At 74.8% G+C, this 56,084-nt stretch carries 57 protein-coding genes, 3 tRNA genes and 2 riboswitches (2 of these 62 only partly in view); of the genes, 29 read left to right on the top strand and 31 right to left on the bottom strand.

Features of this window, described 5'->3' with window-relative positions:
- The 3 genes from BJ968_RS26720 to BJ968_RS14700 form a co-directional block, all read left to right on the top strand.
- A protein-coding gene (locus BJ968_RS26720; RefSeq protein ID WP_179753063.1) for a diguanylate cyclase crosses the window boundary here: on the top strand, window positions 1-430 show its 3' portion. It extends 1,034 nt beyond the left edge of the window; the window shows 430 of its 1,464 coding nt (coding positions 1,035-1,464); its start codon lies off the left edge, out of view; the stop codon is at window positions 428-430.
- Entirely contained in the window at window positions 420-1,469 is a 1,050-nt protein-coding gene (lplAB, locus tag BJ968_RS24750) for a lipoate-protein ligase LplAB (protein ID WP_179753061.1), read from the top strand. Before BJ968_RS26720 ends, lplAB begins: the two co-directional genes overlap by 11 nt.
- Before the next feature lie 86 nt (window positions 1,470-1,555).
- Window positions 1,556-4,291, top strand: a complete 2,736-nt coding sequence (locus BJ968_RS14700; RefSeq protein ID WP_343078046.1) for an EAL domain-containing protein — start codon at window positions 1,556-1,558, stop codon at window positions 4,289-4,291.
- Window positions 4,292-4,307: 16 nt separating this feature from the next.
- Here the strand turns inward: BJ968_RS14700 and BJ968_RS14695 are convergent, their stop codons facing one another.
- The gene (locus BJ968_RS14695) at window positions 4,308-5,555 is read right to left on the bottom strand and encodes a magnesium and cobalt transport protein CorA (RefSeq protein ID WP_179753059.1); all 1,248 of its coding nucleotides are present in this window, start codon (window positions 5,553-5,555) and stop codon (window positions 4,308-4,310) included.
- A gap of 111 nt (window positions 5,556-5,666) precedes the next feature.
- Complete coding sequence (locus BJ968_RS14690) at window positions 5,667-6,413, bottom strand: TetR family transcriptional regulator (protein WP_179753057.1); 747 nt, start codon at window positions 6,411-6,413, stop codon at window positions 5,667-5,669.
- 82 nt (window positions 6,414-6,495) lie between these two features.
- Between BJ968_RS14690 and BJ968_RS14685 the strand changes: the two genes are divergently transcribed.
- Window positions 6,496-7,344: an NmrA family NAD(P)-binding protein gene (locus BJ968_RS14685; protein ID WP_179753055.1), complete on the top strand. Its 849-nt coding sequence runs from the start codon at window positions 6,496-6,498 to the stop codon at window positions 7,342-7,344.
- Window positions 7,345-7,396: 52 nt separating this feature from the next.
- Window positions 7,397-7,627 (top strand): hypothetical protein, encoded by a 231-nt coding sequence (locus tag BJ968_RS14680; protein WP_179753053.1) that lies wholly within the window; start codon window positions 7,397-7,399, stop codon window positions 7,625-7,627.
- A 16-nt stretch (window positions 7,628-7,643) separates the two neighbouring features.
- On the opposite strand, the gene BJ968_RS23785 is transcribed toward BJ968_RS14680, so the two are convergent.
- On the bottom strand, window positions 7,644-8,183 hold the full coding sequence (locus BJ968_RS23785) for a MerR family transcriptional regulator (RefSeq protein ID WP_218885069.1): 540 nt from the start codon (window positions 8,181-8,183) through the stop codon (window positions 7,644-7,646).
- A 58-nt stretch (window positions 8,184-8,241) separates the two neighbouring features.
- Window positions 8,242-9,276, bottom strand: a complete 1,035-nt coding sequence (locus BJ968_RS14670) for a substrate-binding domain-containing protein (RefSeq protein WP_179753050.1) — start codon at window positions 9,274-9,276, stop codon at window positions 8,242-8,244.
- 107 nt (window positions 9,277-9,383) lie between these two features.
- Here BJ968_RS14670 and BJ968_RS14665 point away from each other — a divergent pair, with 107 nt between their 5' ends.
- Entirely contained in the window at window positions 9,384-10,568 is a 1,185-nt protein-coding gene (locus BJ968_RS14665; RefSeq protein WP_343078044.1) for a phytanoyl-CoA dioxygenase family protein, read from the top strand.
- A 44-nt stretch (window positions 10,569-10,612) separates the two neighbouring features.
- Here BJ968_RS14665 and BJ968_RS14660 read toward each other — a convergent pair whose 3' ends face one another.
- Entirely contained in the window at window positions 10,613-11,623 is a 1,011-nt protein-coding gene (locus tag BJ968_RS14660; protein ID WP_179753046.1) for a substrate-binding domain-containing protein, read from the bottom strand.
- Window positions 11,624-11,774: 151 nt separating this feature from the next.
- On the opposite strand from BJ968_RS14660, the gene BJ968_RS14655 reads away from it, so the two are divergent.
- From BJ968_RS14655 to BJ968_RS14630, 6 genes are all read left to right on the top strand, one after another.
- Window positions 11,775-12,752, top strand: coding sequence for an asparaginase (locus tag BJ968_RS14655; RefSeq protein WP_218885068.1), 978 nt, complete (start codon window positions 11,775-11,777; stop codon window positions 12,750-12,752).
- A gap of 61 nt (window positions 12,753-12,813) precedes the next feature.
- Window positions 12,814-13,704, top strand: a complete 891-nt coding sequence (locus BJ968_RS14650) for a polysaccharide deacetylase family protein (protein WP_179753042.1) — start codon at window positions 12,814-12,816, stop codon at window positions 13,702-13,704.
- A complete protein-coding gene (locus BJ968_RS14645; RefSeq protein ID WP_179753040.1) occupies window positions 13,701-15,035 on the top strand; it encodes an MFS transporter in 1,335 nt (444 codons plus the stop codon). The genes BJ968_RS14650 and BJ968_RS14645 overlap by 4 nt, the downstream gene beginning before the upstream one ends.
- A 17-nt stretch (window positions 15,036-15,052) precedes the next feature.
- The gene (locus BJ968_RS14640) at window positions 15,053-15,814 is read left to right on the top strand and encodes an SDR family NAD(P)-dependent oxidoreductase (protein WP_179756740.1); all 762 of its coding nucleotides are present in this window, start codon (window positions 15,053-15,055) and stop codon (window positions 15,812-15,814) included.
- A 10-nt stretch (window positions 15,815-15,824) separates the two neighbouring features.
- Window positions 15,825-16,559: an SDR family oxidoreductase gene (locus tag BJ968_RS14635; RefSeq protein ID WP_179753038.1), complete on the top strand. Its 735-nt coding sequence runs from the start codon at window positions 15,825-15,827 to the stop codon at window positions 16,557-16,559.
- On the top strand, window positions 16,559-16,891 hold the full coding sequence (locus BJ968_RS14630) for a hypothetical protein (RefSeq protein WP_179753036.1): 333 nt from the start codon (window positions 16,559-16,561) through the stop codon (window positions 16,889-16,891). Before BJ968_RS14635 ends, BJ968_RS14630 begins: the two co-directional genes overlap by 1 nt.
- On the opposite strand, the gene BJ968_RS14625 is transcribed toward BJ968_RS14630, so the two are convergent.
- Window positions 16,855-17,550: an SDR family NAD(P)-dependent oxidoreductase gene (locus BJ968_RS14625; protein WP_179753034.1), complete on the bottom strand. Its 696-nt coding sequence runs from the start codon at window positions 17,548-17,550 to the stop codon at window positions 16,855-16,857. The two genes, BJ968_RS14630 and BJ968_RS14625, sit on opposite strands and share 37 nt — an antisense overlap.
- Window positions 17,551-17,652: 102 nt before the next feature.
- On the opposite strand from BJ968_RS14625, the gene BJ968_RS14620 reads away from it, so the two are divergent.
- Window positions 17,653-18,537, top strand: a complete 885-nt coding sequence (locus tag BJ968_RS14620; protein ID WP_343078042.1) for a helix-turn-helix domain-containing protein — start codon at window positions 17,653-17,655, stop codon at window positions 18,535-18,537.
- Here BJ968_RS14620 and BJ968_RS14615 read toward each other — a convergent pair.
- Window positions 18,473-19,516: a PHP domain-containing protein gene (locus BJ968_RS14615; RefSeq protein WP_179753032.1), complete on the bottom strand. Its 1,044-nt coding sequence runs from the start codon at window positions 19,514-19,516 to the stop codon at window positions 18,473-18,475. The genes BJ968_RS14620 and BJ968_RS14615 overlap by 65 nt on opposite strands.
- Before the next feature lie 57 nt (window positions 19,517-19,573).
- Between BJ968_RS14615 and BJ968_RS14610 the strand changes: the two genes are divergently transcribed.
- The 6 genes from BJ968_RS14610 to BJ968_RS26715 all read left to right on the top strand — a co-directional run bounded on the left by BJ968_RS14610 (window position 19,574) and on the right by BJ968_RS26715 (window position 22,373).
- On the top strand, window positions 19,574-20,680 hold the full coding sequence (locus tag BJ968_RS14610; RefSeq protein ID WP_218885065.1) for a DNA topoisomerase IB: 1,107 nt from the start codon (window positions 19,574-19,576) through the stop codon (window positions 20,678-20,680).
- Between the two features lie 86 nt (window positions 20,681-20,766).
- Window positions 20,767-20,839, top strand: a tRNA-Glu gene (locus BJ968_RS14605).
- 111 nt (window positions 20,840-20,950) lie between these two features.
- Window positions 20,951-21,024 (top strand) — tRNA-Asp (locus tag BJ968_RS14600).
- Window positions 21,025-21,054: 30 nt separating this feature from the next.
- Window positions 21,055-21,127 (top strand) — tRNA-Phe (locus BJ968_RS14595).
- Window positions 21,128-21,210: 83 nt separating this feature from the next.
- Window positions 21,211-21,531, top strand: a complete 321-nt coding sequence (locus tag BJ968_RS14590) for a hypothetical protein (RefSeq protein ID WP_179753030.1) — start codon at window positions 21,211-21,213, stop codon at window positions 21,529-21,531.
- Window positions 21,528-22,373 (top strand): diguanylate cyclase domain-containing protein, encoded by an 846-nt coding sequence (locus tag BJ968_RS26715; protein ID WP_179753028.1) that lies wholly within the window; start codon window positions 21,528-21,530, stop codon window positions 22,371-22,373. Before BJ968_RS14590 ends, BJ968_RS26715 begins: the two co-directional genes overlap by 4 nt.
- Here BJ968_RS26715 and xylB read toward each other — a convergent pair.
- The gene (gene xylB / locus BJ968_RS14580) at window positions 22,354-23,781 is read right to left on the bottom strand and encodes a xylulokinase (protein WP_179753026.1); all 1,428 of its coding nucleotides are present in this window, start codon (window positions 23,779-23,781) and stop codon (window positions 22,354-22,356) included. The two genes, BJ968_RS26715 and xylB, sit on opposite strands and share 20 nt — an antisense overlap.
- 227 nt (window positions 23,782-24,008) lie before the next feature.
- Between xylB and BJ968_RS14575 the strand changes: the two genes are divergently transcribed.
- Window positions 24,009-24,263, top strand: a complete 255-nt coding sequence (locus BJ968_RS14575) for a DUF3073 domain-containing protein (RefSeq protein ID WP_179753024.1) — start codon at window positions 24,009-24,011, stop codon at window positions 24,261-24,263.
- Window positions 24,264-24,330: 67 nt separating this feature from the next.
- Here the strand turns inward: BJ968_RS14575 and purM are convergent, their stop codons facing one another.
- From purM to BJ968_RS14550, 5 genes are read right to left on the bottom strand one after another with little or no spacing between them, the layout of a single operon-like run.
- On the bottom strand, window positions 24,331-25,419 hold the full coding sequence (gene purM / locus BJ968_RS14570) for a phosphoribosylformylglycinamidine cyclo-ligase (RefSeq protein ID WP_179753022.1): 1,089 nt from the start codon (window positions 25,417-25,419) through the stop codon (window positions 24,331-24,333).
- Window positions 25,416-26,960, bottom strand: coding sequence for an amidophosphoribosyltransferase (purF, locus tag BJ968_RS14565; RefSeq protein ID WP_179753020.1), 1,545 nt, complete (start codon window positions 26,958-26,960; stop codon window positions 25,416-25,418). The genes purM and purF overlap by 4 nt, the downstream gene beginning before the upstream one ends.
- Window positions 26,961-26,972: 12 nt before the next feature.
- On the bottom strand, window positions 26,973-27,323 hold the full coding sequence (locus tag BJ968_RS14560; RefSeq protein WP_179753018.1) for a hypothetical protein: 351 nt from the start codon (window positions 27,321-27,323) through the stop codon (window positions 26,973-26,975).
- A 17-nt stretch (window positions 27,324-27,340) separates the two neighbouring features.
- Complete coding sequence (locus BJ968_RS14555; RefSeq protein WP_179753016.1) at window positions 27,341-27,727, bottom strand: sterol carrier family protein; 387 nt, start codon at window positions 27,725-27,727, stop codon at window positions 27,341-27,343.
- Between the two features lie 23 nt (window positions 27,728-27,750).
- A complete protein-coding gene (locus BJ968_RS14550) occupies window positions 27,751-28,944 on the bottom strand; it encodes an MFS transporter (protein ID WP_179753014.1) in 1,194 nt (397 codons plus the stop codon).
- A gap of 86 nt (window positions 28,945-29,030) precedes the next feature.
- Here BJ968_RS14550 and BJ968_RS14545 point away from each other — a divergent pair, with 86 nt between their 5' ends.
- Window positions 29,031-29,942: a LysR substrate-binding domain-containing protein gene (locus BJ968_RS14545; protein ID WP_179753012.1), complete on the top strand. Its 912-nt coding sequence runs from the start codon at window positions 29,031-29,033 to the stop codon at window positions 29,940-29,942.
- Between the two features lie 22 nt (window positions 29,943-29,964).
- Here BJ968_RS14545 and BJ968_RS14540 read toward each other — a convergent pair whose 3' ends face one another.
- From BJ968_RS14540 to BJ968_RS14525, 4 genes are all read right to left on the bottom strand, one after another.
- Window positions 29,965-31,359, bottom strand: coding sequence for an L-serine ammonia-lyase (locus tag BJ968_RS14540; RefSeq protein ID WP_179753010.1), 1,395 nt, complete (start codon window positions 31,357-31,359; stop codon window positions 29,965-29,967).
- A gap of 3 nt (window positions 31,360-31,362) precedes the next feature.
- Window positions 31,363-32,454: a glycine cleavage system aminomethyltransferase GcvT gene (gene gcvT, locus BJ968_RS14535; RefSeq protein WP_179753007.1), complete on the bottom strand. Its 1,092-nt coding sequence runs from the start codon at window positions 32,452-32,454 to the stop codon at window positions 31,363-31,365.
- Window positions 32,455-32,495: 41 nt separating this feature from the next.
- Window positions 32,496-32,584, bottom strand: a riboswitch (glycine riboswitch).
- Window position 32,585: 1 nt separating this feature from the next.
- A riboswitch (glycine riboswitch) is annotated at window positions 32,586-32,677 on the bottom strand.
- 67 nt (window positions 32,678-32,744) lie between these two features.
- The gene (locus BJ968_RS14530; protein ID WP_179753005.1) at window positions 32,745-33,134 is read right to left on the bottom strand and encodes a tautomerase family protein; all 390 of its coding nucleotides are present in this window, start codon (window positions 33,132-33,134) and stop codon (window positions 32,745-32,747) included.
- A 26-nt stretch (window positions 33,135-33,160) separates the two neighbouring features.
- Entirely contained in the window at window positions 33,161-34,201 is a 1,041-nt protein-coding gene (locus tag BJ968_RS14525) for a LacI family DNA-binding transcriptional regulator (RefSeq protein ID WP_343078041.1), read from the bottom strand.
- Between the two features lie 155 nt (window positions 34,202-34,356).
- Here BJ968_RS14525 and BJ968_RS14520 point away from each other — a divergent pair, with 155 nt between their 5' ends.
- Genes BJ968_RS14520 through BJ968_RS14510 form a run of 3 tightly spaced genes read left to right on the top strand, consistent with a single transcriptional unit; the run spans window position 34,357 to window position 37,452 of the window.
- Window positions 34,357-35,574 (top strand): Gfo/Idh/MocA family protein, encoded by a 1,218-nt coding sequence (locus BJ968_RS14520; RefSeq protein WP_179753001.1) that lies wholly within the window; start codon window positions 34,357-34,359, stop codon window positions 35,572-35,574.
- A 12-nt stretch (window positions 35,575-35,586) separates the two neighbouring features.
- On the top strand, window positions 35,587-36,585 hold the full coding sequence (locus BJ968_RS14515) for a TIM barrel protein (protein ID WP_179752999.1): 999 nt from the start codon (window positions 35,587-35,589) through the stop codon (window positions 36,583-36,585).
- A gap of 27 nt (window positions 36,586-36,612) precedes the next feature.
- Complete coding sequence (locus tag BJ968_RS14510; protein WP_179752997.1) at window positions 36,613-37,452, top strand: sugar phosphate isomerase/epimerase family protein; 840 nt, start codon at window positions 36,613-36,615, stop codon at window positions 37,450-37,452.
- A 141-nt stretch (window positions 37,453-37,593) separates the two neighbouring features.
- On the opposite strand, the gene BJ968_RS14505 is transcribed toward BJ968_RS14510, so the two are convergent.
- The 9 genes from BJ968_RS14505 to iolC form a co-directional block, all read right to left on the bottom strand.
- Window positions 37,594-38,595 carry a substrate-binding domain-containing protein gene (locus tag BJ968_RS14505; RefSeq protein WP_179752995.1) on the bottom strand — a complete coding sequence of 334 codons (1,002 nt, stop codon included), beginning with the start codon at window positions 38,593-38,595 and terminating at the stop codon, window positions 37,594-37,596.
- A gap of 168 nt (window positions 38,596-38,763) precedes the next feature.
- Window positions 38,764-39,828 carry a Gfo/Idh/MocA family protein gene (locus BJ968_RS14500; RefSeq protein ID WP_179752993.1) on the bottom strand — a complete coding sequence of 355 codons (1,065 nt, stop codon included), beginning with the start codon at window positions 39,826-39,828 and terminating at the stop codon, window positions 38,764-38,766.
- A gap of 22 nt (window positions 39,829-39,850) precedes the next feature.
- Complete coding sequence (locus tag BJ968_RS14495) at window positions 39,851-40,660, bottom strand: ATP-binding cassette domain-containing protein (RefSeq protein WP_179752991.1); 810 nt, start codon at window positions 40,658-40,660, stop codon at window positions 39,851-39,853.
- Window positions 40,657-41,748, bottom strand: coding sequence for an ABC transporter permease (locus tag BJ968_RS14490; protein WP_179752989.1), 1,092 nt, complete (start codon window positions 41,746-41,748; stop codon window positions 40,657-40,659). Before BJ968_RS14490 ends, BJ968_RS14495 begins: the two co-directional genes overlap by 4 nt.
- 37 nt (window positions 41,749-41,785) lie before the next feature.
- Window positions 41,786-42,673 carry a TIM barrel protein gene (locus BJ968_RS14485; RefSeq protein ID WP_179752988.1) on the bottom strand — a complete coding sequence of 296 codons (888 nt, stop codon included), beginning with the start codon at window positions 42,671-42,673 and terminating at the stop codon, window positions 41,786-41,788.
- A 204-nt stretch (window positions 42,674-42,877) separates the two neighbouring features.
- Window positions 42,878-44,821: a 3D-(3,5/4)-trihydroxycyclohexane-1,2-dione acylhydrolase (decyclizing) gene (gene iolD / locus BJ968_RS14480; protein ID WP_179752986.1), complete on the bottom strand. Its 1,944-nt coding sequence runs from the start codon at window positions 44,819-44,821 to the stop codon at window positions 42,878-42,880.
- A gap of 9 nt (window positions 44,822-44,830) precedes the next feature.
- Window positions 44,831-45,745 carry a 5-deoxy-glucuronate isomerase gene (gene iolB, locus BJ968_RS14475; RefSeq protein ID WP_179752983.1) on the bottom strand — a complete coding sequence of 305 codons (915 nt, stop codon included), beginning with the start codon at window positions 45,743-45,745 and terminating at the stop codon, window positions 44,831-44,833.
- 10 nt (window positions 45,746-45,755) lie between these two features.
- Window positions 45,756-46,649: a Cgl0159 family (beta/alpha)8-fold protein gene (locus tag BJ968_RS14470; protein WP_179752981.1), complete on the bottom strand. Its 894-nt coding sequence runs from the start codon at window positions 46,647-46,649 to the stop codon at window positions 45,756-45,758.
- On the bottom strand, window positions 46,642-47,586 hold the full coding sequence (iolC, locus tag BJ968_RS14465) for a 5-dehydro-2-deoxygluconokinase (protein WP_179756734.1): 945 nt from the start codon (window positions 47,584-47,586) through the stop codon (window positions 46,642-46,644). The genes BJ968_RS14470 and iolC overlap by 8 nt, the downstream gene beginning before the upstream one ends.
- A gap of 248 nt (window positions 47,587-47,834) precedes the next feature.
- Here iolC and BJ968_RS14460 point away from each other — a divergent pair, with 248 nt between their 5' ends.
- Window positions 47,835-48,575: a UTRA domain-containing protein gene (locus BJ968_RS14460; RefSeq protein WP_179752979.1), complete on the top strand. Its 741-nt coding sequence runs from the start codon at window positions 47,835-47,837 to the stop codon at window positions 48,573-48,575.
- Window positions 48,576-48,585: 10 nt separating this feature from the next.
- Here BJ968_RS14460 and BJ968_RS14455 read toward each other — a convergent pair whose 3' ends face one another.
- Window positions 48,586-50,058 (bottom strand): sugar porter family MFS transporter, encoded by a 1,473-nt coding sequence (locus BJ968_RS14455; protein ID WP_179752977.1) that lies wholly within the window; start codon window positions 50,056-50,058, stop codon window positions 48,586-48,588.
- A gap of 245 nt (window positions 50,059-50,303) precedes the next feature.
- Here BJ968_RS14455 and BJ968_RS14450 point away from each other — a divergent pair, with 245 nt between their 5' ends.
- From BJ968_RS14450 to BJ968_RS14440, 3 genes are read left to right on the top strand one after another with little or no spacing between them, the layout of a single operon-like run.
- Window positions 50,304-50,792, top strand: coding sequence for a heme-degrading domain-containing protein (locus tag BJ968_RS14450; protein ID WP_179752976.1), 489 nt, complete (start codon window positions 50,304-50,306; stop codon window positions 50,790-50,792).
- Window positions 50,793-50,825: 33 nt separating this feature from the next.
- Window positions 50,826-51,656, top strand: a complete 831-nt coding sequence (locus BJ968_RS14445; protein ID WP_179752974.1) for a hypothetical protein — start codon at window positions 50,826-50,828, stop codon at window positions 51,654-51,656.
- Window positions 51,632-52,237, top strand: coding sequence for a hypothetical protein (locus BJ968_RS14440; protein WP_179752972.1), 606 nt, complete (start codon window positions 51,632-51,634; stop codon window positions 52,235-52,237). The genes BJ968_RS14445 and BJ968_RS14440 overlap by 25 nt, the downstream gene beginning before the upstream one ends.
- On the opposite strand, the gene BJ968_RS14435 is transcribed toward BJ968_RS14440, so the two are convergent.
- From BJ968_RS14435 to BJ968_RS14425, 3 genes are all read right to left on the bottom strand, one after another.
- The gene (locus BJ968_RS14435) at window positions 52,187-53,068 is read right to left on the bottom strand and encodes an aminoglycoside phosphotransferase family protein (RefSeq protein ID WP_179756733.1); all 882 of its coding nucleotides are present in this window, start codon (window positions 53,066-53,068) and stop codon (window positions 52,187-52,189) included. The genes BJ968_RS14440 and BJ968_RS14435 overlap by 51 nt on opposite strands.
- A gap of 8 nt (window positions 53,069-53,076) precedes the next feature.
- Window positions 53,077-53,778 (bottom strand): copper homeostasis protein CutC, encoded by a 702-nt coding sequence (locus BJ968_RS14430; protein ID WP_218885064.1) that lies wholly within the window; start codon window positions 53,776-53,778, stop codon window positions 53,077-53,079.
- 84 nt (window positions 53,779-53,862) lie between these two features.
- Window positions 53,863-54,750 carry an NAD-dependent epimerase/dehydratase family protein gene (locus BJ968_RS14425; RefSeq protein WP_179752968.1) on the bottom strand — a complete coding sequence of 296 codons (888 nt, stop codon included), beginning with the start codon at window positions 54,748-54,750 and terminating at the stop codon, window positions 53,863-53,865.
- A gap of 85 nt (window positions 54,751-54,835) precedes the next feature.
- On the opposite strand from BJ968_RS14425, the gene BJ968_RS14420 reads away from it, so the two are divergent.
- The gene (locus tag BJ968_RS14420) at window positions 54,836-55,411 is read left to right on the top strand and encodes a TetR/AcrR family transcriptional regulator (RefSeq protein ID WP_179752965.1); all 576 of its coding nucleotides are present in this window, start codon (window positions 54,836-54,838) and stop codon (window positions 55,409-55,411) included.
- A gap of 74 nt (window positions 55,412-55,485) precedes the next feature.
- On the opposite strand, the gene purL is transcribed toward BJ968_RS14420, so the two are convergent.
- A protein-coding gene (gene purL, locus BJ968_RS14415; protein WP_179752963.1) for a phosphoribosylformylglycinamidine synthase subunit PurL crosses the window boundary here: on the bottom strand, window positions 55,486-56,084 show its 3' end. It continues 1,717 nt past the right edge of the window; only the last 599 of its 2,316 coding nucleotides appear in the window; its start codon lies off the right edge, out of view; it ends in the stop codon at window positions 55,486-55,488.

The following is a 56,084-nucleotide window of genomic DNA, read 5'->3' as shown; positions in this document are numbered from 1 at the left end:
GCGCGCCGCGGGGCCCCCGCGCACGTGGGCCCTGCTGGTGCTGGACCTCGACGGGTTCAAGGCCGTCAACGACGTGCACGGCCACGCCGCCGGCGACGTGGTGCTGCGCGTGGTGGTGCAGCGGGTGGCCGACGTCGTCGGGGACCGCGGCGCGGTGGCCCGGCTCGGCGGGGACGAGTTCGTCGTGCTGCTGCACGACGAGCTCGCCGACGTCCCGGCGCGGCTGGTGGAGGCCGTCTCGCAGGACGTGGAACTGCCCGGCGGCACCCGGTGCGCGGTGTCCACGTCCGTGGGGGCGGTGGAGTTCGACGCCGCCGGGTGGGACGGGGACCTGCAGGACCTGCTGGCCGTGGCCGACCGCCGGATGTACCGGGACAAGCGCGGCGACCCCGACGGGACCGGCGAAGTAGCCTGCGCTGGTGCACGGTGAGTACAAGGTCCCCGGCGGCAAGCTCGTGGCCGTCGACCTCGACGTCCTCGACGGCCGGCTGTCCGGCGTCCGCCTGTCCGGCGACTTCTTCCTCGAACCCGACGACGCCCTCGACGCGATCGACGCCGCGCTGACGGGTCTGCCCGCGGACACCGACGCGGCCGACCTCGCCGGCCGGGTGCGCTCGGCCCTGCCCCGCGACGCGGTGCTGCTCGGTTTCACCCCCGAGGCCGTCGCCACGACGGTGCGCCGCGCGGTCGGCGGGGCGACGGGCTGGCTGGACCACGACTGGCAGTTCGTCCACGCCGGCCCCCAGGACCCGATGACGCACATGGCCCTGGACGAGGTCCTGACCCGGGAGGTCTCCCGGGGCCGGCGCGGGCCGACGTTGCGGGTGTGGGAGTGGGCGAGCCCGGCGGTCGTGCTGGGCAGTTTCCAGTCGCTGGCCAACGAGGTCGACGGCGCGGCCGCCGACCGCCTCGGCGTGCAGGTCGTGCGCCGGGTCTCCGGCGGCGGGGCGATGTTCGTCGAACCCGGCAACACCATCACCTACTCGGTGTACGCGCCCGGTTCCCTCGTGGAGGGCCTCAGCTTCACCGAGTCCTACGCCTTCCTCGACGACTGGGTGCTCGTCGCGCTGGGGGACCTGGGGATCAAGGCGTGGTACCAGCCCATCAACGACATCGCCACCGACCAGGGGAAGATCGCGGGCGCGGCGCAGAAGCGGCTGGCCGACGGCACGGTCCTGCACCACGTGACGATGTCGTACGACATCGACGCCGCCAAGATGCTGCAGGTGCTGCGCATCGGCCGCGAGAAGCTGTCCGGCAAGGGGCTGGCGAGCGCCGCCAAGCGGGTCGACCCGTTGCGGCGGCAGACGGGCCTGCCGCGCGAGGAGGTCATCGACTCGATGGTCGCGACGTTCCGGCGGCAGTACGGGCTGACCGCCTCGGAGCTGACGCAGGCGGAACTGTCCGCGGCGGACGAGCTGGTCCGCACGAAGTTCGCCACGCCGGAGTGGGTCGGGCGCATCCCCTGAGCCGCCGCGGCGGCCGTCCCGCGCCGTCCGGGTGAACGACCGCCCCCGTCCCTCCAGCGGCGCGCTCGTCCTGCCGATGCCCGACCGTGCAGCCCACGCGCCCCGCCCACCCCGGCCGGCCTCCCCGACCGACCCCGGGCGACCGGGCGACCGGGCGGGCCCGCCGCACCCGGCGGGCCCCGTCCCTGCAGCGCAGCCTGCTGGCCCTGGTCCTGGTGCCCGTGGTGGGGCTGACCGGCGCCGTCGCGCTGGCGGTGGGCGCCAGCCGGGAGATCTCCCACGCCGCCGACGCCGCCGCGACGCAGGTGCGCGCCGCGGCCCTGCTGGACACCGTGCGCGGCAGCATCGCCCAGGAGGTCGTCCCGGTGCTGAGCCAGGCCGTGCTCGCCGACCCGGCCACCGCCGCCGCGTCCGGTCTGGACGCCGCCGACCTCACCGGCATCGCCGCCCTGGCCGGTCCCGCCGTCGCCCAGCAGCTGCGCACCGTGCAGGCCGCCACCGACGCCGCCGTGGACGCCAGCGCCGGCAGCGCGGCCGAGGCCGAGGCCGCCGCGGCCGCCACCCGGGTCGCGCGGCTGCGCGCCACCGCCGCGGCCGGCGGTGACGACGTCAGCGCGGTCTTCGACCGCTACGGCGACCTCGTCGCCGACCTCGCGGGGCAGGTCGAGGCCCACCTCGACGCCGCGCGCGACGAGTCCCTGGACGGGCCCGGGGCCCGCGCGGTGCACGACCTCGACCGCGCCCAGGCGGCCGCCACCCACGCCAGTCTCGAGGTCCCGCTGTTCCTCGGGTCGTTGTCGGTGCCGGCGGACGAGCGGGCCCGGGCGCGCTCGTCCTTCCTGCGGGCCTGGGGCGGGTACCGCGCCGCCGACGCCGACCTCACCGCCCACGCCAGCGCCTCGACGGTGCGGACGTGGCGCGCCGCCACCGGCGGCGAGGCCGCGGTGCGGGTCGACGCCCTCCTCGACACCGCCGCCACGGACCCGTCCGCGGCGACCCTGTCGTTGCCCCAGTTCCTGGCCCTCACCACCGCCGGCACCAGCCGGGACACCGCCCTGCGGGCGGCGGTGGACACCATCGGCGCGCGGGCGGTGGCGGCCACCGACCTCCCGGCCCAGCGCGCGGCGGCGGAACTGCGCGTCCTGCTGGTGATCGCCCTGGTCCTGGTGGTGGTCACGGCCGTCGTCATGGCCCGGGTGCACCGCTTCATCGCCCGCCCGCTGCAGCGCCTGGCCCAGCAGGCCGCGGCGGTGCGCGACGGCGAGCTGCAGGACGACCTGCTCGACGAGGTCGGCAGCGGTCCCCGCGAGGTGCGCACGGTGGCGCAGGGCCTGGCCGCCACCGTGTCCAGCCTGCGGCGGGTCCAGGCCCAGGCCCAGGCCGTCGCCGACGGCGACCTCGACGCCGAGGTGGTCCAGGAACCCCTGGCCGGTTCCCTCGGCGCGGTCGTGCACGCCTCGATCACCCAGATGATCAGCGCCATCCACGAACGCGAGCGCCTGCAGGTCAGCCTCGCCCACCAGGCCTCCCACGACGCCCTGACCGAACTCCCCAACCGGGCCGAGGCGAGCGTCCTCATCGAGCGGGCCGTGCACCGCGCCCGCCGCAGCGAGCAGCCCGTGGGTCTGCTGTTCGTCGACCTCGACCACTTCAAGCAGGTCAACGACACCCTCGGCCACGCCGCCGGCGACGAGGTGCTGCGGGTGGTCAGCGCGCGCATGGAGGAGACCGTCCGCGGCGGCGACTCGGTGTGCCGCCTGGGCGGCGACGAGTTCGTGGTCCTGGTCGAACCGGCCGAGGACCACCACCAGCTCGTGGAGCTGGGCCGGCGCCTCATCACCGCGGTCTCGGCCCCGGTGCGGGTCGGGGACCGGGTCGCGCGCGTGGGGGCCAGCGTCGGCGTCGCCGTCAGCACCACCGGCCCCGACGGCGCCGGGAGCACCGCCGAGCGCCTCCTGCAGGACGCCGACGCCGCGGCCTACCGCGCCAAGGCCGCCGGGCGCGGTGTGGTGGAGGTCTTCGACGAGGAGCTGCGCCACGAGCTGGCCGTGCAGGCCACGACGGAGGAGGCCCTGCGCCGTGCGCTGCTGGAGGGTGAGCTCGTCCTGCACTACCAGCCCGTCCTGGACCTGGTCACCGGGCGCACCGCCAGCGTCGAGGCCCTGGTCCGCTGGGACCGTCCCGGGCACGGCCTGGTCCCGCCGGACGCGTTCATCCCCGCCGCGGAACGTTCCGACCTGATCTGCGACCTGGGCCGCTGGGCCCTCGCGGCCGCGCTGGAGCAGCTGACGCAGTGGGACGAGGGCGAGGAGTTCGCCGGTCTGGGGATGGCCGTGAACATCTCGGGGCGCCACCTGGCCAGCCGTCACCTGCTGGACGACGTCACCGACGCCCTGAGCGCCTCCGGCGTCGAACCCGGCCGCCTGACCCTGGAGATCACCGAGACCGTGCTGGTCGACGAACCCTCGGCCCTGGACCAGTTGCGCGCCCTGCGGGAGCTGGGGGTGAGGATCGCCATCGACGACTTCGGGACCGGTTACACCTCCATCGGGCAGCTGCCGAGGTTGCCGGTGGACGTCCTGAAGATCGACCGCAGCTTCGTCGCCTCCCCCGGCGCGGGGCACGCCGACCTCGTCCGCCTCGTCATCTCCGCCGCCCACAGCTTCGACCTGGGGGTGGTGGCCGAGGGCATCGAGGAGAACGACCAGCTGCACCGCCTCGTCGCCGACTCGTGCGACAGCGGGCAGGGGTTCCTCTTCGCCCGGCCCTCGGCCCCGGCCGACCTGGCGCTGCCGCGGGCGCGCGCGACCACCGGGGACTGAGCGGCCCGGCGGGCGGTCACAACCACTTCCTGGCGCGGAACACGACGTAGAGCACCGTGCAGACGGTGACGATGACGGCCAGCACGACGAAGTAGCCGTAGCGGGTGGACAGCTCGGGCATGTTGTCGAAGTTCATGCCGTAGATGCCGGCGATCGCGGTGGGGACCAGGGCGATCGCGGCCCACGCCGAGATCTTGCGCATGTCCTCGTTCTGGCGCGCGCTGGCCCGGTTCTGCTGCACGCCGACCTGGGTGAGGTGGGCCTGCAGGACGTCGGTCAGCAGCTTGTCGTAGCCGTCGATGGCGTCCGCGGCGCGCAGCAGGTGGTCCAGGACGTCGCGGTAGTAGGGCCGCTTCTCCTCGGCCACCACCCGCCAGGCCGGCCCGGACCCGTCCTCCTCGACCAGGCGCTGCAGCGGGGGCACGAGGGGGACGACCGCGCGCCGGAACTCCAGCACCTCCCGCTTGAGCTTGTAGATGCGTTCGGCGTGGTCCTCCTGGTCGCCGCTGAAGACCTGCTCCTCGATGTCCTCGACGTCGACGGCGATGGCCTCCACCGCGTCGCCGTAGCCGTCCACCACGTGGTCCAGCAGCCGGTAGAGCACCGAGGCCGGCGACGGGGACGGGGAGCGCGTCCCGGCGGGCGGCGGCGCGCCGGGGTCGGCGTCCTCGTCGTCCGGGCCGTCGGGTCCGGGCAACTCGGGTTCGGGCAGCGCGAGTTCGGGCAGCACGAGTTCGGGGACGCCGAGTTCGGGCAGGTCGAGTTCAGCGCGGACGTCGGCGACCACCGAGGACTCGCCGTGGCGGACGGTGATGAGGAAGTGGGCGCCGAGGAAGACCGCGACCTCGCTGACGTCGACGACCTCGTCGTGGTCGACGTAGCGGACGGGTTTGAGGACGGCGAACACCAGGTCGGGGTAGTGCTCGAACTTGGGGCGCTGGTGGGCGTTGATCGCGTCCTCCACGGCCAGGCGCGGCAGGGCGAAGGAGGTCGCGAGCCGTTCGAGGTCGCGGGCGCTGGTCCCGTGCAGGCCGATCCACACGAAACCGCCCCGGGCGCGGGCGGTGGCCAGGGCGGCCTCCAGGTCGGCGACCGGCTGCTGACGCCCGTCGGCGTGGTAGAGCTTGCACGCGACCACCGGCAGCTCCGCCAGGGTCGCCCCGGCACCGGGACGGCCGTCGTCCCGGCCGGTCCCGGTGCGGGCCGGCGCCTCCCCGGGACGGGCGGGCGGGCGGGGGCGCTGGCGCGCCGGGCGTGAGGACATGCTGTCTCCGGACGGGTCTGCCCCCGTGCGGGGGCCGGGTCGGCTGAGCCGGACGATCGTAGGCGCGGGGCCGCGTCCGGCTCGCGCGGCGACGTCCTGACCCCTGCCCGTTCAGGGGGCTGCGCGTCCGGGCCGGGCGGCGACGCGGTCGAGCCACTCGGTGAGCAGCGCCCGCTCGGCGTCGCTGAGGGCGTGCAGGTGGGGTGCGGCGGCGCGCAGGGCGACGGCGTGGGAGACGTCGCCGGGCGAGGCGCCGGTCTCGTCGCTCTCGTCGGTCGCGTCGGTCAGCACCTGCCGCAGGACGGCGTCGAGCATGTCCTCGGCCAGGCCGGGGTCGCGGTCGGCGGGGGGTGAGGTCAGCAGCGTCGTGACGGTCCCGACGCCGGCGGCGCGCAGCAGGTCGACGGCGCGGCGTTCGCCGACCCGCAGCCGGCCGGTGGCGGCCAGGCGGTGCACCCGCGCGTCGAGGACCTCCAGCCCGGCCTCGACGGCCGGGGACCGGGCGGCCCGTTCGGGGTCGTTGAGGAAGCGGAACAGGGCGGGGTGGGCCAGGCCGAACTCGACGTGGGTGCGCCAGCCGGCGCGCAGGTCCTCGACGGGGTCGACGTCGTGGGCGGTGGCGGCGGCCACGACGCCGGCCTTGGCGGTGACGTGGGTGTGCAGGACGTGCTCGGCGACGGCTTCGAGCAGCCCGTCCTTGTCGCCGAAGAGGCGGTAGATGGTGGGTGCCTGCACGCCGGCGGACTCGGCGACCCCGCGGGTGGTCACGGCGGAGGGGCCGTGCTCGTGGAGCAGGTGGGCGGCGGCGCCGACGATGCGGGCGCGGGTGTCGTCGCGGCGGCTGGTCGTCTCGGGCACGGATCGACGATAACGGGCTCTTGCTACCACCGCGTTTCCGGCGTTACCGTTTCGATGTTTCCGTCGATACCAGGAGGAACCCGTGATCGTCGTCACCGGAGCGACCGGCGCCCTGAACGGCACCACCGTCGACCACCTGCTCCAGCACGTCCCCGCGAGCGGGGTCGCCGTCGTGGCCCGCGACCCCGCTGCGGCGCGACGGTTCGCCGAGCGCGGGGTGGAGGTCCGCCACGGCGACTACGCCGACCCCGGATCGCTGCCCGCCGCCTTCGCCGGCGCCGACCAGCTCCTGCTGGTCTCCGCCAGCGACCCCGCCGCCGACGCGGTCTCGTTGCACCGCAACGCGATTGAGGCCGCGGTGGCCGTCGGTGCGGGGCGCGTCCTCTACACCTCGCACCAGGGGGCGGCCCCGGACTCCCCCTTCGGCCCGGCCCGGGACCACTTCGCGACCGAGCAGCTGCTCGAACGCTGCGGCCTGCCCTGGACGGCGCTGCGCAACGGCTTCTACGCCCACAGCCTGCCGTGGCTGGTGGGTCCCTGGCGCCAGACCGGGACCCTGCGCGTGCCGGGCGAGGGGCCCGTGTCCTGGACCGCGCGCGAGGACGCCGCCGAGGCCGCGGCCGTGGTCCTCGCCTCCGGGCGGCACCACGACGGGCCGATCACCCTCACCGCCCCGGCGGCCCCCACGTTCGCCGAGGTCGCCTCGGTCGCCGCCGACGTCAGCGGCCGCCCCGTGGAGGTGGAGCCGGTCGACCCCGAGCGGTGGGTCGCCGACCAGGTCGCCGCCGGGCAGCCCGAACCGGCGGCGCGGTTCACGCTGGGCATCTTCCTGGCCGCCGAGCGGGGTTTCTTCGCCGGGACCGACCCGCTGCTGGGCGAGCTCCTGGGCCGGGCCCCGCGCCCGGTGCGCGACGTCCTCGCGGCCTCCTAGGAGCACCCGGCCGGGCGTGGACACCGGCGGCGCCCCGGCGCACACTCGGGAGATGGACGGGACCGTCGACCGGGGTGTGCGCACGGGGGTCGTCCGCGACGCCGACCGGCTCGGCCGGGCGCTGCGCGTGACGACGCACCCGGAGGCGGGGCGGGTGGTCCTGTCGACGTGGCAGGACACGACGTGCGTCTCGACGGTCCGGCTCGACCGGGCCGAGGTCGTCGAGCTCCTCACCGCCCTCGGCGCGGCCCTCCTCCCCCCTGGTGATCAAGCACTGCGGTGATCAAGCACTGCGGTGATCAAGCACTGCGGGCGGGAGGGGCGGGGCGGGGCGGGGACGGTGCAGCGCACCGGCCGCCAGGGCGCCGAGCCCGACCGCGCCGCCGATCCCGAGCACCACGACGGTCGCCGAGGACGGTGCCGACGACGACGGTCTGGGCGGCGGCCGCGCGGTCGCCGCCGGCGCGGGCGGCGTCGACGGCGTCCGCGACGGTGTCCAGGTCGGCCTGCGCGACGACTTCGGCCGCGCGGGCGCAGGCGGGCAGGGCCGCGGCGAGGTCCTCGCGCCCGGCCGCGGCCCAGGCGTCGAGGACGGCGGCGACGATCCGGACGCCGGGGTTCTGCTCGCCGTGGACGTGCCAGCCGTGGGTGGCGGCGACGGACAGGCCGCCGACGTCGATGAGGGAGCGGATGAGCCGCAGGCGCTCGAGGTGGGCCTGCGCGGACTCGGTCTGGTTGCAGCCGGTGCGCTCACCGGGGGGCAGCAGCCCTTCGCGGGCGTAGTACTCGATGGAGGCCGCGCTGACACCGCTGCGTTCGCTGAGTTCCCCGATCCGCACATCGACAGCTCCACCATCGACAGTGCCGCCGTCGACACGCGACCCGTCCCGCGCCGGGTCACGCGTCGTCGGTCAGCGCCGCCGGCTCGTTGTACGGGGTGATGACCTGGATCTGCGAGGGCCGCGACCCCGGCCGCCCCGGCAGCGCCCCCTGCGCCTGCAGGACGGCCCGGCACACCCGCCGGACGTCGGCGCGCAGGTCGTGGTGCAGGACCGCCGTCAGCCGCCGCGACCTCAGCAGCTCCACGTTGTCGGCGTCGAGGTCGTGCGCCACGAAACCCCGCACGGCCCGCCCCGCCGCGTCGAAGGCCGCGAGCACCGCGCGGTTGCCCCCGCCGACGGAGTACACCGCGTCGATCCCCGGTGCGCGCGCGAGCACCGCCGCCACGGCCGCCCCCGTCGGGGGTTCCAGCCCGTCGCCGCCCTCGGCGACGTGCACCGGCACCTGCGGCGCGAGCTCGCGCAGCGTGGCCCGGAACCCCTGCTCCCGGTCCCCCTCGCCGCGGAAGGTGCTGCGGCTCAACGAGACCAGCACCCCGCCCGACTCCGGCGCGAGGGCCGTCAGCAGGTACGCGGCCGTCGCGCCCGCCGCCCGGTCGTCCATGCCGACGTAGGCGACGCGCCGGCTCGCGGGGAGGTCGGTGACGAACGTGACCACGGGGATCCCCCGGGCCTGCAGCCGGGCCACGGCCGCCACGACGGCCGGGTCGTCGGGGGCCTTGAGCAGCACCCCGCTGGACCCGCGGCGGGCGATGCCGTCGAGCACCCCCATGAGGTCGGCCGCCCCGCCGTCCTGGCGGAAGTGGAACCGGGCCCGCACGACCGCCGGGCGCAGCGTCGGCAGTTCGGCCTCCAGCGCGGCCCGGACGGCCCGGCTGAAGCGGTCCGGGGCCAGGACGACCAGGTCCAGGAAGAACGTCGCCCCGCCCAGGCGCACCTGGGAGGCCTGCCGGTCCAGGTCGGCGATCGCCCGGTGCACCTGCGCGACCGTCCCGGCCCGCACCCCCGCCCGGCCGTGGAGGACCCGGTCGACGGTGGCGGTGCTCAGACCGGCCTGCTGGGCGATCTCCCGGATGCGGTAGGGGTGGGCCACGGCGGCTCCTCGCTGAGGTGTTCCCGATGGATCCACGATGCCACCGCGGCGCCCACCGGCACTACCGTCGGAGAGCGCCCACCCGACCGGCTCGACGAGGAGACACCGTGAACGCACCCACGACCCCCCTGCGCTTCCGCGAGGACGACTGCGACGTCACCGAGTTCGCGAAGCTCGTCGACCGCACGACGGACCTGGCCGACTACCCGCACGCCGCCGAGGTCCAGCAGGAGGTCCTCGTCTACGACGCGGCCGCCGTGCGCACCGTCGTCGGCACCGGCGGGGCCGGCCGCGAGGCCGTCGAGGCCGAACTCGTCCGCGCCCTCACCGACGGCCCCGGCGTCGTCGTCTTCCGCGGCGCCTTCCCCGACCTGGACGTCGTCGACCGCGTCAGCGCCGTCTTCGACGCGGTCATCGCCGACGAGAAGGCCGACGGGACGGCCAAGGGCGACCACTTCGCGCAGGCCGGTGCCAACGACCGCGTCTGGAACGCGCTGGAGAAGCTCGCCGTGCGCGACCCGGAGGCGTTCGTCGACTACTACGCCAACGACGTCCTCGCCCTCGTCTCCACGGCGTGGCTCGGCCCCGGCTACCAGGTCACCTCCCAGGTGAACCTCGTGCGCCCCGGCGGCCGGGCCCAGGACCCGCACCGCGACTACCACCTGGGTTTCCTGTCCAACCCCGTCGCGGCGCGCTACCCCGCGCACGTCCACCTGCTCTCCCCCGTGCTGACCCTGCAGGGGGCGGTCGCGCACAGCGACATGCCCGTCGAGAGCGGCCCGACGCTGTACCTGCCGTACTCCCACCAGTACCCGGAGGGGTACCTCGCCTGGCGCCGGCCGGAGTTCCGCGAGCACTTCGCCGAGCACCACGTCCAGCTCCCCCTGGCCAAGGGCGACGCCGGGTTCTTCAACCCCGCCCTGTTCCACGGCGCGGGCTCGAACGTCTCCGCCGACGTCCAGCGCTCGGCGAACCTGCTGCAGGTCTCCTCCGCGTTCGGCCGGGCCATGGAGACCGTCGACCGGGTCAAGGTCGCCAAGGCCGTCTACCCGGCCCTGCTGTCGCGCCAGGGTTCCGGCGCCGGGGAGGAGTTCCTGGCGAACGCCGTGGCGGCCGCGACCGAGGGCTACCCGTTCCCCACGAACCTCGACCTGGACCCGAACGTGGGCGGTCTGACGCCGCTGTCGCAGACCGAGCTGCTCACCCGGGCCCTGGCCGAGGGGTGGGACGCGGCGACGACGTCGGCCGAGCTCGACGCCTACGCCGCGCGCCGGCGCACCGACGGGATCTGACCCCGGCGCCCCGGTGCGGACCGTCGTCCGCACCGGGGCCCGGTTCAGCCCAGCGCGGCCCCGGAGGACTCCCGGGCGACGAGTTCGGGCCGCAGCCGGACCGAGCGCACCGGTGTCCCGGCGGCCCGGGCGAGCAGGCGCGCCATCCCCTGCCGCCCCATCTCCACCATCGGTGAGCGGACGGTCGTCAGCGGCACGGGGAGCTCGGCGGCGATCGAGACGTCGTTGTACCCGACGACGGCGACGTCGGAGCCGACCCGCAGGCCGTTCTCGCGCAGGGCCCCCATCACCCCGATCGCGTTGAAGTCGTTGACGGCGAAGACCGCCGTGGGCCGCGGGTCGGCCCGCAGGAGCCTCAGCGCCGCCGCGTGACCGCCCGGGACGTCGTAGCGGCCGGTGACCACGAGGTCGTCGGGGACCGGGTGGCCGGCCGCCGCGAACTCCTCCCGGAACCCCTGGGTGCGCTCGACGCCCGTGCTGGAGAACGGCTGACCGGCGACGACCCCGACGCGGCGGTGCCCCAGCTCCAGCAGGTGGCGCGCGGCGAGGCGGCCGCCGGCGAGGTCGTCGGTCGTGACGGACAGGTGGCCGCGGCTGCGGCGGGAGACCAGGACGTAGGGCAGTCCCCGGGCCGCGATCTCCGGCAGCAGGTCGTCGTCGAGGCGGGCGTCGCCCAGCACCAGCCCGTCGACCCGCCGGTCCAGCAGCGCCCGCAGCCGGCGACGGCGGACCTCGGGGTCGTCGGAGGTGTTGGCGACGAAGGTCTGGTACCCGGCCTCGGCGGCCGCCGCGTCCAGCCCCTCGTAGATCGTGGCCAGGACGATGTCGGTCAGGCGCGGCACGAGCACCCCGATGAGGCCGCTGCGCCGGGTCCGCAGCGAGGAGGCGGCCGGGTCGGGCCGGTAGCCGAGGTCCCCGGCCACCGCGCGGACGCGCTCGACGGTGCGGGGGGAGATGCCGGTCCCGGCGCCCAGGGCCCGCGACGCGGTCGAGGGGTGGACACCGGCGGCGGTGGCCACGTCCGCGAGCGTGGCCGGGCGGCGGCTGGTGTTCACCCTCCCTGTCTACCCGATCGCCGCCGCCGGGCCCGCCACCGGCCTCGTGTTAATTCCACGTTGCGGGCCTTGTGGGCTCGAAATCGATTGCGTACGGTTGCCGCAATCGATTTCGACGGACATCGACGTCCTGAACCCGAAAGGTCGGGTCGTGCCCCTGCAGCTCATCGCCACCGGCGGAACCATCTCCAGCACAGGCGTTCTCGGGTCCCTCGAGGCGCGCCTGGGCGCGCGGGACCTGCTGTCCACCCTGGAGGGCACCCCGGCCGGCGCCGAGCCGGACGTCCGCCCGCTGGACCTCACCACCGTCGTCAGTTCCGCCCTGACGGGCGCCGACCTGCTGCAGCTGCACCGGGCCGTGCGGACCGCGCTCGACGACGGCGCCGACGGCGTCGTCGTCACGCACGGCACCGACGCCATGGAGGAGACCGCCCTCCTGCTCGACCTGCTGCACGACGACGACCGCCCGGTCGTGCTGACCGGCGCGCAGCGGGCGGCCGACGCCCTGGCGCCCGACGGCCCGGCGAACCTGGCCGCCGCCCTGCAGCTGGCCGCCCACCCCGACGCCCGCGGCTGCGGGGTGCTCGTCGCCTTCGACGGCGAGGCCTACGCCGCCCGCGGGGTCCGCAAGGTCCACACCCTGCGGGCCGGCGCCTTCGCCGCCCCGGGGTACGGGCCCACCCACCGCGTCGCCGCCGGCCGGGTCGAGCTGCTGCGCCGGCCCGTGCGCACCCGGCCGTGGGTGCTGCCCGCCGGCACCGGCGACCTGCCCCGCGTGGACGTCGTCAGCACCCACCTCGGCGCCGACGGGACGCTCCTGGACGCCGCCCGGGCCGCCGGCGCCCGCGGCCTGGTCGTGCAGGCCATGGGCGCCGGCAACGCACCCCGGGGCGTCATCGAGGCCGTCGAGGCCTCCTGCGCCGCAGGGGTTCCCGTGGTCATCACGTCCCGGGTGCCGGAAGGCCCGGTCGCCGCCGTCTACGGCACGGGCAGCGCGCTGCTGCGCGGCGGCGCCGTCCTGGCCGGCGACCTGTCCCCCTGGCAGGCCCGGACCGTCCTCGCGGTGGCCCTGGCCGCCGACCCCTCCGACCCCGCCCGGGCCTGCGCCCGCGCGTTCGCCCGGCCCTGACCCGCCGGGCCCCCCGCCCCACCGACCCGACAGACCCCCCGAACCCCTGAGAGGACCACCCATGGCCAAGGAGATCTTCGTCGCCTTCGGTACCGACGTCGACGCCGTCGGCGGCTGGCTCGGCTCCTACGGCGGGGCCGACTCCCCCGACGACATCTCCCGCGGCGTGTTCGCGGGCGAGGTCGGCGTGCCCCGGCTCGTCGAGCTGTTCCGCCGCTACGACCTGACCCAGACGTGGTTCTGGCCCGGTCACTCCATCGAGACCTTCCCCGAGCAGTTCGAGGCCTGCGTCGCCGCCGGGCACGAGATCGGCGTCCACGGGTACAGCCACGAGAACCCGATCGCCATGTCGCGCGAGCAGGAGGAGACCGTCCTCGACCACTGCATCGACCTCGTCCAGTCCCGCACCGGCAGGCGCCCCACCGGGTACGTCGCCCCCTGGTGGGAGTTCAGCACCGTCACCAACGAGATCCTGCTCGACCGCGGCATCCGGTACGACCACTCGCTCATGCACCGCGACTTCACGCCGTACTACGTGCGGGTCGGCGACAGCTGGACGCCCATCGACTACGACAAGCCCGCGACGGAGTGGATGAAACCCCTCGTCCGCGGCCGCGAGACCGACCTCGTCGAGATTCCCGCGAACTGGTACCTCGACGACCTGCCGCCGATGATGTTCATCAAGTCCAGCCCGAACAGCCACGGGTTCGTCAACCCCCGCGACATCGAGCAGATGTGGCGCGACCAGTTCGACTGGGTGTACCGGGAGAACGACTACGCCGTGTTCACCATGACGATCCACCCCGACGTCTCCGGCCGGCCGCAGGTCCTCATGGCCCTCGAACGGCTCATCGAGCACATCAGCGGCCACTCCGGCGTCACCTGGACGACGTTCGACGCCATCGCCACCGACTTCACCTCCCGCTTCCCCCGGACGGACGTGACCGCGTGAGCACACCGACCACCGCGAAGGTCGAACCCTGGAACCGGACGATCACGCCGCGGACGCTGCTCGCGGTCTCCCTCGTCTGCTTCCTGGCCTGGGTGTTCTCCGTCTACGACTACACCCTCTTCGGCACGCTGCTGCCCGTCATCGCCGACGACTTCGGCTGGTCCTCGGCCTTCGCCGCCGGGGTCAACACCTGGGTGACGGTCGGGGTGTTCCTCGTCTCCCTGGTCGTGGGCACCCTGCTGGACCGGTTCGGCCGCAAGCGCGCCCTCATCATCACCGTCATCGGCGCGGCGATCTCCTCCGGGCTCACCGGCCTGGCCGCCGGCGCCGTCTCCCTCGTCGTCATCCGCGCGTTCTCCGGCTTCGGCGCCTCCGAGGAGGTCGTCAACGCCGTCTACCTCAACGAGGTGTACGCCAAGGCCAAGCGCCGCGGCTTCATGTACAGCTTCGTGCAGTCCGGCTGGCCCGTGGGCGCCCTCGTCGCCGCCGGGCTGACCGCGGTGATCCTGCCGCACCTGGGGTGGCGCTGGACGTTCGTCGTCGCCATGGTCCCCGCCGTCCTCGTGGCGATCGCCGCGACCCGGCTGCCCGAGAGCCCGGCCTACGCCGCGCTCAAGGAGGTCCGCCGGTTGCGGGCCGCCGGCGAGGACGACGCGGCGTCGCGGATCGCCCGGGCGCACGGGCTGTCCGACACCGACCACCACGCCTCCCGCGTGCGGGACGTGTTCACCCCCGAGCTGCGCCGGCACACGATCTGCCTGGCCCTGGCGTGGCTGTTCAACTGGATGGCCATCCAGGTGTTCTCGGTGCTGGGGACCAGCGTCCTCACCGAGGCGAAGGGCTTCAGCTTCGACAACTCCCTCATCGTGCTGGTGCTGGCCAACGCCGTCGGGTTCTGCGGCTACATCTTCCACGGCTGGGTCGGCGACCGCATCGGCCGCCGGACCACGATCATCGCGGGCTGGAGCGTCGGCGCCGTCGTCACCGCGGCCATGTTGCTGGGCCCCGACTCCAGCGCCTGGGTCATGGTCACCTACTCGTTGTCGCTGTTCTTCCTCACCGGCCCGTACGCGGCGCTGCTGTTCTACATGGGCGAGTCGTTCCCGGCCCAGGTGCGCGGCATGGGCACCAACGTCGCGCACGTCATGGGCCCGGTCGGCGGCATCGCCGGTTCGGCGCTGCTGACCGTCCTGCTCTCGGCCGGCACCGGGATGCGCACGGCCGCCCTCGTCACCGGCTCGGTGTTCATGCTGCTGTCCGGCATCGTCATGCTCGGCGCCCGCGACACCGGCAACCGCACCGTCGAGGTCGAGCAGGAGGCGGCGGCGTGAGCGCCCGCGACGACGGCCTGGAGGGCAAGGTCGCCGTCATCACCGGCGGCGCCAGCGGCATCGGCCGGGCCCTGGCCGTGGCCTACGCCCGCGCCGGCGCGGCGAGCGTCGTGGGGTTCTTCCCCGGCGACCCGCACGACGTCGGCGAGACGGTGGCCGCCGTGGCGGCCGCCGGCGGGCGCTGCCTGCCGGTGGCGGTCGACGTGGCCGACGCCGCCTCCGTCGACGCCCTGGCCGACGCGGCGGTCGGGGAGTTCGGCCGCCTCGACATCGGCGTCGCCGCCGCGGGCGTCCTGCGGCGCGCGCCGCTGGCCGAGCTCGACGACGCCGCCTGGGACGCGATGCTGAACGTGGACCTCACCGGCGTCCTGCGCACGTTCCGCTCCTGCGCCGGGCGCATGGGCGGGCCCGGGGCGCTGGTCGCGGTCTCCTCGATCGCCGGCGGCGTCTACGGCTGGGACGACCACGCCCACTACGCCGCCGCGAAGTCCGGGGTCCTGGGGTTGTGCCGGTCCCTCGCGGTGGAGCTGGCCCCGCGCGGGATCCGGGTGAACTCCGTGGTCCCGGGCCTCATCGAGAGCCCGCAGTCGCTGGACCCGGTGAACTCCCTGGGGCCCGAGGGCCTGGCGGCCGCCGGGGCCTCGATCCCCAGGGGCCGGGTCGGGACCGTCGACGAGGCGGCCCGGGTCATCCGGTTCCTGACCGGCGACGACTCCGCGTACGTCACCGGCCAGAGCCTGGTCGTGGACGGCGGGCTCACGGTCCGCTGGCCGAGCTGAGGAGGAACGCGTGCAGTTGCAGGGGAGGGTCGCGCTGGTCACCGGCGCGGCCAGCGGGATCGGCGCGGCCATCGCCCGCGCCTACGCCGCGGAGGGGGCCGACCTCGTCGTCGTCGACCGCGACGGCGACCGGGTGCAGGCGCTGGCGCGGGAACTGCCGTCGGCCACCGCGCACGCGCTCGACGTCACCGACGCCGAGGCCACCCGGCGGGTCGTCGACGGGGTCGCCGCCGAGCACGGGCGGCTGGACGTCCTGGTGAACTGCGCCGGCATCCTCACCGAGGTCCCGCTCGTGGAGATGGACGTCGACACGTGGGACCGGATGATCGACGTCGACCTGCGCAGCGTGTTCCTCATGAGCCGCTGGGCCGCCCCGCACATGGTGGCCCGGAACTGGGGACGCATCGTCAACGTCGCCTCCCAGCTGGGGCTGAAGGGCGGGGAGTCGCTCACCCACTACAGCGCCGCCAAGGCCGGGGTGATCGGGTTCACCAAGGCCGCCGCGCGCGAACTGGCCCCCCACGGGGTGCTCGTCAACGCCATCGCGCCGGGCCCGGTGAACACCCCGCTCGTCGACGGGCTCAGCCCGGAGTGGAAGCGGGCCAAGCAGGCCGAACTGCCGCTGGGACGTTTCGGGGACCCCGAGGAGATCGCCCCGACGGCCGTGCTGCTGGCCAGCGACCCCGGCGGGAACCTCTACGTCGGGCAGACGCTGGGCCCGAACTCCGGGGACGTGATGCCCTGATGTGCGGGGCGTGCGGCACCGGCCGGGCCCGCGGGCCCTGGGAGGACGCCGTCGCCGGGCGCGGACCGCGCGAGCTCGCGGCCCGCGCCCGGGCGCTGGAGGCGCTGCTGGCCGGCCTGCGCTGGCGGGTGCGGCCGTGGGGCGCGTCGGGTTTCACCGTCACCCGCCCGACCGGCGGGGTGCTCCTGGCCCCCGACCTGGACACCGTGACCGCGGCCGCGCTGCGCGCCGGCTGGACGCCGCCGGTTGCGGCCGGTTCACCGGCCCAAGAGCTGGTGCTGCGGTCGGCGGCCCGTCACCAGGCCAGCACGCCGGAGCGGTCGCGCAGCTGACCCGTCGGCCCACCAGGGCCGCCCGTGGCCAGCGCGACGACGGCGTCGGTCCCCTCGGTGACGGTCTGCGGGCCGCTGTGGCCGTTGAGGTCGGTCGCGGTGTACCCGGGGTCGACGGCGTTGAACCGCACGTCCGGCAGCGCCCGGGCGTACTGCACGGTCAGCATCGTCAGCGCCGACTTCGAGGACGTGTAGAGCGGGGCGACGACCTTCGACTCGATCCGGTCGGGGTCGTGGACGGCCGCGAACGACCCCAGCCCGCTGGTGACGTTGACGACGAGCGGGTCGGCGGCCTTGCGGAGCAGCGGCAGGAACGCGCGGGTGACCCGCAAGGCCCCGAACACGTTGACGTCGTAGACGGCCAGGGCGTCGGCCGCCGTGAGCTCCTCGGCGGGGGCCTGCGGGCCGCCGACGCCCGCGTTGTTCACCAGGACGTCGACCACCCCCTCGTGCGCGGCGACGTCGGCCGCGGCGGCCTCGACGGAGGCGTCGTCGGTGACGTCGATCTGGACGAACCGGGCCCCGAGGGCCTCGGCCGCGGCCCGGCCGCGCTGCGGGTCGCGCGCGCCGACGACGACGGTGTGCCCGGCCTCGAGGAGGCGGCGGGCGGTCTCGTACCCGAGGGACTTGTTGGCCCCGGTGATGAAGGTCGTGGTCATGGCCCCACCCTCGGCGCGGTGCCGGGCCTGGGCCAGTGCCCCGCGCGACGGGGGGACGGCCAGTACCAGGCTGCGCGCGCCGGCCGGGGCCAGGATGGGCCCGTGGTGGACGGCGAGAACCTCGGCTCGGCCCTGCGGCGCTGGCGCGACCGGCTGTCGCCGCTCGACGTGGGTCTGCCGGTGCGGGCCCGGCGCCGCACCGCGGGGCTGCGCCGGGAGGAGCTGGCCGACCTGGCCGGGTTGTCCGTGGACTACGTGGTGCGGCTGGAGCAGGGCCGCGCGACGACCCCGTCGGCGCAGGTCGTCGCGACGCTGGCGCGGGCGCTGCAGCTGAGCCCGCCCGAGCGGGACCACGCCTACCGGCTGGCCGGTCTGCTGCCGCCGGCCGACGGCGTCGTGTCCCACCTGGTGCCGGCGGGGGTGCAGCGCATGCTGGCCCGGCTCGTGGACCTTCCGGTGGGGGTGTTCGCCGCCGACTGGACGCTGCTGACGTGGACGCCGTCGTGGGCGGCGCTCATCGGCGACCCCGCGGGCCTGCCCGTCGAGCAGCGCAACCTGGTGCGGGCGGTCTTCGGCCGCGGGCACGCGGGGCTGTCGAGCTGGCCGGTGCGGCACGCCGACGCGGGGATGCCGGCCGCGCTCGTCTCGGACCTGCGCGAGGCCCTGGCGCGGTACCCGCGGGACGCGGGCCTGACCGCGCTGATCGAGGAGGTCGGCCGCACGAGCCCGGAGTTCCGGCGGCTGTGCCGCGAGGGCACCGTGGGCCGGCACGTCTCGGCGCGCAAGACGATCGAGCACCCCGTCGTGGGCGACGTGACGTGCGACTGCGACGTCCTGACCGCCCCCGGCAGCGACGTCCGGCTGGTCCTCTACAGCGCCGCGGCCGGCTCGCCCGACGCGGAGAAGCTGGAGTTCCTGCGGGTCACCGGCGGACGGCCCGCCGGCGACCCGTCCACTCCAGCAGCCGCTCGGCCGGCCACGTCGTGACGACCCGGTCGGCGGGCACCCCGCACTCGGCGGCGCGCGCGCAGCCGTAGGCCTGCCAGTCCAGCTGGCCGGGGGCGTGCGCGTCGGTGGACAGCGCGAACAGGCAGCCCGCCTCGACGGCCTGGCGCAGCAGCGCCCGGGGCGGGTCGAGCCGTTCGGGGCGGGCGTTGACCTCGACCGCGACGTCGTGCTCGACGCAGGCCGCGAAGACGGCGGCGGCGTCGAAGCGGCTCGGCGGCCGGCCGCCCTCCCCCACCCGCCCGTGGCCGCCGCGGACCATCCGGCCCGTGCAGTGGCCCAGGACATCCGCCTGCCCGGACCCGATCGCGGCGAGCATCCGGGCCGTCATCGCCTCGGGGGGCATCCGCAGCTGGGAGTGCACGGAGGCCACGACGACGTCGAGGCGCGCGAGCAGGTCCGGCGGGCAGTCCAGGGCGCCGTCGGGGCCGATGTCGACCTCGATGCCGGACAGCAGCCGGAAGGGCCGCAGCGGGCCGTCGAGGGCGGCGATCTGCTCCAGCTGCTGCTCCCGGCGGGCCCGGTCCAGGCCGTGGGCGACCTTCAGCCCCTCGGAGTGGTCGGTGACGGCGAGGTACTCGTGCCCGAGCTCGGCGGCCGTGGACGCCATCTCGGCCAGCGGGCTGCCGCCGTCGCTGGCGTCGGTGTGGGCGTGCAGGTCCCCGCGCAGGGCCGCGCGCAGCTCCTCCCCGCCCTGCGCGAGCGGCCCGGCGGCGGCCTCCAGCGCGGCGAGCCGGTCGGGGGTGCGGCCGGCCGCGGCCTGGGTGGCGATCTCGGCGGAGGACTTCCCGACGCCCTGCAGACCGGTGAGCGTCCCGGCCGCCAGCCGCGCGTCGAGCTCGTCGGCGCCCAGGGCCGACAGGACGGCGGCGGCCCGCCGGAACGCCGTGGCGCGGAAACCGTCGGCCTGTGCGCGTTCGAGCAGGAAAGCGGTGCGCCGCAACGCCTGCACGGGGTCCACGGCGGTGCCTCCCAGGTTCCGGGTGCGCGGGCCGTCACCACTCTGCACCATCGTGTCGTGCCCCGCCTGCGTCGCGTCTCGGTCTCGTCCCCCGGTTTCTCCCGGCGGCGGCGCGGGAAGGGCTGGACGTACCTCGACGACCGCGGCGAGCGCATCGTCGACCCCGACGTCATCGCCCGCATCAGCGCGCTCGCGATCCCCCCGGCGTACACCGACGTGTGGATCTGCCCGTACCCCAACGGGCACCTGCAGGCCGTCGGGACCGACGACCGGGGCCGGCGCCAGTACCGCTACCACGAGGAGTGGCGCCGCCAGCAGGACCGCGCCAAGCACGACCGCGTGCTGGAGGTCGCCGCGCGGCTGCCGGCGGCCCGCGAGCGCGTGACGCAGCTGCTCGCCACGGACGGCCTGACGCGCGAGCGCGTGCTGGCCGCGGCGTTCCGGCTGCTGGACCTGGGGTTCTTCCGCGTCGGCGGGGACAGCTACGCGGAGGAGAACGGCTCGTACGGGCTGGCGACGCTGCAGCGCGACCACGTCCACCAGCGCGGGGACGACCTGGTGTTCTCCTACGTCGCCAAGTCCGGCAAGGACCGCACGGCGGTGATCTCCGACCCGGCGGTGCGCGACGTGGTGCGCTCGCTGAAGCGCCGCCGCGGGGGCGGCGAGGACCTGCTGGTGTGGAAGCAGGCGCGCGGCTGGCACGACGTGACCGCCGACGACGTCAACGCGTTCCTGCACGAGACGATCGGGCCCGACGTCAGCGCGAAGGACTTCCGCACCTGGCACGCGACGGTCCTGGCGTCCGTCGCGCTGGCGGTCTCGCTGCCGGCCGCGGGCACGCCCACGTCGCGCAAGCGGGCGGTGACCCGCGCCTGCGCGGAGGTCTCGGAGTACCTGGGCAACACGCCCAGCGTGTGCCGCAGCAGCTACATCGACCCGCGGGTCATCGACCTGTTCGGCGACGGCGTGACGATCGCCCCGGCGCTGGAGGACCTGGGGGCGGACGGGTTCGGGCACCCGGCCACGCACGGGGCCGTCGAGCGGGCCGTGCAGGACCTGCTGCACACCGACCCCGAGGCGGTGACCCGGTCGGTGGCGCGGGGGCGCCGGCCCGTGGTCGCCTCGCCGCGGCTGTCGGTGCCCGGTCCCGACCGGGCGGCGTGAGGCGCGGGGCGCGGGGGGCGCCGCTTCGGCACCACCCCTGCGCGTCCCCTATGCTGGGAGCGCTGCGGCCTCGGCCGGAGCGCCACGCCCTCATCGTTTAGTGGCCTAGGACGCCGCCCTTTCAAGGCGGTAGCACGGGTTCGAATCCCGTTGGGGGTACGCAGGGGGTCTGCCCCCGGGAGGTGGTCACGACCACCCGCCGGGATCGGGTAAGGTTCTGCAAGCAAGGCCGCGAGGCGAGCAAGACAAGCAGTACAAGGCTTCATCTGAGGCCCCGTAGCGCAGTTGGTTAGCGCGCCGCCCTGTCACGGCGGAGGTCGCGGGTTCGAGTCCCGTCGGGGTCGCTCGTCGTGCCGGTTCACCCGGCCCGGCACGGCCAGGTAGCTCAGTTGGTAGAGCGTCCGACTGAAAATCGGAAGGTCAGCGGTTCGACCCCGCTCCTGGCCACCTGGGAACAGCTTCCCGAAGGGCCCCGGCGCACAGCGCCGGGGCCCTTCGTCGTCCTCAGGCGGGGCGGCTAACCTCCTGCCGTGCCGACGATCCCGAGCCCAGCCCTCATCGCCCCCGCCGTCCTCGGGGGGTACGCCGTCGGCCGGGCCACCGGGAACCGGCGACTGGCCGGGGTGGCGCTGGCCGCCGGGGTCGGCGCGGCCCTGCCCCGCTGGGCGGGCGGCTCCCCCGCGCTCGCCGCGGCCCTGGCCACGGGCACCGTGGCCCTCGTGGGCGTCTCCCACCCCCTGTCCCGGCGGCTGGGCCCGTGGCCGGCGGTGCTGACGACGACGGCCGCTGCGGCGGTGCTGGCCGGGATCGGCGACGCGTTGGCCGGACGGTCCGGCGCCGCCGGCTCGTGACACCCGCGGGGGCCGACTGGCGCGCCCTCGCCTCGCACGTCCCGGCGACGGTCCTGCTGTCCGGGACGACCGTCCTGTGGGCCTCGGCGGACCTGCGGCGGCTCGTGCTGGCGGACTCCTCGTCCCTCGTGGGCTCGGACGTCCTGGACCTGCTCGTGGAGCGCGACCGCCGCCGGGCGCGGTCGGCGCTGGCCGAGGCGCTGCGCCGTCCGGGGGAACGCCTGGGGCCGCTGCGGGTGCGTCCCCTCGCCCGGCCGCGGCTGCGGGTCGAGGTCGTCGCAAGGGCCCAGGCCGGCGACCACCTGGTGCTGGCCGCCTGGGACGTCTCCGCGCGCGTGGCCGCCGAGCGGGAGCTGAGGCACCGCGCGGCCCACGACGTGCTCACCGGGCTGCCCAACCGCGCGCTGCTGGCCGACCGCTGGGAGCGATCCCGCGCCCGGGCCCGGACCGACCCGGGGCTGCGCACCTTCGTGCTGCTGTGCGACGTCGACGGCCTCAAGGAGGTCAACGACGGCTACGGCCACCGGGCCGGGGACGCCCTCCTGGTGCAGGTGGCGCACCGGCTGGCGGCCGAGGTCCGTCCCGGTGACACCGTCGCGCGGCTGGGCGGGGACGAGTTCGTCGTGCTCGTGGACGCCGTCCCGGCCGCCCACGTGGAGGACCTGGCGCGGCGGCTGCGCCGCACCCTCCTGCAGGCCCAGGAGGGCGTCAGGGCCCGGCTGTCGGTGGGCTGGGCCGCGGACGACCGCACCCGGACGACGGAGGCCGTGCTGGCCGAGGCGGACGAGCGCATGTACGAGGACAAGCGCGCCCACCGCGGGGTCAGCGACGGGTGGCCGTGAGGTCGCGCACCTCGGCGTAGCGCTCGCGCACCCCCGGCAGCGGGTCGGCCTCGAACGTCTGCGACCGGCCCAGGGACCACTGCGGCGGGGTCGGCCCGCCGGACAGCACCCACGCGGCCTGGCGGGCGGCGCCGTCGGCGACGTACTCCCCCGGCTCGGGCACGACCACGGGACGGCCCAGGACGGCGGGGGCCAGCACCCGCACGGCCTCCGAGCGGGCCCCGCCGCCGACGAGGACGACGCGCCCGAGGTGGCACCCCTGATCGGCCAGGGCGTCCAGGCCGTCGGCGAGCCCGCACAGCAGGCCCTCCACGGTGGCCCGGGCGACGTGGGCGGGGGTGGAGGTGGCCAGCGTGAGCCCGTGCAGGGCGCCGGTGGCGTCGGGGCGGACGGGGGTGCGCTCGCCCTCCAGGTAGGGCACGAGCACCAGCCCGCCGCTGCCGGCGGGGGCCGACAGCGCCAGCCGGGACAGCTCGGCGTGGTCGACGCCCAGCATCCGGGCCGCGGCGTCCAGGACGCGGGCGGCGTTGAGGGTGCAGACCAGCGGCAGGTAGCGGCCCGTGGCGTCGGCGAAGCCCGCGACGAGGCCGCTGGGGTCGGAGGTGGGCAGGTCGCTGACCACGCTCACGACGCCGGAGGTGCCGATCGAGACGACGACGTCCCCGACCTGCGCGCCCACGCCGAGGGCGGCGGCCATGTTGTCGCCGGTCCCGGCGCCGAGCAGGGCCCCGCGCGACAGCGGGCTGGCGCCCACGCCCGCCGAAGCGGCCGGCGCGAGGACCTCGGGCAGGTTCGGCGTGGCCCCGAAGGCCTTGTGCAGCAGGTCTTCGCGGTACGCGCCCTCGCGGGGGGACCAGTAGCCCGTCCCGCTGGCGTCACCGCGGTCGGTGACCAGCCGGGCCCGGCCCGACAGCTCGTGGGTCAGCCAGTCGTGGGGCAGGCACACCGCGGCGGTGCGGGCGACGGTCTCCGGTTCGTGCTCGGCGATCCAGCGCAGCTTGGTGATCGTCAGGGAGGCGACCAGGACGCTGCCGACCTGCTCGGCCCACGCCCCGGGCCCCCCGAGCTCGGCGGTCAGCTCCTCGGCCGCGGCGGCCGAGCGCCCGTCGTTCCACAGCAGCGCGGGCCGGACGACCTCCCCGTCCTCGTCGAGCAGGACCGAGCCGTGCTGCTGGGCGCCCACGGCGATCGCGTCGACGTCGTCGAGGCCGCCGGCGTCGTCGACGGCCCGCTCCAGGGCCCGCCACCAGTGCGCGGGGTCGACCTCGGTGCCGTCGGGGTGCTGGGCCCTCCCGACGCGCAGCAGCGCGCCCGTCGCGGCGTCGCGGACGACGACCTTGCACGACTGGGTCGACGAGTCGATCCCGGCGACGGTCTGGGTGCTCCCACCGGCTCCTGCGCTGGTCATGGGCACAGCTAACACGATCACCTGGGGTCCGCGCGGCCCCCTACCCCACCCCGCGCGGACCCGGCGCGGACGCCGCGCGGGCCCCCCGCGACCCGTCCGGCGCCGCGGCGTCGCGACCGGGATGCCGGAAGGTCTCCCGAACATGTACCGTTGGGGGCACGGAGAGATGACAGCTGCTCCGGGGTCAGCACAGTCTGCCCCGGCCGACGCGCGAGGGGGTCGACGCCATGGGGCGCGGCCGTCAGAAGGCCAAGCAGACGAAGGTCGCTCGGGAGCTGAAGTACTTCAGCCCCGACACCGACTACAACGCTCTGCAACGTGAACTGCACGGGCCCGACCCGTACCGCCAGACGGGGCGCGACACCGCCTCTGAAGCGACGGAGTCTGACGTGGAAGACGACGACTCGGACGACTCCGAGGACTGGTCGAAGTACACAGCGACGGACGACTACGACGACTGGTCGTCCAAGCGCCGGGCTTGACCCGACGCTCAGCAGAGGTCCCGCAGCACCACGAGGTACCGCTCGAGGCGTGATGCCCCGCCGGCCCTCACCAGCCCTGGTGAGATCCCCGGAGGAGCGTCACGCCTCCTGCGATTCCCTTGCCGTTGCTCGCGCCGTCCGCCTCGGTCCGTTCCCGGACCTCCCCGCACACCCACGCCGGGATGCCGGCCCGCTCCACCGTGTCCACGACGGCCTGCGCGTTGTCCGCCGCCACGACCGCGACCATGCCCACGCCCAGGTTCAGGGTGCGCTCGAGGTCGTCCGCGGGCACCCGCCCCAGGTCGCGCACGAGCTGGAACACCGCGCCGGGCGTCCACGTCGTGCGGTCCACCTCGGCCGTCACGCCCGCGGGCAGGCAGCGGGCGAGGTTGGCGGCGAGCCCACCGCCGGTGACGTGGCTCATGGCGTGCACCCCGCCCGTCGCCAGGGTCGCCAGCGCGGGCCGGGCGTAGAGGCGGGTGGGGACGAGCAGCTCCTCGCCCAGGGTCCGGCCGAACTCCTCCACGTGCCGGTCGTAGCCCCAGCCGGCGTCGGCGAACACGCGCCGCACCAGGGAGTAGCCGTTGGAGTGCAGCCCGGACGAGGCCATCGCCACGAGGACGTCGCCGGCCTCGACCCGCTCGGCGCCCAGCAGCTCGTCGGCCTCGACGACCCCCGTCACCGCACCGGCGACGTCGTACTCGTCCGGGCCCAGCAGCCCCGGGTGCTCGGCGGTCTCGCCGCCCACGAGGGCGACCCCGGCCTCCTCGCAGGCGCGGGCGATGCCGGCGACGATCGCGGCCGTCCGCTCCGGGACGACCTTGCCGCAGGCGATGTAGTCGGTCATGAACAGCGGCGTGGCCCCGACCACGACGATGTCGTCGACGACCATGCCGACGAGGTCGAAGCCGATCGTGTCGTGCTTGTCCACGGCCTGGGCCACGGCGACCTTCGTCCCGACCCCGTCGGTGCTGGTGGCCAGCAGCGGGCGGCGGTGGTCCTTCAGCGCCGACACGTCGTACAGGCCGGCGAACCCGCCGAAACCCCCGACCACCTCCGGGCCCTGCGTGCGGGCGACGGACGCCTTCATGAGCTCGACGGCGCGGTCCCCCGCGACGACGTCGACGCCCGCGGAGGCGTAGGTGGTTCCAGTCACTGCTGTGCTCCCTGGTGGGTGTCGTGCCGGCTGACGGGCGTGATGGGGATGCGCGGCTTGTCCATGGAGCGCTCGCCGAGGCGGTCGAGGTCGTTGAGCGGCACGGGGTACTCCCCGGTGAAGCACGCCGAGCAGAGGCGCTCCTTCGGCTGCTCGGTCGCGGCGATCATGCCGTCGGCCGAGATGTAGCCCAGGGAGTCCGCCCCGATGCTCTGGGCGATGTCCTCGACGCTCAGGCCGTTGGCGATGAGCTCGGCGCGGGTGGCGAAGTCGATGCCGTAGAAGCACGGCCACTTCACCGGCGGGGAGGAGATCCGGACGTGGATCTCGGCCGCACCGGCCTCGCGCAGCATCCGGATGAGGGCGCGCTGGGTGTTGCCGCGCACGATCGAGTCGTCGACGACGACCAGGCGCTTGCCGGCCACGACGTGCTTGAGCGGGTTGAGCTTGAGCCGGATCCCGAGCTGGCGGATCGTCTGGCTGGGCTGGATGAACGTGCGGCCCACGTAGGAGTTCTTGACCATGCCCTGGCCGTAGGGGATGCCGGACTCCTCGGCGTAGCCGATGGCCGCGGGCGTGCCCGACTCGGGCGTGGGGATGACGAGGTCGGCCTCGACGGGGTGCTCGCGGGCCAGCACGCGGCCCATCTCGACGCGCGCCTCCTGGACGACCTTGCCGTTGATGGAGGTGTCCGGGCGGGCCAGGTAGACGTACTCGAAGACGCAGCCCTTGGGCTTCGGCTCGGCGAACCGGGTGCTGCGCAGACCGTCCGCGTCGATGGCGATGAGCTCGCCGGGCTCGATCTCGCGCACGAAGCTGGCGCCGACGATGTCGAGGGCGGGCGTCTCGGAGGCCACGACCCAGCCGCGCTCGAGGCGGCCCAGGACGAGCGGGCGGATGCCCTGCGGGTCCCGGGCGGCGTACAGGGTGTGCTCGTCCATGAAGACGAGGGAGAAGGCGCCCTGCACGTGCGGGAGGACCTCGGCGGCCGTGGCCTCCAGCGTGTGGTCGGGGTCGCCCGCGAACAGCGCGGTGAGGATCGCGGTGTCGGTGGTGTTGCCGCGGGCGATCTCCGAGGGCGAGGGCCGCCCCTTCAGGACCGGCCGGGGCTTCTCCGGGTACCGCTCGGCAAGCATGTCGCGCAGCGCGAACTGGTTGGTCAGGTTGCCGTTGTGCGCCAGGGCCACGGTCCCGCCGGCGGTGTCGCCGAGGGTGGGCTGGGCGTTCTGCCAGCCGCCGCCGCCCGTCGTGGAGTACCGGGCGTGCCCGACCGCGATGTGCCCCTGCAGGGACTCCAGGGCCGACTCGTCGAAGACCTGGGACACCAGCCCGGTGTCCTTGAAGACGAGGATCTGCTCGCCGTTGCTCACGGCGATGCCGGCGGCCTCCTGCCCCCGGTGCTGCAGGGCGTAGAGACCGTAGAAGGTGAGCTTGGAGACTTCCTCACCCGGCGCCCAGACCCCGAAGACGCCGCAAGCGTCCTGGGGGCCCTTCTCGCCGGGGAGCAGGTCGTGGTTCAGACGTCCGTCACCGCGGGCCACGCCTCGAGTGTGTCACACCCGGGAGGTCCCGCGCCCCCGGCGGCGGGGTCGGGGACGCGTCCCCGTGCGCCGGTCCAGCAGCACGGCGACGAGCGCGCCGAGCAGGACCAGCACGAGGCCGAACGCGCAGAACAGGTACCCGAACAGCGCCCGCTGGGAGTACCCGCCCGAGGGCGGGGTCAGCGCCGCGACGACCGCGGCGAGGAGGAAGGCCAGGACCAGGCCCGTGACCGCGAAGGACCGGAACCGGGGGGCCCGGCGGCGCGTGACCTGCACGAACGCCGTGCCCTCGCGCTCGGTCTCCTCCTGCCGGCGGGCCGGCTCGGAGGCCTGGTCCGGGGTGTCCTGGGACTGCTCGCTCACGGGAGAACGGTACGTGCTCACCGTTCCCCCGGCTCCACCACGGGCAGGAGCTCGCCCAGGTCGGCGCGCTGGCCGCTGGCCCGCACGCGCCCGGCGGCGCGGGCGGCGTCGAAGGCGAGCGTCCCGGTCGCCAGCGCCAGCCAGGTGGCCGCGTCCGTCTCGACGACGGCCGGCGGGGTGCCGCGCGTGTGGCGGGGGCCCTGGAGGACCTGCACGGCCGCGAACGGCGGGACCCGCACCTCGACGCTGCCCCCGGGGTACCGGGCGGCGAGCTCCTCCAGGGAGTACCGGACGGCCGCGGCGAGGACGGGCCGGGCTGGCTGGCCGCCCTCCCCCAGGGTCTGGACGGCCGAGCGGAGGGCGGCCAGGCCCTCGGTCGGGTCGGTGCGGCGACGGGGTGGCACCCGCCCATCGTCGCACCGGGACCTCAGGCGGCCGTCGGCGCCGGGTTGCGGCGCAGCGCGACCGCGACGGAGGCCAGCAGGAGCAGGACCACGGCGGCCAGCACGGGGACCGAGACGGCGAACGAGACCCCGGCCGAGGAGCTGAACCCGACGGCCAGCGCCGGCAGGGCCATCCCGAGGTACCCGGCGAGGAAGATCCCCGCGGCGGCCTCCCCGCGCGAGTGCGCCGGGGCCAGCGACGTCGCCGTCGTGAGCGAGCCCTTGAGCAGCACCCCCACGCCGGCGCCGGCGACGACGCCGCCGGCGACGAAGAGGGCGACGGCCCCGGCGAGCACCCCGGCGCCGAGGACGACGACCCCGAGGCCGGTCAGGAGGAGCCCCAGGCGCAGCTGGTGGTGGGCGGGCAGCTTCACGAGCAGCACCTGGCTGACGGCGGCGGCGGCGAAGACGGCGAAGGACGTCGCCCCGCCGGGGACCGCGCCGGCGTGCCCGAGGGAGGACAGCACCGCCGGGGCCAGGGAGCTGAACAGCCCCAGGACGGCGAAGAGGCCGAACGCGGCGAGGGCGGCGGCGAGGTAGCGGCCGCGGGCGGCGGCGGGGACCGCGATGCGCTGCACGCGGTAGGGGCGGTGCTCGGCGGTCACGGTCTCGGGGACGGTCGCCGCGGCGAGGGCGGACACGACCAGCAGGACGAGGAAGACCAGGTGCGGCACGCGCAGCGGGTCGCCCAGGTGCCCGACGAGGAACCCGGCGGCCAGCGAGCCCAGCCCCAGGCCCCCCAGGTTGGCGGCGGTGGCCACGACGGCGGGCGTGGCGGGCCGGGTGGAGGCCGCGCGGCCGTGCAGCTCGGCCAGCCACGCGGTCGCGGTGGGGGTGATCGCCCCGACGGCCAGCCCGGTCAGGACGCGGGCCACGACGAGGACCACGACGTCGGGGGTCAGGGCCAGGGCGAGGGCCGCGACGGCCTCCAGCGCCAGGGCGGGCACGAGGACCCGGCGGCGCCCGACGTGGTCGGACAGGTGCCCGACGGTGAACAGGGCGATCGCGACACCGGCCGCGTAGACGGCGAAGGCCACCGTGACCAGCACGGTCGGCAGCCCGTCGCGGACGCGGTAGAGCGCCCACAGCGGGGTGGGGACGGTGGCGAAGGCCATCGCGGTCGCGAAGGCGGAGGCGACGAGGAGGAAGCCGAGGCGGTGACGGCGGGTCGTGCTCATGCGGGCTGCAACGCGCCCGCCCGGGCGTCCTTCCGGTCCAACGGTGGCGGGTGGGAGGATCCATCGCTCCGGCAGATGGGGGACCCGTGGAACTGCGCCAGCTCGAGGTGTTCCTCGCCGTCGTCGAGACCGGGACCATCAGCGCCGCCGCGCGCCGGCTCGGGTCGGCCCAGTCGGCCGTCAGCACCGTCGTGCGCACCCTCGAGGAGGACCTCGGCGCGACCCTGTTCACCCGCACGTCCCGCCGGGCCGTGCCCACCGACGCCGGCCGGGCCCTGCTGCCCGAGGCCCGGCGCCTCGTCGCCGGGGCCGCCCACGCCCGCGCCGCCGTCCGCGAGGCCGGTGACGGCGTCGCCGGGCCGCTCGCGGTCGGGGTCGTCACGACCATGCACCCGGTGGCCCTGCCGCGGCTGCTGCACCGCTTCACGACGGCGCACCCGCGGGTGTCGGTGTCCCTGCGGGTCTTCGCCGACGGCTCCCGCGGCCTGCTGCGCGCCCTCGTGGACGGCGAGCTCGACGTCGCGTTCGTCTCCTGGCCCTTCCGGTCCCCGGCCGCCGTGGAGCTGCGCACGCTCGTGCGCACGAGCTTCCGGCTGCTGCTGCCGCAGGGCCACCCGCTGTCGTCCGAGCGTCCCCTGGAGCTGGCCGAGCTGGCGGGCGAGCAGTGGATCGACGGGCCGCCCGGTTTCGGCAACCGCCTGCAGGTCGACGCCCTGTTCGACCGCGCGGGCGCCCGGCGCACCGTCCGCCTGGAGGTCCCCGACGTCTCGACCTTCGGCCAGTACGTCGCCGCCGGTCTGGGCGTCGCCTTCGTGCCCGGGACCGCCCCCGTCCCCGCGGGCGTGCGCGAGCAGCCCGTCGCGGTGGGCGACCTGGCGTGGGAGCTGTCCCTGGCGACCGCCCGCCCCACCGGCGAGCGCCCCACCCGCAGGGCCGTCGCGGCGTTCTGCGAGGAGGTCGCGCGCGACGTGCGCCGCTCCCGGCGCCCGCCGGGCTGAGCGGCCGGGCTGAGCGGCCGGGTCAGCACTCGGGGACGTTGACCCCCACCACGGTCAGGGCGAGCCCGCCCAGCGACGTCTCCTTGTACTCCGAGCGCATGTGCGCGCCCGTCTGCCGCATCGTGGCGATGGCGGTGTCCAGGCTCACGACGTGGTGGCCGTCACCGCGCATCGCCGTGCGCGCGGCGTGGATGGCGGTGGTGGCCCCCACCGCGTTGCGCTCGATGCAGGGGATCTGCACCAGGCCCCCGACGGGGTCGCACGTCAGCCCCAGGTGGTGCTCGACGGCGATCTCGGCGGCGTTCTCCACCTGCTCGGGCGTGCCGCCGAGGACCTCGGCCAGGCCCGCGGCGGCCATGGCGCTGGCCGAGCCCACCTCGCCCTGGCACCCCACCTCCGCCCCGGAGATGGACCCGGTCTCCTTCAGGACGATCCCGACGCCGCCGGCGGCCAGCAGGAACCGCACCGTCCCGGCGTCGTCGGCCCCGGGCACGAAGCGGCGGTAGAAGTGGAGGACCGCGGGGACGATGCCCGCGGCGCCGTTGGTGGGTGCGGTGACCACGCGCCCGCCGGCGGCGTTCTCCTCGTTGACGGCCAGGGCGAACAGGCTCACCCAGTCCATGGCGTGCAGGACGTCGGACCCCGACGAGCCCTCCTCGGCCCGCAGCTGGGCGTGCAGCCGCGGGGCGCGGCGCCGCACGCCCAGCCCGCCGGGCAGCACGCCGTCGGTGACGAGGCCGTGGTCGACGCAGGCGCGCATGGCGTCGAAGATCCGCAGCAGCCCGGCGTCGACCTCCGCGGCCGGGCGCAGGCTCTCCTCGTTGCGCCGCACCAGGTCCGCGACGCCCAGCCCCGTGGTGCGGCAGCGGTCGAGGAGTTCGGCCCCGGTGCGGAAACCCCACGGCAGGTCCTCCCCCGCGCCCGCCACGGGCTCGGAGGCGTCCAGCGGGTGGTCCTTCACGAACCCCCCGCCGACGGAGTACGACGTCCGTTCGGCGAGGACGTCCCCCGCCGCGTCGCGGGCCGTGAAGACCATGCCGTTGGGGTGCGCGGGCAGCGGGGTGCCGCCGAGGAGGCGCACGTCGGCGTCGAGGTCGAAGCCCACGGCGTGCCGGCGCAGGACGTCCAGCCGCCCGGTGCGGCGGACCTCCTCGAGGTGCCCCCCGACGGCGTCGGGGTCCAGGAGCTCGGGCCGTTCCCCGAGCAGGCCCAGGACGACGGCCCGGTCGGTGCCGTGGCCGCGGCCGGTCGCCCCGAGGGAGCCGTGCAGGTCGACCGCGATCGAGTGGACCCGCGGCAGGAGGCCGTCGCGGTCGAGGCCCTCGGCGAAGGCGAGCGCGGCGCGCATGGGGCCGACGGTGTGCGAGCTGGAGGGGCCGACGCCGATGGAGAACATGTCGAACACGGACAGCGCCACGGCTCAGCGCTCCCGCCGGTAGAAGGGCAGCACGACGACCTCGACGGGCAGCTCGGTGCCCCGCACGTCGACGGCCAGGGCGGTCCCGGGCGCGGCGAGGCCGCGCTCGACGTGGGCCATCGCGACGGGGAAGCCCAGCGTGGGCGACAGGGCGCCGCTGGTCACGACGCCGACGGCCGAGCCGTCGTGGACGACGGAGTACCCCGCGCGCGCCGCCCGGCGCCCGGTGCCGCGCAGGCCCACGAGGACCCGGGCGGGTTCGCGGGTGGACAGCTCCCGCAGGGCTTCCAGGCCCACGCCGCTGTCCTTGTCGAGCTTCACGACGCGACCCAGGCCGGCCGCGTAGGGCGTGACGTCCCGGCTGAGCTCGTGCCCGTACAGCGGCATCCCGGCCTCCAGCCGCAGGGTGTCGCGGCAGGCCAGGCCGGCGGGGACGCCGCCGTGCTCGCGGGTGGCGGCCAGCAGCGCGTCCCAGACCGCGGTGGCGGCGGCCACGGGGGCGAAGACCTCGAAGCCGTCCTCGCCCGTGTAGCCGGTGCGGGCGACGAGGACCTCGCTGCCGGCCAGGGTGGTGGGCAGGCAGCGGTAGTAGCCGAGCCCGCTCAGGTCGGCGTCGGTGAGCGGGTCGACGACCGCGAGCGCGGCCGGGCCCTGGACGGCCACGAGGGCCCAGTCGGCGGTCTCGTCGGCGACGACCGCGTCGAAGGGGGCGCAGCGGGTGGTGAGCTCGCGGGCGACGACGCCGGAGTTGGCGGCGTTGGCGACGACGAGGAACTCCTGCTCGCCGAGCCGGTAGGTCACGACGTCGTCGAGGATGCCGCCGTCGGCGTCGACGACCATGCCGTAGGCCGCGCGGCCCAGGGGCATGGTGGAGGGCTTGCCGACGAGGGCGTGGTCGAGGGCCTGGGCGGCCCGGGGGCCGCTGACGCGCAGCTCGCCCATGTGCGAGAGGTCGAAGATCCCGGCGGTGGTGCGCACGGCCTGGTGCTCGGCGAGGTCGGAGGCGTAGCGCAGGGGCATGGACCACCCGGCGAAGTCGGTCATCGACGCGCCGAGGGCGGCGTGGGCGGCCGCGAGCGGGCTGGCGGTGGTCACGGGGGCTCCTCTCGGCACGGCCGCACGTCGCGGCCGGGCGGTACCCCCTCTGTCGCGGGACCTGAGAGCTTCGCCCTGGGCAGGGCTTTCCCCGTCGGTGAGGACCGTGGGGTCCTGCTTTCCAGAGCGGCCTGCCCGCGGCGGTGCGTGGACCTGAGAGGTTCCGGGGTGGTTGCTCCTACGGTGCCCACCGGGGGCGGTGGGGCTCTCCCGCCGGGGCGAAGCGGCCGTGTGTCCAGTTGTGGGCCTCAGCCTGGCACACGGCCGGTCCCGGCAGCCAGGGTGCGCGCTCAGAGCTCGCCGGTGAGGAACTGCGCGCGGCCGTGCCCGAAGGACCAGTCGGCGTCGGAGTTCTCGACGAGGCAGACGACGAGGTCGCCGGGGTCGACGCCGGCGCGCTCCCGCAGGTGGTGGGCCAGGAGGCGGTGGAGAGCCTCCTTCTGCTCGCGCGGGCGCGGGCGGCTGGTCACCTGCAGGACGACGACGCCGTCGGTGCGCTCGATGCCGAGGCCGGTGTCGTGGACGACCAGCTCACCGCGCGGGTGCTGGTGGACGACCTGGTAGCGGTCGCCGGGCGGGACCTCGAACGCCTCGAGGACGGCCGCGTGGGCGGCGTCGAGCAGGGCGGTCAGCTCGGCGGGGGTGCGGCCGGCGACGAGGTCGAAGCGGAGCAGGGGCACGGGAACCTCCAGGACCATTTGTCCTGTCATTCTGACACATCTGTTCGCGGGTGGACAGGCCCGGTCGTCCCGCGCACGACGAGCCGGGGTTCGAGGACGACGTCGCGCGCCTCCTCCGACCCCTCCCCCTCCAGCCGGTCGACCGCCAGCCGCACCGCGCAGCGCGCCTGCCCGGCCGGGTCCTGGCTGACGGTCGTCAGCCGCACGTGCCCCAGCTGGGCCAGCGGGCTGTCGTCGTACCCGCTCAGCGACACCCGCCCCGGCACGGCGATCCCCTCGCGGTTGAGGACGTCCAGGAAGCCCAGGGCGACGCGGTCGCTGACGGCGACGACGGCCGACCCCGACCACCCCTGCGCCAGGACCCGCCGGGCCGCGTCGACGCCGGCCTCCTCGTCGAACCCGGCGTCGACGGTGCGCACGCCCAGGCCGAGGGCGGCGGCCGCGGCCTCCACCCCGGCGCGGCGGTCGGCGGCGATGTCCCCCGCACCCCCGCCGACGTGCAGCAGCTCGCGGTGCCCCAGCGCGGCCAGGTGCTCCACGACCAGCCGCACGCCCGTCTCGTCACAGGCGCGCACGACGTCGGGACCGCGCCCGGCGCCGTCCCGGGGCCGGGGCCGGCGGCCCAGCACCACGACGGGCGCGCGGGCGTCGAGGGCGACCAGCTCGTCCGCGCCGGACTCCGGCCCCAGCAGCAGCAGCGACTCGCAGCGCGAGTCCAGCAGCGCCTCCTGGGCCGCCCCCTCGCCGCGGGTGCGGGTCGTCGGGGCGAGCACCACCTCGTAGCCGGCCTCCTCGGCGGCCGCCTGCAGCTCCTCGACGAGCTCGGCGTGGAAGGCGTTGCGGACGTTGGCGACGACGCCGAGCAGCCGGGTGCGGCGCAGCGCCAGGGAGCTCGCGGCGCGGTCGGCGCGGTAGCCGAGCTCCTCGGCGGCCCGCACCACGCGCGCGGCGGTCTCGGCGCTGGGACCCGGCGCCCCGCGCAGGGCCAGGGAGACCATGCCCTTCGACACGCCGGCCAGGGCGGCGACGTCCTTGATCGTGGGACGGCGGACGGGTCCCTGCGGCACGGGGCCTCCTCGGGCGCTTGACACGGACTGCTTTCGAACCGATTCTACTGAGCGTCGTTCAAACCGGTTTGAAGACCGTGGCGGCGCACCGACGACGGTGCGCCCCGACGCCCCGTCCTCACCCCGTCCCGTCCCCGTCCCGGAAGGCCACGACGATGCCCGTCCCCCGCACCCAGCCCCTCGGCGTCGCCGTCATCGGCGCCGGCATGGCCGGCCGCGCCCACCTCGCCGGCTACCGCGCCGCGACCACCCTGACCGGCGGCGCGTACGGCGAGGGCCTGCCCCCCGTCCGACTCGTCGCCGTCGCCGACGCGCACGCCCCCTTCGCGCAGGCCGCCGCGGCCCGGTACGGCTACGAGCGCGCCGAGACGAACTGGCAGGCGGTCGCCGAGGCCGACGACGTCGACGCCGTCAGCGTGGTCGTCGCCAACCACCTGCACCGCGAGATCGTCGAGGGGCTGCTGGCCGCCGGCAAGCACGTGCTGTGCGAGAAACCGCTGGCCCCCTCCGTCGCCGACGCCGAGGCCATGGTCGCCGCCGCCGCGGCCCACCCCGGTCAGGTCGCCGCCGTGGGTTTCACGTTCCGCCGCTCCCCCGCGATCAACGCGCTGCGCGAGCAGGTGCTGAACGGTCACCTCGGGCAGGTCCGCCACTTCAACGGGCACTACTGGTGCGACTACGCCGCCAACCCGGACGCCCCCATCAGCTGGCGCTACCAGGGCGGCCTGGGCTCGGGCGCCCTGGCCGACATCGGCAGCCACCTCGTCGACCTCGGCGAGTTCTTCTGCGGCCCCCTGGAGTCGGTCCGAGGCACCGTGTTCTCCCAGGTGACCGGGCGTCGCCCCAAACCCCTCGGCGTGGTCGTCGGGCACGCGATGGCCGAGGTCGGGACCGAGTTCGAGGACGTCGGGAACGAGGACCTCGCCACGTTCACCGCGACGTTCGCGAACGGCGCCACCGGGACCTTCTCCGTCTCCAGGGTCGCCCACGGGCTCCCGAACGGTCTGGGGTTCGAGGTCTTCACCGAGAACGGCGCGGGAGCCTTCGACCTCAACCGCACCGGGGAGTTCACCATCGCCGACTCCACCGCGCCGGGCGTCGTCAACGGGTACCGCCAGGTCCTCGTCGGGCCCGAGCACCCCTACGTCGCCGGCGGTCTGCCCATGGACTTCCCCAGCGTCGGGCACGGCCAGAGCGACTTCTTCACGTTCCAGTGCCGGGCGTTCCTCAACGAGGTCGCCGGCGGCGTCGGCACCCCCATCGGCGAGCTGCCCGTCGTGCCGCCGCTGGCGCACGGCCTGCACAACCTGCGGGTGCTGGAGGCGGTCACCCGGGCCGCCGACGGCCAGGGCGAGATCGTCCCGGTGGACTGAGGGGAGTCGACCGTGAAGCTCGGCGTCTACAACGCGATCCTGCACGACCGTCCCCTGCCCGAGGCGCTCGAGGTCGTCGCCGGCCTGGGCCTGACCGGCATCGAACTGAACTCCGGCGGGTTCCTGCCCCCGGTGCACGTCCCGGCCTTCGACGACGTCCTCGTCAGCGACACCGCCCGCGACGACTTCCTCGGCCTCTTCGAGGGCACCGGCGTCGAGATCGCCGGCCTGAACTGCAACGGCAACCCGCTGCACCCGAACCCCGTCATCGGCGACGCGCACGCCGAGGACGTCCGCCGCTCGATCCGGCTGGCGAACCGCCTCGGCCAGCACCGCGTCGTCACGATGTCGGGGCTGCCCGGGGCCGAACCGGGCGCGCGGGTCCCGACGTGGGTCGTCAACGCGTGGAACTCCCGCGACCTGGACGTCCTCGAGCACCAGTGGAGCGTCGCGGTCCCGTTCTGGCGGGAGGTCGACGCCCTCGCCCGCGACCTCGACGTCAAGGTGGCGCTCGAGCTGCACCCGCAGAACATCGCCTTCAACCCCGCCGGCCTGCGCGAACTCGTCGAACGCACCGGCGCGACGAACATCGGCGTCGAGCTCGACGCCTCGCACCTGTTCTGGCAGCAGATGGACCCCGTCGCCGTCGTCCGCGACCTCGGCCCCCTGGTGTTCCACGCCGCCGCCAAGGACGTGCGCATCAACCCGGCCGCCGCCGTCCACGGCGTGCTGGACAACCGGTTCCGCCGCCTGGACCCCTCGGAGGACCGCACCAACCTCGGCGGCGACGAGTGGGTCAACGAGTGGCCGGAGGACTCCGCGTGGGACTTCGTCGCGCTCGGCAAGGGCCACGACACCGCGTTCTGGGCCGAGTTCCTGCGGGCCCTGCACGAGGTCGACCCCGACATGGTCTGCAACATCGAGCACGAGGACGTCGAGCTCGGTCGCGTCGAGGGCCTCCGGGTCGCCGCGGAGGTCCTGCTGGAGGCCGCGCGGGTCGCCGGCGTCTGACCCCGCACCGCCCGTCATGCTGGGGGCATGACCGTCGACGAGGACACCCCGGCCGGCACCACGGTGGACCTGGCGCGCGCTGACGCCGTCCACGCCTGGTCCCTGGACCGCACGCTCGGGCGGTTCCGCGCCGGCACCACCGCGGAACCGTCCGGGCTGCCCCTCCTGGACCTGCCCGCCGCGCTGCACGCGCGCGGCTACCGCACCGTCCAGGTGTGCCACTTCCACCTGCCGCACCGCGACGCCGGGTACCTGGGCGAGCTGCGCGCCGCGCTGGCGGAGGCGCACGTCGACCTCGACGCCCTGCTCGTCGACGACGGCGACCTCACCTCCCCCACCGACGCCCCCGCGCAGGAGGCGTGGGTGTCCGGGTGGCTGGAGGCGGCGGAGACCCTGGGCGCCCGCCGGGTCCGCGTCATCGCCGGCAAGACCCGCACCGGCACCGCCCAGCGGGACGCCTCCGCCGCGCTGGGCCGCCTCGCGACCCGCACCGGCGTCCGCGTCGTCACCGAGAACTGGCTCGACGTGACCCGGGACGCCGACGACGTCGAAGCGGTCCTGGAACCCCTCGACGGCGCCGTCGGGCTGCTGGTCGACCTGGGGAACTGGACCGGCCCCGGCAAGCACGCCGAGCTGGCGCGCATCACCCGGTACGCCGAGACGTGCCACGCCAAGGCCCACTGGGACGGGCCCGTCCTCGACGAGGACGACTACCGCCGCAGCGTCTCGACCGTGCTCGACCACGGGTACGCGGGCCCGTTCTGCCTCGTCTACGACGGCGCGGACGACGACGAGTGGGCCGGCCTGGCCGCCCAGCGCGAGGTCGTGCGCGACGAGCTCGCGCGCCGGGCGGTCACGTCCGGCTGAGGACCCCCCCAGCGGGACGAGGGCGTCGGCCGGGGCACGCAGACGTCCACGCAGCGGCTCGCAGCCCGCTGAGGCGCCCCGGGGACGACGGGACCCCGGTGGGCGGTGCCCACCGGGGTCCGGTTCGTGCGGTCGAGCAGGTCAGCGGGTGCCGGCCTTGGCGTACTCCGAGACGGCGTCGATGTTCGAGGAGTCGATGAACGCCGGGCCGGTCAGCACGGCCTCGCCCCCGCCGATGGTGTTGGCGTTGGTGAGGTACAGCCACAGCGAGTCGACGGCCTCGTAGCCCTGCAGGTAGGGCTGCTGGTCGATGGCCCACTCGACGCTGCCGTCCTTGACGGCGGCCACGAGCTCGCCGTTGGTGTCGAACGTGGCCAGCTTGGCGGAGCTGCCCGCCTCCTTGATGGAGTCGACCGCGATGAGGGCGATCGGCGCACCGAGGGTGATGACGTGGTCGATGCTCTGGTCCTGCTGCAGCTTCGCCGTGATGGTGGACTGCGTGGCGGCCGCGTCGGTGCCGTTGACGTAGATGTTCTCCACGCTCCCGGCCGAGCCCAGACCGGTCGTGATGGCCTTGCAGCGGTCCTCCAGCTGCGACTGCCCCTGGGTCTGGATGACGCAGAGGACCTTCTTCGCACCCTCCTGGGCCAGGCGCTGGCCACCGGCCTGGCCGGCGATCGACTCGTCCTGCCCGAAGTAGCCGATGAGCTTCTGCTCCTTCCAGTCGTTGTACCCGGCGTTGAGGCCGATGACCGGGATCTTCGCCGCCTGGGCGTTGGCGATGGCCGAGGTGAGCGGGCCGACGTTCGGCATCGTCACCGCGATGCCGTCGACCTTGGCGTCCACGGCGTTCTGGATGAGCGTCGCCTGCTGCGAGGCGTTGTCGTTGTTGACGTACTGCAGCTCGATGTTGTCCTTCTTGGCCGCGGCCTCCGCGCCCTTGCGGACGATGTCCCAGAAGGTGTCACCGGCGGACGCGTGCGTCACGAGCGTGATCTTGTACTTCGGGGTGCTGGCGGCCTGGCCGCCGCTGTCGGAGTCGCCGGAGTCCTGCGCACCGCCGGAGCTGCTGCAGGACGCGAGCCCCAGCGCCGCCACCGCCAGCAGCGCCGCGGTGCGCAACCCTGCACGAGTCTTCTTCATGTGTGTTCCCATCCTCGTCGACAGGCGCCGTCCGCCCTGTGCGGAGCGGCTGTCCGTCCGGCCAGTGGGTGGTGCTCACCTGCCCCGACGGCCGGGCCGGGCGGTGCATCCGTGAGCCGTGGTGGCCGGATCGGCCGGCCACCACGGGTTCCTCCCGGGGGGAGGTGGTCAGGGGCGCGGCCCCAGGTCGACCTCGACGCGCTCGCCGGTCCGCAGGGACCGCACCCCCGCCGCGCAGACGGCGGCGGCGGCGTAGCCGTCCCAGACGCCGGGCCCGTCGACGTTCGTCCCGTTGCGCACGGCGTCGATCCAGCGCTGGAACTCGGTGTCGTAGGCGGCGCCGAAGCGCTCCTTGAAGTCCTTGGGGATCGACCCGCCCCAGCCCTGCGCCGACTGGGTCACCATCCCCTCGGGCAGGCCGATGCGGGCCTGGCCCCGCTCGGCGACGAGCTCGGTGCGCACCTCGTACCCGAAGGTGGTGTTCACGAAGATCTCGACGTCGACGAGGATCCCGGACTCGGTCTCCATGATGACGAACTGCGGGTCGCGCAGCCCCTCCGGCGCCTGCGCCGTCGAGCGCGGCGCGATGACGCGGATCGCGACGACCTCCTCGCCCGTCAGGTACCGGGTGACGTCGACCTCGTGCACGACCGAGTCGAGCATCAGCTGCTCGGAGTTGAAGTTCGGCGGGGTCGTGGCGTTGCGGTGCGCGCAGTGCAGGAACAGCGGGGCGCCGTGGTCGCCGGAGGCGATGAGCGCGCGCAGCTGCTGGTACCCCGCGTCGAACCGGCGCATGAACCCGACCTGCACGAGCTGACGGCCGAGCTCGGCCTCCCGCTCCACGATCCGGCGCGAGGTCTCCGGCGAGGTCGTCAGCGGCTTCTCGCACAGCACGGGCTTGCCCGCGTCGAGGGCCAGCAGGACGAGGTCCTCGTGGGTGAAGCCGGGGGTCGCGATGACCAGCGCGTCGACCTCGGGGTCGGTGACGGCGGCCCGGGGATCGTGGATCGCCCGGACCCCGAACTCCTGCGCGACCGCGTCGGTCCGGGCGACGTCGACGTCGCTGACCGCGACGAGCTCCGCGCCCGCCGTCAGCGTCGCCAGCCGGCGGGCGTGGTCCTGCCCCATCATGCCGACCCCGAGGACGGCGACCCGGACCAGGCGGTCCCGGTCGTAACCCTGCCGGGCGCTGTCCGGGTCCAGGGTCGTGGTCGGGGTGCTGCTCGTGCTCATGACGGGTTCGTCGCTCCAGTTCTCAGTTGGCGTCGGTCGCGGCGGTGACGGCGGACAGCTCGTGGCTGAGCGCCTCGAGCTCCGCACCGCCGGCCATCTCGTTGGTGAGGCGGTCCAGGGTGATGTCGGCCCGGGAGGAGTCCAGGGACACGTTGCCCCGGTTGAGGATCACGAAGTGGTTGCCCACCAGGTAGGCGTGGTGGGGGTTGTGGGTGATGAAGATGACGCCCAGCCCCGCGTCGCGGGCCTTCGCCACGTACTTCAGCACCACGCCGGACTGCTTGACCCCCAGGGCCGCGGTCGGCTCGTCGAGGATGAGGACCTTGGCCCCGAAGTAGATCGCCCGGGCGATGGCGATGCACTGCCGCTGGCCGCCGGAGAGGGCACCGACGGGCCGGTCGAGGTCGGGCACCGAGATGCCCATCTTCGTCAGCTCCTCGCCGGTGGTGCGCACCATGTGCTTCACGTCGAGGCGGGCGAACGGGCCCCAGCCCGTGCGCACCTCCTGGCCCAGGAAGAAGTTGCGCCAGATCGACATGAGCGGCACGAGCGCCAGGTCCTGGTAGACCGTGGCGATCCCCCGGTCCAGGGCCTCGCGCGGGGAGGTGAAGGTGACCTCCTCGCCGTTGACCGTCACGGTGCCCTCGGTGTGGGCGTGCAGCCCGGCGATGATCTTGATGAGCGTCGACTTGCCGGCCCCGTTGTCGCCCAGCACGCAGGTGATCTCGCCCTGCCTGACCGACAGCGACACCCCGCGCAGGGCGTGCACGTTGCCGTAGCGCTTGCCGACGTCCCGCAGGGACAGGATCTCGGTGTTCGGGGAGGTGTTCACCGCTTGGCCGCCTGGTTCTTCACGACGAGGTTGACGATGGTGGCGACGACGAGCATCGCGCCCAGGAACAGCCGGTTCCAGTCCGCCTGCCAGCCGGCGTAGACGATGCCGTTGGTGACGACGCCGTAGATCAGCGCACCGATGGCCGCGCCGATCGCCGAGCCGTACCCGCCGGTCATGAGGCAGCCGCCCACGACCGCGGCGATGATGTAGTACAGCTCGTTGCCGACGCCGTTGCCGGACTGGGCGTTGGAGTAGGCGAAGAGGTTGTGCATGCCCAGCAGCCAGGCCGTGAACCCGACGGCCATGAACAGGCCGATCTTCGTGGCCTTGACCGGGACGCCGACCGCGCGGGCCGCCGCCGGGTCACCGCCGGAGGCGAAGACCCAGTTGCCGACCCGGGTCCGCAGCAGGATCCACGTCGCGACGGCCACCAGCGCGACCCAGAACAGGATCGGGATCCGCAGGCCGTTGCCGATCGGCAGCGTGTAGTCGAAGAACGCCTTCGCCGAGGCGAACCCGTCCATGTCGCTGATCGTCGGCGACGACACCCCGCCGGTGACGACCTTGGTGACGCCCAGGTTCAGGCCCGTGAGCATGAAGAAGGACCCCAGGGTGATGATGAAGGACGGCAGGCCCGTCCGCACCAGCAGCCAGCCGTTGAACAACCCCACCGCCAGCGCCAGCACCAGCGCCACCAGCACGCCCACCCACACGTTCAGGTGCAGCTGGTAGGCGACCATCGAGGCCGTCAGCGACGCCGTGGTCACCGCGACCCCGGCCGACAGGTCGAACTCCCCCCCGATCATCAGCAGCGCGACCGAGACGGCCATGATGCCGATGGTCGAGGAGGAGTACAGCACGGTGAGCAGCGCCGCGCCCGAGCGCAGCGTCGGTGCGACCACCAGGAACAGCACGAACAGGGCGACCGCCCCGATGAGCGACCCGATCTCGGGCCGCGACAGGACGACCGACAACAGCGGCCGCGTCCGGACGCGGTCGTCGGCCGAGGTGGCCGCGCCTCCCGCGTGGGTCGTGGGCGTCAAGGGCGCGGACACGTCTCCTCCAGCGTCTGTGCGAATCTCCATCGATCCGATCCTCTCTGGTGGCGGGCCGGTCGGCGCGTCAGCGGCAGGAGTCGAGGTAGGTGCGGGTGCGGGTCGCGATCGGCAGGGGCTTGTCGAAGGCGACCGGGTAGAGGTCCTGCTCGACGATCGCGAAGACGTCGCGCCCCAGGCCCTCCAGCGCCTCCAGGATCGGCGGCATGGCCGGGATCCCTTGCGGCGGTTCGACCATGGCCCCCAGCTTGACGGCCTCGCCGAACGGCAGGTCCTGCTCCTTGACCTTCGCCACGACCGCCGGGTCGACCTGCTTGAGGTGGACGTAGGCGATGCGGTCGGGGAAGTCGCGGATGAGGGCGAGGCTGTCGCCGCCGGAGTAGGAGACGTGACCGGTGTCCAGGCACAGCTTGACCGGGTCGCCGTCGGTCATCGACAGGAACCGCTCGACCTGGTCCTGGGTGTCGATGTGGGTGTCGGCGTGCGAGTGGACCGCCACCTGCAGGCCGTAGCCGTTCTTGACGTCGCGGCCCAGGCGGTCCATGCCCGCGGCCAGCCGCGCCCAGGACTCGTCGTCGAGCTCGCGCGGCTCGATCTGCTCACCGGTCTTGTCGCTGCGCCACTGGCCGGGGATGACGACGAGGTGGGTGCCGCCCACGGCCTGGGTGAGCTTGGCGACCTGCTCGACCTGCGCCCACGCCTCGGCGTAGTGGTCGGGGCGGTGCAGGGCCGCGAAGATCGTGCCGGCCGACACCTTCAGGTGGCGCGCCTCCAGCTCGTCGGACAGCTCGGCGGGGTCGGTGGGCAGGTAGCCGTAGGGGCCGAGCTCGATCCACTCGTAGCCGGCTTCGACGACCTCGTCGAGGAAGCGGTGCGCGGGGGTCTGGAGCTCGTCGTCGGCGAACCAGACGCCCCAGGAGTCGGGAGCGGTGCCGATGGTGATGGACCGAGCCATGGGGAACTTCCTCCACGTCGTCGTGAGCCGCAGGTTCCCCGGCGGGGAGTGCGGCTGCAGGGAACTGTCGCGCGAACACGCGCAGGCTGTCAAGCGATTGTCGTTACATACTCACCTCCCAGACCCGTCAGCGCGCGCGGGAGGCGCAGGGCGCGGCGGGGCCTCCCCGGTAAGCGTTCTCCGGGGAGGCCGTGCCGCGCGGGGTCAGACGAGCGGGCGCTGCGTGGCCTTCTTGCCCTCGTACCAGGCGCGGGCGGTGCGGGTGGACTCCAGGTGCGAGACCTCCGAGACCGGGACGTCCCACCAGCCGCCGCCGTCGGGGGCCTGGGAGTACAGGTCGGTCTCCACGTGCACGACGGTCGACTCCGAGGACGCCTTGGCGTCCTGCAGGGCCGCCACGAGCTCCTTGCGGTTCGCCGGGCGCAGGGTGCGGACCCCCATGCTCTCGGCGTTCGCGGCGAGGTCCACGGGCAGCTTGTCGCCGTCGAGGCGACCGGACTCCGAGCGCTTGCGGTACCTGGTGCCGTAGCGCTGCGAGCCGTGCTGCTCGGACAGGGCCCCGATGGAGGCGAACCCGTGGTTCTGCAGGATCACCACGATGACCTTGACGTTCTCCTGCACCGCGGTCACCAGCTCGGTCGGGGACATCAGGTACGAGCCGTCCCCGACCGTGATGAACACGTCGCGGTCCGGTGCGGCCAGGGCCACCCCGATGCCGCCGGGGATCTCGTACCCCATGCAGGAGTAGCCGTACTCGACGTGGTACTGCTTCGGGTCGCGGCTGCGCCACATGCAGTGCAGGTCACCGGGCAGCGAGCCCGCGGCGCACACCACGACGTCGCGGTCCCCGGCCACCTCGTCGACCGCGCCGATGACCTCGGCCTGCGCGAGCAGCCCGGTCTCCTCCCCGATGCCGGAGTGGTAGAACTCCTCGACCACGGCGTCCCACTCGCGGTTCAGCCGCGCGGCCCGCTCGCGGTAGGCGTCGGGCGTCGAGAACCCCTCCAGGGCGCTCGTCAGGAGTTCCAGGGTCGTGCGGGCGTCGCCCTGCACCGGGACCCCGGCGTGCTTGACCGCGTCGATCGCGGCGACGTTGACGTTGACGAACCGCACGCCGGGGTTCTGGAACGCGGTCCGCGAACCCGTCGTGAAGTCGGAGTAGCGCGTGCCGATGCCGATGACGACGTCGGCCTCGGCCGCGATCTCGTTGGCCGCGGTGGTGCCCGTGGACCCGATGGCGCCCAGCGACAGCGGGTGGTCGTAGCGGATCGCGCCCTTGCCGGCCTGCGACTGCCCCACGGGGATGCCGGTCGCCTCGACGAACGCCTTCAGCGCCTCGGTGGCGCGGGAGTACACGACACCGCCGCCGGCGACGACCAGCGGGGCCTTCGCCGAGCGGATGACCGCGGCGGCCTCCTCGACCGCGACCTGCTCGGGCACCGGGCGCGCGATACGCCAGGTGCGCTCCTTGAACAGGTCGACGGGGAAGTCCCACGCCTCGGCCTGCAGGTCCTCGGGCAGGCAGACGGTCGCCGCGCCGGTCTCGGCCGGGTCCGTCAGCACCCGCATCGCGCCCAGCAGGGCCGAGGCGAGCTGCTCGGGGCGCCACACGCGGTCGAAGAACTTCGACAGCGGGCGGAACGCGTCGTTGACCGACACGTCGTAGCCGTGGGGCTGCTCCAGCTCCTGCAGCACCGGCGAGGCGACGCGGGTCGCGAAGACGTCGCTGGGCAGCAGCAGGACCGGGATGCGGTTGATCGTCGCCAGGGCCGCGCCCGTCAGCATGTTCGTCGAGCCCGGGCCGACCGACGCCGTGACGGCGAGGGTCTGCAGCCGGTCCTGCTGGCGGGCGTACCCGACGGCCGTGTGGACCATCGACTGCTCGTTGCGGCCCGTCACGTAGCGGACCTGCGCGGGCGGGACCCACCCGTCGCCGGATCCGCCCTCCCCTGCGTGGAGTTCCGCCTCGAGCAGCGCCTGGCCGACACCGGCCACGTTCCCGTGCCCGAAGATGCCGAGCACGCCGCCGAAGAACTGCTGACGCACACCGTCGCGTTCGGTGAACTGCGCCTGCAGGAAACGCACGACGGCCTGGGAGACCGTCAGCCGCACCGTCTGCACGGCCGGGTTCGGGGGGACTGCGCTCATCGGTCTCTCTCAGTTCTCGGCGCGGACGTCGGTGTCGGGGGCGGAGTAGAACGGCAGGCGGGCGTCGACGCCCTGCCCCTGCCAGGTCGATCGCACCCAGCCGTGGGCGGGATCGTCGCAGATCTTCCAGGCCCGCTCGTCCTCGGGCCCGGCCATGACGTTCAGGTAGTACATGTCGTAGGCCGGGGAGGCGATCGAGGGGCCGTGCCAGCCGTGCGGCAGGAGCACGACGTCACCGTCGTGCACCTCCTCCAGGACCTCCAGCGGGCGCTCGTCGTCGCCGTAGGCCTGCTGCAGGCCCAGACCGCCGGGGACGGTGGGGACCCCCGCGGGGGCCAGGGCGCGGAAGGAGTAGTAGTAGATCTCCTCCAGCTCGCTCTCGTGCTCGCTGGTGCGGTCGTGGCGGTGCGGCGGGTAGGACGACCAGTTCCCGCCGGGGGTGAGGACCTCGCAGGCGATGAGCTTGTCGGTCTCGAACACCGCCGGGGTGGCGAAGTTGTTGACCTGCCGGCTGGCCTGACCGGCCCCGCGCAGTTCGACGGGGACGCCGGAGGCCGGGCCGTAGCGGAAGGGCAGGCGGCGCGTCGCCCGTGCGCCCGGGAACGAGAACACGCCGCCTGCGGCACTGTGGACCGTCAGCTCGCTGTCGCGGCCGACGTACGCGAAGTCGCTCACGCCGTCGAACACCGAGGCGCGGCCGACGAGTTCGAGGGTCTCCCCCTCGACCGTGACCGAACCCGACCCCGACAGCGGCAGGACGATCAGCTCGTCCTCCCCCGAGGGGAAGGTGCGGGAAGCGCCCGGGGCCAGCGTGAGGACCCGCAGGCCGGAGTAGCCCCAGCCCGCGGACGCCGGCGTGACGACCAGGTCGAAGCCGTCCGCCGCGGCGGACCCGGCGGGCAGGTACAGGTTCGGGTCGGTCACGGTGAACCCCTCAGCGCACGAGCGAGACGGCGGTCTTCACGGCCGACGCGACGTCGCCGTCCGGCGGGTACAGCAGGGTTCGCCCCACCGTCAGACCGCGCACCGAGGGCAGGGCCAGGGCCTTGCGCCAGGTCGCGAACGTCTCCTCGGGGGAGGTCGCCGGGTCCCCGCCGAGCAGCAGGGTCGGGAACGTCGTGGACTCCATGACCCGTTCCATGTCGTCGACCACGGGAATCTTCAGCCACGTGTAGGCCGTCGTGCGGCCCAGGGCCTGCGCGACGTTGATGGACTTGATGACGCCGTCGGCGCTCAGGTCGTGGACGACCTTGCCGTTCCTCGTCGAGGACCAGAACGGCTCGATCATCGCGACGAGCCGGCGGGCGGCCAGTTCGCTGATGGCGTCGGCCGAGGCCGTCAGGGTCGGCAGGGTGCCGGCGTCGTCGAGCGCGATGCGGGTGAGGAACTTGCCGCCGTCGAGGTTCATGTCCTCGATGGCCTGCGCGTCGTACCCGGTGAAGCGGTCGTCGAGCTCGAACGTGGCGCCCTGCAACCCCCCGCGGTTCATCGACCCGAAGACGACCTTGCCCTCCAGGGCCCCCAGCAGCGTCAGGTCCTCGATGATGTCGGTCGAGCCGAGCAGCCCGTCGACGCCGGGGACGGCCAGCGCCACCCGCAGCCGGTCCAGCAGTTCGGTGCGGTCGGCCATCGCCATGGGGTTCGCACCGACGCCGTTGGCCCCGCGGGCGGGGTGGTCGGCGGCGATGACCATGAGCCGGCCGTCGTCGCCCAGCAGCGGCCGGCGACGGCGGGCCCGGGACAGCTCGGCGATGCGCTCGGGGTGGCGGGCGCGGATCTCGGCGACCTCGGCGTAGTCCTTCGCGAACGTCGTCGTGGTGTCAGGCACGGGACGCGACCTCCTCGAGCAGGGCCTCCACCTCGGCGGTGTACGGCATGGCGGTGGAGCACTCGCGGCGGGTGGCCACGATCGCGCCGGCGGCGTTGGCGAAGCGCAGGACCCGTTCGAGGTCCCAGCCCGACAGCAGCCCGTGGCACAGGGCGCCGCCGAAGCCGTCCCCGGCGCCCAGGCCGTTGACGACCGCGACGGGCGTCGGGGGGACCTCGACGAACTCCGTCGTGCCGTCGGCGGCGCGGGTCGCCCCGAGGACGCCGCGCGGCCCCTGCTTGACGACGGCGATCTCGACCCCGGCGTCCAGGAGGGCCTGCGCGGCCCGGTGGGGTTCGGTCTCCCCGACCGCGACCTCGCACTCCTCCTTGTTGCCGACCGCGACGGTGACGTGCGGCAGGGCCCGGCGGACCTGCTCGGTCGCCAGTTCCGGGGAGGCCCAGAACATCTCGCGGTAGTCGAGGTCGAGGACGGTGAAGGGCCGGCGGGCCCGGGCCTCCCACGCCGCGAAGTGCGCGCCCCGGCTCGGTTCCTCCGACAAGCCCGTGACCGTCGCCCAGAACACGCCCGCGTCGCGGATCGCGTCCAGGTCGAGGTCCTCGGCCGCGATCTGCAGGTCCGGGGCGGTGGGCTGCCGGTAGAACAGCAGCGGGAAGTTGTCCGGCGGGTAGATCTCGCAGAAGGCCAGCGGGGTGTTCAGGCCGTCCACGGCGCTGACGAACCGGTCGGACACCCCGAACCCCACCAGCGCCTTGTGGACGAAGGTCCCGAAGGCGTCGTGGCCGGTGCGGGTGACGACGGCCGTCGAGCGGCCGTGCCGCGCGGCGGCCACCGCGACGTTCGTCGCGCTGCCGCCGAGGTACTTCCCGAACGTCTCGACGTCCTCCAGGCCGACGTCGTCCTGCAGCGGGTAGATGTCGACGCCGACCCTGCCCATGGTCACGACGTCCAGCGCGCCCGGGCTGCTCACGCCATCGCTCACGAAGGGTCCTCCCCGTCCGGTTGTCTCGTGCCGTCCCGGGCCGCAGCGGCGCGGTGACACGGTCGAGGGTGCTCCGTGTCGGGCTGTCCTGTCAAGCTTTGTCAGGACAAACGCACCTCCTGACGTACGGACCTCGGGACCGTTACCATGGGCGGAAGGCGGCGGCGACGTGGCCCGGCCGCCCCTCGATCACGGGAGCACCAGTGGCTAGCGATCTGTTCGTCGACCTCGACCGGACGAGTCCGGTCCCCCTGTACTTCCAGGTGGCACGGCAGATCGAGCAGGCCATCGAGGGCGGCAAGCTGCCGCCCGGATCGCGCCTGGACAACGAGATCCACCTGGCCGACCAGCTCGGCCTGTCCCGGCCCACCATGCGCCGCGCCATCCAGTCGCTCGTGGACAAGGGCCTGCTGGTGCGCAAGCGCGGCGTGGGCACGCAGGTCGTCCACGGGCAGGTCACGCGACCGGTGGAGCTGACGAGCCTGCACGACGACCTGGCCCAGTCCGGCCAGCAGCCGACCACGCAGGTGCTGCTGCACGAGATGGACGGCGCCGACGACGACGTGGCGGGTTCGCTCGCGGTCAGCCCGGGCACCCCCGTGCTGCACCTGCGGCGGCTGCGCCTGTCGGGCGGGGAGCCGCTGGCGGTGCTGGAGAACTGGCTGCCGGCCCCGTACACCGACCTCACCGTCGAGGCCCTCACCGAGCGGGGCATGTACCAGCTGCTGCGCAGCCGCGGCGTGGGGATGCGCGTCGCGCGGCAGCGCATCGGCGCCCGCCGGGGCAGCGGGGAGGAGTGCTCGCTGCTCGACGAGCGCCGCGGGTCGCCGCTGCTGACGATGGAGCGCACGACGCACGACGACTCCGGTCGCGTGGTCGAGTTCGGCCGGCACGTCTACCGCGCCAGCCGCTACGCGTTCGAGGTCACGCTCGTCGACCGCTGAGCGCGGTCGCTCAGGCGGTGGAGTCGCGCACCTCGCGGTCGAAGACCCGGCCCGTGGTGACGGCCTCCTCCAGCTCCTCCAGCGTGCGGCCGCGGGTCTCGGGGACCTGCGTGCGGACGAACACCAGCGCCAGGAGGTTGATGACGGCGAAGCCGAAGAAGCAGCCGGTGATGCCGACCGCGGACACCAGCGTGGGGAAGTACAGCCCGAGCAGGGCGTTGGTCAGCCACAGGACGAACACCGAGGTGCCCATGCCGAAGGCGCGCATCCTCAACGGGAAGATCTCCGAGAGGGTGACCCAGACGGCGACGTTGAGGAACGTCTGCATCGACCCCACGAAGGCCACGACGAGGAAGAGGATCACCCACGGCCGCAACGGGTTGCCGACGGGCAGCAGGAGCGAGCCGATGCCGATGAGCAGGTGGCAGACGGTCGTGAGGGTGAACCCGACGATGAACGTCTTGCGGCGGCTGAAGCTGTCCATCATGCGCAGGGCGATGAACGCGCCGACGACGGCGATGACCCCGGGGGCGATGTTGACGACGAGGGCCGTGCCGTCGTCGAACCCGGCCTCCTTCAGGATCGCCTGGCCGTAGTACATGATCGAGTTGATGCCGGTGAGCTGCTGGGCCACCCCCAGGCCGATGCCGACGAGCAGGATCCGGCGCAGCCAGCGGTTGGACAGGACGCTGCGCCAGTCGAGGTCCTCGCGCTTGGACTCCTCGTGGGTGAGGCCGGCGATCTGGCGGGCCTCGGCCTCGGCGCGGTCGTGCGGGCGCACCTGCCGCAGGACCTCGACGGCCTCGTCGAAGTGGCCGTGGTCGATGAGCCAGCGCGGCGACTCCGGGACGCGCAGCATCCCGGCGAACAGCGCGACGGCGGGCAGCGTCACGAACGCGAGCATGATCCGCCACACGCCGCCGTACTCGCCCCAGACGTTGCCGACGACGGCGTTGACGACGAACGCGGCGAGCTGGCCGACGACGATCATCATCTCGTTGCGCCCCGAGAGGGACCCGCGGATCTCGTACGGGGCGAGTTCGGCGAGGTAGACGGGCACGACGGTGGAGGCGGCCCCGACGGCCAGGCCGAGCAGGACGCGCCCGACGACCATGACCTCGAAGTTCGGGGAGAAGACGCAGACCAGGGCGCCGAAGAAGAAGAACGCCGACATCAGCAGGATGGCCTTGCGGCGGCCCCACGCGTCGGACAGCCGGCCGCCGCTGACGGCGCCGACGGCCGCGCCGAAGAGCAGGGAACTGGTGACGACGCCCTCGGTGAAGGCCGTCAGGCCCAGTTCGACGACCATGGGTTCCAGCGCGCCGTTGATGACGCTGGTGTCGTACCCGAAGAGCAGACCCCCGAACGTCGCGACGAGGGCGACGGTCCCGAGCCGCTTGCGGTGGGGGCCGCCGGTCAAGGGGGGCAGGGCGGTCTGCACACCGCCGCCGACGGGGTGCGGCTGTCCCGGGGTGGTCGACAAGAGAACTCCTTCGTCCTGGCCCGCGCACTCGCTCCCGGGCCGTCGTCCGCGCGGGCCGGGGAGGCGGCCACCGCGGGCACCGGCGGTGGCGACACCAGGGACGGTAGGCGTGAGCTGGTCAGAATGTCAAGACAAAGCTACCTCAGCAACACCTCCGTCACCCGGCTCCGGGACACCCGGGAACCCCTGGCCCCGGCGGCAGGGCAGGATCGGCCCGTCCCACCGACCCCGCCCCGAGGAGCCCCGTGAGCGCCACCGACGACACCCACGACACCGACCTGCTGGCCCGGCTCGCCGCCGACGAGGACCGCCTCGTCCTGGACCGCTTCGACGACGACGACGCCTGGCGGCTGGGCCGGCTGCTCGTCGAGCGCGCCCGCAGCCGCGACCTGCCCGTCGCCATCGCCATCCGCCGCAACGGCCAGCGCCTCTTCCACGCCGCGCTGCCCGGCTCGGCCGCCGACCACGACGCCTGGGCCCAGCGCAAGATGGACGTCGTCGACCGGTTCAACCGCTCGTCCTACTTCGTCGGGACCCAGTGGCGGGTCAACGGCGGGGACTTCGACACCCAGTCCCGGCTGGACCCGCGGGCCTACGCCGCGCACGGCGGCGCCTTCCCGCTGCGGGTGCGGGGCGTGGGCGTCGTCGGCGCGGTCGCGGTGTCCGGGCTCCCGCAGGAGGACGACCACGCCCTCGTCGTCGAGGTCCTCGCGGAGTTCCTCGCGCAGGCCTGACGCACCGCCCGGGCAGCCCCTAGATTCGGGCGCGTGGACGAGGAGCAGAGCGAGCGGGCCGCCCCACCGGCCCCCCGCCACCTGCGGTGGGGGCTGTGGGTCCTGGCCCTCGCGGCGCTGCTGGGCCCGCTCGTCACGGACCTCGCCGCGGCGAGCGTCCTGACGGGCTCCCTCGACGTCCGGTACTTCTCGAACTACGAGGTGGACCAGTACGGCAACCAGGTCCCCGCTCCCCCGCCGGACGTGACGTTCTGGCAGCGGTGGTCCGTCCTGGCGTTCGCGCTGCGCTTCGACCGCGCCTTCCTCGGCGCCGCGGCCGTCGTCACGGCCCTCGCGTTCGCGCACCTCGCCGGCCGGGGCCGGTGGCCGCTGACCCGGGGCGTGCGGTGGACGGCCGTGGGGGGCGCGGTCGTCAGCGCGCTGTCCACCGGGGCCGCGTCCGTCGTGCTGCTGCTCGCGCAGGACCGGCCGCCGGAGGAGACCGGCTACTACGGCAGCCAGTCGCCGCTCGTGGACCGGTGGGCGCCGCTGGCGGCGAACGCCGTCGTCGTCGTGCTCGGCGTCCTCGCCGCCGTCGTCCTGCTGGGACCGGCCGCCCCCGCACCGGCCCCCGACCCTGCGCCCGACCCCGCGCCCGACACCGCGCCCGACCCCGCGCCCGACCCCGCGCCCGACACCGTCCCCGCAGCCGGCCCCGCGGAGCCCGGGGCGGGGGACGACGCGCAGGACGAGGGGACGGTCCGGGCACCCGGCTCCGCGCCCGCCCCCGAGCCCGGAACCGACCCCGCGCCCGACCCCGTCCCGGCCGGGTTCCCGACCCCTTCGGAGGAGGAGTACGCGTGGTACCGCCGGCCGACGACGTGACGGGGCCGGGCACCGGGACGCGCTGGTCGTGGGTGTTCTGGTGCGCCCTGGTCGCCGCGGCGCTGCCGGCGCTCGTCTCCGCGGCCCTCGCCGTGACCACCTACCAGGACGACGACCTGGTCCGCAGCTGGTCCTCGGCGGCCTCGGACCCGCTGGAACCCGGGGACCGCTGGGCCGCCGTCCTGCGGCTCGACGAACCCGGCTGGACGTCGACGGTGACGGCGCTCGCCACCCTGGCCCTGGCCGTCGCGGTCGCCGGCGGGGTGCCCCGCTGGGTCCGCGTCCCCGCGGCCCGGGGCGCCGTGTTCGCCCTCGGGGCCGGCGGGCTGGCCTGGGCGCTGGTCTCGGCGGCCGCGACGTGCGCCTACCTGCTGTCCGACCTCACCGCGGCCGAGGAGACGGCCCGGCGGGCGTGGGGCGGGCAGCGGCTGACCTTCACCGAGTGGGGCCCCACCGCCGGGCAGCTGCTGCTGGCCGCGGCCGTCAGCGGCGTCGCCGCGTGGTGGAGCGGGTACCGGTGGCCGGGCCGCTCAGACGAGGGGGTCGGCCAGGACGCGCTCCAGCGTCCGGCGACCCAGTGAGCTCATCCGCGGGTTCGTGCGCTCGTAGTACTGCACCAGTCCCACCGACTGCTGGAACGCCCACGCCTGCCCGCGGACCCAGTCCAGGTCCTCCACGGCGCAGGCGGTCCGGAACCGCTCGCGCGCCGGGCCGTCGAACAGGTGCCACCCGGCGATGAGGTCCAGCGCCGGGTCGGCCGGCCCGAGGCCGCCGACGTCGAGCACCCCCGCGAGGCGTCCGTCGGCGACCAGCAGGTTGCCGGGGACGAGGTCGCCGTGGGTGACGACGTCGGCCGAGACGTGCGGCAGCACCCGGTAGCGGGCCCACAGCGCGCGCAGCGCGCCGACGTCGAGCAGGCCGGCGCTGCGGTCCAGGCACTCGCCCACCCACGCGTCGTGCGCGTGCAGGTCCCCGCCGCGGCCGGTCCCGCTGAACCGGCGGTCGTGCAGCGGCAGGTCCCGCACGCCGCGGACGAACTCGGCCACGTCGAGGGCCAGCCCGTCCAGCGCCGTCGTGTCGACCTCGTCGGCGGGGGTCCCAGCGATCCAGCGCGCGACCGTCCACGCGAACGGGTACCCGGCCCCCGGTTCCCCGGCGGCGACGACCTGCGGGGTCGGGAAGCGGGTGCGCCCCAGCAGTTCCCGGGCCGCCGCGTGCTCGGCGGGGACCTGCCGGGCGGCCTCGGCGCGCAGCGGCAGCCGGACCACGAGCTCCTCCCCCAGCCGGAACACGGCGTTGACCGTGGCCGCCGAGGGCAGGTCGGTGACGGGCAGGTCCGCCCAGCGCGGGAACTGGGCCGCGACGAGGTCGCGGACGAGCGCGGCGTCGACGTCCACCTGGTCGGCGTGCAGGCGCGCGCTCACGCGGCCGCCGCCGCGGTCAGGGCTGCGTCGACGAGCGCGGCGTCGACCTCGTAGCGGGCCCCGAACCCGGTGTCCTCGTAGGTGAGCCGGCGCGCGGACAGGTGGACGTCGGTGACGCCCGTGGCCGCGACGAGCTCGCCGATGCGGTTCGGGCGCACGCCCCCGCCGGCCACGACGGTGATCCGGCCGTCGACGGCCGCGACCGCGCGCGCGATGCGGTCGGTGCCGTCGTGGGCCGAGTCCGCCCCACCGGAGGTCAGGACGCGGTCGACCCCGGTGGCCAGCAGGGTGGCGACGTTCTCCTCGACGCCGGGGTGGACGTCGAAAGCGCGGTGCGCGGTGAGCTCGGCGTCGCCGGCCAGTTCCCGCAGCCGGTGCAGGGCGTCGACGTCGAACCGGCCGTCGGGCAGCAGCGGGCCCACGACGAGGCCCGCGGCCCCGGCGTCCAGGCAGGCCCAGGCGTCGCGCAGGACGACGGCGAACTCGTCGGCGTCGTGCACGAAGTCCCCCGGCCGCGGCCGCAGGAGGACGTGCACGCCCACCGGGCCGGCCGCCTCGACGGCGCGTTCGACGAGCCCGACGGAGGGGGTCAGGCCGCCGACCTCGAGCCCCGAGCACAGTTCGAGGCGGTGCGCCCCGGCGGCCCGCGCGACGCGGACCCCCGCGACGTCGGTGACGGCGATCTCGACGGTCAGCACGGCCCCACCCTGTCGTGGATCGGCGACCGCTTCCACCCCGCCCGCCGCGCGGCACCCGCGTCCGCCGGGCCCCGCGGGGCGGGGTCAGGCCAGGTAGCCGGGCAGGTCGTCGGCCAGGGTCGGGCCGGCCGGGTGCCAGTCCAGCAGCGCCTGCGTCGCGGCGCTGCTGGCGGCGAGGTCGAGCCCGAAGAAGAACCCGATCCAGCCGATGTCCTCCGTCGCGCGGTCGGGGTCGACGGACCCGACGGGCAGGCCCAGCCCTTCGCCGATCGCGGTGGCGATCTCCCGGGTGGGGACGCCCTCCTCGGCCACGACGTGCAGCCGGGTCCCGGCGGGGGCGCCCTCGACGGCGAGCCGGACGGCGCGGGCGGCGTCGGTGACGTGCACGGCCGACCACCGGTTCGACCCGTCCCCGACGTAGCCGGAACGTCCCGCGGCGCGGGCGGCCGCGACGAGCGAGGCGACGAACCCGTGGTCGCCGGTGCCGTGCACGGTGGGGGCGAAGCGGGCCGCGACGGCCCGCACGCCGCGGTCGGCGTAGTCGAGGGCGAGGCGCTCGGACCCGCCGCGGAAGGAGTCCGGTCCCACCGAGGGGTTGACGTCGTCCTCGGTGACGGGGCGGCCCTCGACGATGCCCCCGAGCCCGCTGGCCACGAGGAACGGACGGCCGGACCCCTCGAGCTCGTCGCCGAGGGTCTGCACCGCGGCGCGTTCGGCCGCGTTGGAGACGGCGGGGTTGACGAAGTCGTGCTTGTTGGCGAGGTGGACGGTGCCGTCGGTGGAACGGGCGCCCTCGCGCAGCGAGTCGAGGTCGTCGAGGTCGCCGCGCAGGGCCTTCGCGCCGCGGGCCTCGAGCCGGGCGGCGGAGGCGTCGGAGCGGGCGAGGCCGAGGACCTCGTGACCGGCGGCGAGGAACTCGTCGACGGTGTGGGAGCCGATCCAGCCGGACGCACCGGTGATGAAGACGCGCACGGTAAACCTCCTGAGATGTGATGTCGGGATGTGACATCACGGTAGACCACGATGTCAGGTTCTGTCATCACCTAGGATGTGAGCCATGGCGCGATGGGCACCCGGATCCGGCGAGCGGCTGCAGGCAGCAGCCCTGGAGCTGTTCGCCGAGCAGGGCTACGACCAGACGACGGTGTCCCAGATCGCCGAGCGCGCCGGCGTCACCGACCGCACCTTCTTCCGCCACTTCGCCGACAAGCGCGAGGCCCTCTTCGCCGGCAGCGACCGCCTCCTGGCGATGTTCACCGACGCCGTGGAGAACTCCCCCGCCACCGACCCCGTGCAGCTGGCCGCCGACGCCCTGGAGGCCTCCGCCGGGTTCTTCCCCGCCGAGCGCCGGCCCTGGGCGCGACAACGGGCGGCCGTCGTCGAGGCCCACCCCGCCCTCGCCGAGCGCGAGCAGCTGAAGATGGCGACCCTCGCCCAGGCCGTCGCCGCGGCGCTGCGGGGACGGGGCGTCGGCGAACCGGCCGCGAGCCTGCTCGCGCACTCCACGACCACGGTGTTCCAGGTGGCGTTCGAGACCTGGGTGCGCGAGGGCGAGGAGCGCGCCATGCCGGAGGTCCTGCACGAGACCTTCGCCGAGCTGCGGGCCACCCTCGCCCCGCCCGCCCGTGCTTGATCACCGGAGTGCTCCCGGGCCCGGGGACGACGGAGGGGCCGGTCCGCGGACGGACCGGCCCCTCGTGACCCTCGTCAGCCGAAGTGCTTCGGCAGCGTCGCGGTGTGCGCCTCGCGCAGCTCGGCGACCGGCACGGAGAACCGGCCCTGCACGTCGAGCGAGCCGGACCCGCCGTCAGCGCCCGCGTCGGTCACGCCGATGCGCAGGTGCGCCAGACCGCGCGCGGTGCACATGTCGGTGAACCGGACCTCCTCCTCGCGCGGCACGGCGACGATCGCCCGGCCGGCCGACTCGGAGAACAGGGCCGTGAAGGCGTCGACGCCGTCGCGTTCGAGCAGCTCGTCCAGCCAGACCCGCACGCCCACGCCGTAGCGCAGCACCGACTCCACGAGGGCCTGCGCGAGGCCGCCGTCGGACAGGTCGTGCGCGGCGTCGACCAGACCGTCGCGCGAGCACTGCACCAGCACGTCGGCCAGCAGCTTCTCGTGCGCCAGGTCCAGCGCCGGCGGCAGGCCACCGAGGTGACCGTGCTCGGCCCACGCCCACTCCGACCCGCCCAGCTCGTCGCGGGTCGTGCCCAGCAGGTAGACGTTCCGGCCCGGCTCCCGCCACCCCGAGGGGGTGCGGCGGCGGACGTCGTCCAGGACGCCGAGCACGCCGATGACGGGCGTCG

The sequence above is a fragment of the Kineococcus aurantiacus genome (genome assembly GCF_013409345.1).
Lineage (GTDB): Bacteria > Actinomycetota > Actinomycetes > Actinomycetales > Kineococcaceae > Kineococcus > Kineococcus aurantiacus.
This window is presented reverse-complemented; position numbering and strand designations above follow the sequence as displayed.

What these genes read in the sequence shown, in the direction of transcription:
- BJ968_RS14625 (WP_179753034.1), bottom strand. Translation starts at nt 17,550, where the DNA reads ATGACCACGACCTTCATCACCGGGGCCAACAAGTCCCTCGGGTACGAG.
- BJ968_RS14695 (WP_179753059.1), bottom strand. Translation starts at nt 5,555, where the DNA reads ATGTCCTCACGCCCGGCGCGCCAGCGCCCCCGCCCGCCCGCCCGTCCC.
- BJ968_RS14485 (WP_179752988.1), bottom strand. Translation starts at nt 42,673, where the DNA reads ATGGCTCGGTCCATCACCATCGGCACCGCTCCCGACTCCTGGGGCGTC.
- BJ968_RS14575 (WP_179753024.1), top strand. Translation starts at nt 24,009, where the DNA reads ATGGGGCGCGGCCGTCAGAAGGCCAAGCAGACGAAGGTCGCTCGGGAG.
- BJ968_RS14680 (WP_179753053.1), top strand. Translation starts at nt 7,397, where the DNA reads ATGGACGGGACCGTCGACCGGGGTGTGCGCACGGGGGTCGTCCGCGAC.
- BJ968_RS14550 (WP_179753014.1), bottom strand. Translation starts at nt 28,944, where the DNA reads ATGAGCACGACCCGCCGTCACCGCCTCGGCTTCCTCCTCGTCGCCTCC.
- BJ968_RS14520 (WP_179753001.1), top strand. Translation starts at nt 34,357, where the DNA reads ATGCCCGTCCCCCGCACCCAGCCCCTCGGCGTCGCCGTCATCGGCGCC.
- BJ968_RS14630 (WP_179753036.1), top strand. Translation starts at nt 16,559, where the DNA reads ATGTGCGGGGCGTGCGGCACCGGCCGGGCCCGCGGGCCCTGGGAGGAC.
- BJ968_RS14510 (WP_179752997.1), top strand. Translation starts at nt 36,613, where the DNA reads ATGACCGTCGACGAGGACACCCCGGCCGGCACCACGGTGGACCTGGCG.
- iolC (WP_179756734.1), bottom strand. Translation starts at nt 47,586, where the DNA reads ATGGGCAGGGTCGGCGTCGACATCTACCCGCTGCAGGACGACGTCGGC.
- BJ968_RS14490 (WP_179752989.1), bottom strand. Translation starts at nt 41,748, where the DNA reads ATGGAGATTCGCACAGACGCTGGAGGAGACGTGTCCGCGCCCTTGACG.
- iolD (WP_179752986.1), bottom strand. Translation starts at nt 44,821, where the DNA reads ATGAGCGCAGTCCCCCCGAACCCGGCCGTGCAGACGGTGCGGCTGACG.
- BJ968_RS14500 (WP_179752993.1), bottom strand. Translation starts at nt 39,828, where the DNA reads ATGAGCACGAGCAGCACCCCGACCACGACCCTGGACCCGGACAGCGCC.
- BJ968_RS14420 (WP_179752965.1), top strand. Translation starts at nt 54,836, where the DNA reads ATGGCGCGATGGGCACCCGGATCCGGCGAGCGGCTGCAGGCAGCAGCC.
- BJ968_RS14650 (WP_179753042.1), top strand. Translation starts at nt 12,814, where the DNA reads ATGGCCAAGGAGATCTTCGTCGCCTTCGGTACCGACGTCGACGCCGTC.
- BJ968_RS14505 (WP_179752995.1), bottom strand. Translation starts at nt 38,595, where the DNA reads ATGAAGAAGACTCGTGCAGGGTTGCGCACCGCGGCGCTGCTGGCGGTG.
- xylB (WP_179753026.1), bottom strand. Translation starts at nt 23,781, where the DNA reads ATGACCAGCGCAGGAGCCGGTGGGAGCACCCAGACCGTCGCCGGGATC.